We start from the raw sequence: 55,503 nt of genomic DNA, 5'->3' as shown, positions 1-55,503 counted from the left end.
TACAGGAGACTAGTAGGAGTATCCAAGGATGAAAACATTTTCGTAAATGGTATCGTTATTGGCAAAGCAACATCAGAAAATGTCATACTAGTCGCAGAGGATGGAATAATAAAAAAGATCATAGGCGGCAAGCTAAAAAAACATGGAATCGAAAAACTTGGACCAGTAAACTTGGAAGAAGCAATAGTCAAAACAGGACTCCTCAGAAGATCTAATAATATCAAACCAAGGAAGGTAAAAACAAGAAAACCCAAAAAGAAATTTAAAGTAGCATTCCTAGATCATGCGGCAGAAGACATATACACCCTAAAAGATTCAGACCTGGTCGTGACAGTAGGGGATGACACAAGCCTAGTGGCCGCCGACATACTCTACAGGTTTGACGTTCCCATCATTGGGATCACAGATGGGGACATTGACAAAGTAGTAGAGAAGGGCTTCAAAACAAAAGGGTCAATGATAATAGAATTCGAAAAAGGATTAGATGATATAATAGGCCGCAAGATTTTCAATGAAATCTTTAAAGGAAAGTATACAATTGAAATAGAGGATATAGAAAATCTTAAAAAGAAGATATTAAAAATTATAAATAATATGGGTGTGGATTACCTTATAAAAGAAATAAAATAAGCAAGTTTTGAGGTGGGCAATTGGACCTAGACTCAATTATAAAATCTGTGAAAAACTATGAAGGGATAACACGTAAAAAACCCATAAAAGAGGTCGTATCCCTACTCAATGACGTTGACAAAGTATCGGGTAAAACATATATTAGTTTTGGAGATGACGCATCTGCAATACGCCTCGGAGACGGTAAACTACTCCTAATAGCCGCTGATGGCATATGGGGGAGGCTAATGGAGGCAGACCCATACTGGGCAGGATACTGCTCAGTACTAGTCAACGTTAATGACATCGCAGCCATGGGAGGCACCCCCATCGGAATGGTTAACGTACTCTCAGTAAAGGACAAAGAAACTTGTAGGAAAGTCATGGAAGGCATAAGAGACGGTGTGGAAAAATTTGGAGTACCCATGGTAGGTGGCCACGTACATCCAGACACACCCTACAACGCTCTGGACGTTTCAATAACTGGCCTAGTTTCTGAAGATACCATCATAACAAGCTGTAATGCAAAACCAGGAGATAAAATAATAATAGGCATAGACCTAGATGGCAGACAACACCCAACTTTCCCACTCAACTGGGACACCACAAGCCACAAGAAACCCGAACTTGTAAGAGCCCAGATAAAAATAATGGAAGAAATCGCATCAAAAAAACTATTAACAGCCGGCAAGGACATAAGCAACCCGGGAACCCTAGGAACCCTTGGAATGCTCCTAGAAGCATCAAATGTTGGTGCAACCGTCGAATTAGAAAAAATCCCCAAAAAGAAAGGCATAAAATGGGAAGATTGGCTGCGATTATACCCAGGCGCCGGTTTCGTCCTCACAACAAAACCAGAAAACACAAAAGAATGTATAAACCTATTAGAATCCGTTAACATAACCTCAACCGTCGCAGGGGAGATAATAAACGAAAAAAAACTCTACATCACCCTAGAAGATGAAAAAAAGACACTATTTGATTTTGAAAAAGACCTAATAATGGGCATACAAGAAAAAACCCAAAAATAATGGGGGAAAATAATTGCTAATTAAAATCAATGGCCAAGAAATCGAACTACCAAAAGGCTCCACAGTAAAAGATGCCATAAAAGCCACAAAGGCCCCCTACATAAAAGGTTCGGTCATAAGCGTCATAAAAGGAAAAGAAGAATTCGAAAAACACATCAACAAATACAAGATCAAAACAACAGCAGGAAGCATCATAATCGAAATACTAGAAGATAAAAATATCAACCCACTCACAAAAGCCTGGAGAGAAAATTACAAAAAATTCAAAGGCCAAAGGATAAGATGGACAACACCAGACGAAGTAGCCATAGGCCCCATCAAAACAGACCTAGAACCCACACACCAAGAACACCAATACAATAAAAACGAGGTAATATTAAGCCTTTCAGGTTTCAGCCCAGAATCCACACACGTAATATTCAGCAAAGATGAACACTCAAGCATATACGGAGCCCCACCATACAACAGAGGAGTCTTCGCAAAGATAACAGGAGGCAGAAGAACACTACTCCTACTCACAGAAGACGACTACATCAAAGAAGTCGAACCAGTAATAGAACGCAGAAGCATAGTGAAAAGCGCGGCCGTAACAGACCTTGACACCATACTAGAAGACGGAAACCAAGTATTCACTTACGTCAAAATAAAACCCACCGGAGATTCCCCAGAATCGGTCGAACACTTCTTTTCATTAATAGAGGATGGTAAAGTCAAAGTAGACTACGAATCAAATTCATTCATAGGATTCTACGCATTAGAGGGGATCAAGAAGGGAGTGGAGCGCATAGAACAGAGGAAAAGGGGGACCGTAACCCTCAGGAACAGGGGCCGAGGAGCTGGACGCGTATACATCTACCGAGAAGACAGGGTTTCAACACCATCACACAACCTAATAGGAACAGTCCAAGAAGGGATGGAACTAGTAGACATAGCAAGACAAGGAGACCACATAACAATAAAATGCGAACCAGGCCGCATAATGACAGTTAACATGACACAAAAAGAAGCAGAAAAATACTTGGAAGAACATGGCATAGAACAGATAAGAGAGGGCCTCGAAGACGACAATGCTATCATAGTAAAACAAGACCCCAAATATACAATGGACATCCTAAAAGAGAAGAAAGTTAAAACTTTCGGAGTCGAAGAAGAGAAACTACTAGAAATAGAAATGGATGAAAAAGCACCACGCTCAACATGGTACTTCAAAAAAATCTCAGGACTCATAGACTCGCCAATAGGATCAATGGAAGTCCACTTTGCATTCCCAGGCATGAAAGTAGTAATGTTCAAAGGCGACAAAAGCGAAGCCAAAGGCATAGTACCAGAAAACACACCAACAAAATGCGTCAAAGCAGGAGAAGTAGGAATAACTAACATGTCACGCCACCACGTCGGCCTAATAGGAGTAAGACTCGAAGACAACGACGAATTCGGCCCAACAGGCGAACCATTCAACGCCACAAACATAATAGGGAAGATAACAAAGGGCTTAGAAAATGTTGAAAAATTCAAAGAAGGAGACACAGTCTATGTTAGAGAAAAAAAGCCAAGATGAATCCACGAGGATGATAATACTAGGGCCGAATGCGAATTTAAGCCCGGCCGAGCTCGTCCACAAGATACATATGATGGGCTTACCCCTCACAATAAAATCTACATGCTATGGTGCGCTAATCCACGGAGAAAAAGAACTTGTAGAAAGAGCTGCCAAAGAGATAAGGGAATTTGACCCAAACAACATATTCTTAAAAGAAAGGGGATTCCCACCAGGAGACCCCAGAAGGTGCAGGGCACATAGAGGTGGTGCAAGAGAAGGCTTCCACCAACTCGAAAAAGAATTCAAACTATTAGGATATGTGAGCGAAGCCCTCTCCAGGCCACAAAAGGTAAGCATCCATGAGAAAAAAAGAATAGACATCAACACCTTCAAGAAGATAGCCAAGAATATGATAAAGAGGGTTTAAAATGGAGATAACCCCATCATCAACCGGGAAAGAACTCAAAGAACTCGCAACTTGCATACATGAACTCGTAGGGCGCCTACCCCTCACAATAAGAAGCAGAGAAAAAAAAGGTCTCAGAATAGAAGAGGGTAAAATATTAGATTACAATTACACAGGACCAGTACTTGAAAAGGTCTTGAAAACAGGGAAAACAGCAAGGGAAATCCCAGAAACGGGACCATATAAGGGCACGCCCGTCATTGTAGTCCCACTAAAAGATAAAGGGGAAGTTATAGGGGCAATAGGTATCGTGGACATAACAAAAGGCATATTCACTGACATTAGGGAAATTTCAAGAAGACCAACACCCACAAACACGAGAAAGGAGGATTAAACATTGAAAGTGGCGATATTCCCACCAAACTCCCTTATACTAGCAGATCTCGTGGAGAGAAAAGGCCACGAGCCCCTAATATTGCAAAAAGAGATAAGAAAGAAGGTAACAGATCCTGAGATCGATTCACCACCATTCAACATAACACAAGAAGACCCCCTAAAAGGGCTTAAATATGCAGCTATAGAAGTCCCTTCAGGTGTGAGAGGGCGCATGTCAATATTCGGTCCCCTAATCGAAAAAGCTGATGCTGCCATAATCATGGAGGACGCTCCATTTGGTTTCGGTTGCATGGGATGTTCAAGGACGAATGAACTATGCGTATACTACCTAAGACAAAAAAAGATACCCATACTGGAATTAAAATATCCGAGGACTCGAGAAGAGACAATAGAAGTAGTTAATAAGATAAACACGTTCTTAGATGAATTGGAGGCTTAAAATGGTTAAAATAGCCCAAATATCATGTGGTACAGAATACAGTGGCGTTCAAAAGGAGATAGAGAGGGCGGCTGAGACCTTTGGAGCCGAGATAGTCATCCCAGAAACTGACTTGGACTATATAGAGGAAGCATATGAAAAATTCGGCTTTGAATGTGCAAGTTCAGGTATAAAACTCATGATAGCAAGGGCAATGTCAGTCGTGGAAGGAAGAACAGACGCTGACGCAGTATTCATAGCAACTTGTTTCAGATGCGCTGAAGGAGCCCTTGTAAGAAACGAGATAAGAAGATTCATCCAACAAAACACAAGATTACCAGTTGTAACCTACTCATTCACAGAAAGAACCAAAGCGGATGAACTATTCATTAGAATGGAAGCACTTTCAACCATAGTATCGAGAAAAAGCATATTAGCAAGGGAAAAACAAGAAGGCCTCACACTAGGGATAGACTCAGGTTCAACAACAACCAAGGTAGTGCTCATGGAAAACAATGAAATCATAGGAACAGGATGGATACCCACAACAGACGTTATAAGCTCTGCGGAAGAAGGAATGAAAGAAGCCTTCAAGGAAACAGACTACAAACTAGGAGACATAGAAGGAATAGGAGTCACAGGATACGGTAGACTCACCATAGGAAGACACTTCAACGCGGACCTAATACAAGAAGAGTTAAGTGTGAACTCCAAAGGCGCAGTATTCCTAGCAAACCACCAAAAAGGCGAAGCAACAGTCATAGACATAGGAGGAATGGACAATAAGGTTATAACGGTACATGACAGCATACCAGACAACTTTACAATGGGCGGAATCTGCGCAGGAGCTTCAGGAAGATTCCTTGAAATAACAGCACGCAGACTAGGAGTGGACATAACCGAACTAGGCTCACTTGCTGTCCAAGGAGACTACCACAAAGCACCCTTAGACAGTTACTGCATAGTATTCGGAATCCAAGACCTCGTAACAGCACTGGCAGCAGGAAGCAGCCGCGAAGACGTGGCAGCAGCAGCATGTCACTCAGTAGCAGAACAAGTCTATGAACAACAACTCCAAGAAATCGACGTGAGAGAACCAGTAATACAAGTAGGTGGAACATCACTCATCGAAGGACTAGTAGAAGCCATGAGCGACATCCTAGGAGGCATAGACATAATAGTACCAGAAAACTCCCAATACATAGGGGCGGTTGGAGCCGCTCTACTTGTATCAGGCATGGCAAAAACAGAATAGGGGAAAAAGATGAAAGTAGAATGCTATGATCGTGAAGGAGCCGAAGCATATGAACTAGTAGTAAAACAAGTACTCCAGGACTTGCAACTCGGACGGGCAATAGAAGACTTACAGATATTCGCAGACCCCAGAGAACCAGTATTTATAATAGTGGTCAAATTCGCCAAGGCAGCATCCCCAGTCCATCTAGAGGACATGGCAATACCAGAATATGACAAAGAAGAAAACAAACTCCACCTACGCATAACAGATGAAACATACCTCCCCCAGTTACTTGAAAAGCTCTGGAAACTAGAAGGAAGAGAAAAAATACAACAACCAACAAGATTCGAAATAATAATCGAAAACCCCACCGTCAAACTAGAAGGCTTAACCGTCCACGACCCCCAAGAGACCCTCAAAAAGAAAATATATGATGCAATATTCAGGATAATACCAGAAGGATTCCGCGTTATAAGAGACATCTCCAGTGACAATATAATAGCAATGGTATGCACTGACGAAATACTCCAAGAAGAATGGATAAAAAAAGCATATGGCATTATCGAAAAAATGGGAGTTGAAAAAAGATGGTAATACCACGCCAGACAAGATTCGCCCACATAACAAAGGCTCACCCATGTTTCAATGAGAAAATCCACGACAAAGTAGGCAGAATACACCTACCCATCGCCCCAAAATGTAATATACATTGCAAATTTTGCACCAGAGAAATAAGCGAATGTGAAATGCGCCCAGGAGTAACATCAAGGGTTATGAGCGTGGACGACGCCATAAAGCATGTTGAAAAAGTTACAAAGGAGATGCCAATATCTGTAATAGGCGTCGCAGGTCCAGGTGACGCTCTAGCCAATGAAGAAACATTCGAATTTTTTAAACGGGCCAATGAGAAATTCCCAGATCTTATAAAGTGTATGAGCACCAATGGCCTCTTACTCCCCGAAAAGGCAGATGAATTAGCCAAACTCGGCGTAAAAACAATAACAGTCACAGTAAATGCAATAGACCCAGAAATAGGCGAGAAAATATACTCACATGTCATATACAATGGGAAAGTTTACAGGGGAAAAGAAGCCTTCAAGATACTTTCCAAAAACCAACTCGAGGGCATAGAAAAAGCAGCCAAAAACGGTATCATAGTCAAAGTTAACACCGTACTCATACCAGGATTAAATGACAAACACATCACCGATATAGCCCGAGAAGTTAAAAAGAGGGGAGCATCCCTAATGAATATAATACCGTTAATACCCCTAGCTGAGATGAAAGACTATCCCAGGCCAACATGTGCACAGATAGAAAAAGCAAGAGCCGAAGTGGAAAAGATAATACCAGTATTCAGAGCTTGTATGCAATGCCGTGCAGACGCCTATGGTATACCAGGCAAAAAAGACAAACACTTAGACATCACACCAGCAAGTCATTATTAATATTGGTGATCCCCATTGAAGACCATTAAATGGGAAAAAAATCGCCTACTACTAATAGATCAACGCAAATTACCAGATAAACTTGAATATTTCGAATGTAAAAGTTACGAGGATGTTATATTTGCCATAAAAAATATGGTGGTTAGAGGAGCCCCAGCCATAGGAGTGGCAGCAGCCTTCGCAGTCGCACTAGCAGATCTCGCCAATGAAGACCTTGAAAAAGCCGCCCAAGAGATTAAAAATTCGCGACCAACAGCAATAAACCTCCAATGGGCAGTTAAAAGAACATTATCTTCTGATTCTCCATTAAAGGAAGCCCTCAGAATATACAAGGAAGATATGGAGACTACAAGGGCCATTGGGGAACATGGGGCTGCTCTAATCAATGATGGAGATACTATTCTCACACATTGCAACGCCGGAGCCCTTGCATGCGTAGATTATGGAACAGCCCTTGGAGTTATAAGGGCAGCTCATAATAAAGGTAAACGTGTGAAGGTATTCTGTAATGAGACAAGGCCGTTGGGCCAGGGGGCCCGCTTAAGTGTATGGGAGCTTCAAATGGAGAACATACCTGTAAAGCTTATAGTGGATAGTGCCGCAGGTTACCTTATGCAACAAGAAAAAATCGATAAGGTGATTATTGGAGCTGATAGGATTGCTAGGGGCGGTGTTGTTAATAAAATAGGCTCATTGATGGTTGCATTAGCTGCTAAGAGGTTTAAAGTGCCATTTTATGTGGCAGCCCCTATGAGTACCTTTGATGAAGAGAATAGTATATATGATACTATTATTGAGGAGAGAGGCTCTGATGAGGTATTATATTATGGGGGTTGTAGGATAGCTCCAAAAGATACTGAGGTTTTTAACCCTGCATTTGATATTGTACCATCTGATCTTATAACTGCTATAATCACTGAGGATGGTATAATAGACCCTCTCTAGGTTTTCTGAATTTTTGCATCGATTGCAATCTGCCAAACCCCTGGACTCTTCGATTTGACCATCCTTTTGTGAAGTATTTTCACTTTAAATGGCTGCGCAGCTTCTAATAGATGTTTTATTGGGGTTTCGAAGTCCCTTGCAAATTCATAGTAGTGTATTATTCCACCATCTTTTATCAGTTTTAATGCTAGGTCTAGGAATTCCCTTGCACTTGCTGGGAGATTCATTATGATCCTGTCAACTTTCTCGGGGATTTTCTCTGCAACTTTTCTTATATCACCATGACATGGTATGATTTCATGGGCCTTATTTAATCTGATATTCTCTTTTAGGTATTCTATTGCTGTTGGATTGATATCAACAGCATAGATTTTGGAGGCTTTTTTGTGTCTTGCGATGGCCAAGGAAAATGGTCCGACACCCGCAAACATGTCAAGTACTGTTTCTCCTTTTTTTACTTGTCTTGCGATTCTTTCTCTTTCATTCGCGAGCCTAGGGTTAAAGTAGACTTTTTTTATGTCTAGTTTTATCCTTGTGGAATATTCCACATGGATTGTTTCAGTTGAATTTTCACCTGCAAGATGTTCGAACTCCCTTATACGTTCGATGCCTTTAACTTTGCTTTTTTTCCTGAATACTCCGCGTTTTTTCGTGAATTTTAAAGCAGCCTCCCCTATCAAATGTTTATATTCTTCTAGTTTTTCTGGGATTTCCAAAATTACGATGTCACCTATAATATCGAAGGATCTTCTTATATCCGCAAGGAGTTTATCTTCTATTTTATCTTTTAAAATTTCTTTAAAGTCTCTTGGACGCTTCTTCTTTTCTTTGAATTTCGTTTCAATGATTGAAGCGCTTTCATGTATTATTTTAGGATCTATAGGCTCCTTTAATGGTATGAAAACGAACTTTTCATCCCTTTTAATCTTAAAATTAGGATCTATAATAGAATCCTTGATAAGTCTTTTTATTATGATATTTGCATGCCTTTTAGGAACCCTAAGGGCCTTCAAAATAATTAACCTCCCCAAACTTAAATCCTACCAAATAATATATAATATAGGATTTAAACTTGTACCAGGGGCGGGTCCCATATGCTCTATATTATAGGCCTAGGACTCTATGATGAAGATGACATTTCAATCAAGGGCATGAAAGCACTGAAAGGATGCGACAGGATATTCGCAGAATTCTACACAGCAAAACTAAAAGATCAGAAACTGTCAACAATAAAAGAAAAAACCGGGAAGGATATAAAGATACTTACAAGGGAGGAGATAGAGGAGGATATGACACCATTAAAATATGCCCAAGGAGAAGACGTGGCATTACTAGTGCCAGGGGATCCTCTAGTCGCTACAACACATTCCAACCTAATATTGGAGGCACGGAGAAAAGGCATTAAAACTAGAATAATACACTCGTCATCCATTTTTTCAGCAGCCCCAAGCCTTGCAGGCCTGCAAATATACAAGTTCGGTAAAACAACAACAATACCATTCCCAGAGAAGAACTATTTTCCACACTCACCATACCTCACAATAAAAGATAACCTGGAATATAACGCCCACACCCTAATACTCCTAGATATAAAAGCTGAGGAAAACAAGTATATGAGTGCAAACGAGGGCCTAGAATACCTTCTAAAAGTTGAAAAAGAGAGAAAAGAGAACATAATCGACTTGAACACCCTTGCTGTTGTATTAGCCAGGGTAGGATCATCTAATCCATTGATAAGAGCCGACTTGATAAAAAGGCTAATAGTTGAGGATTTTGGCAGACCATTGCATTGTCTGATCATCCCATCCAATTTACACTTCCTTGAAGCAGAATACCTTATAGAAATAGGGGGAGCACCACCACACATATTAAGTGATATAAAATGAAACACCAAGATGCCGGTAAAACAACAAGAGACATACTAGACGCAAGAAATGTCATAGAAGCCTTGAAAATAAAAAATGGGATGATATTAGTTGACGCAGGTTGTGGTGACGGTTTCATATCCATTGAAGCTTCAAAGGCCATTGGCACCGGTAAAATTTATGCCATCGACATCTATGAAAAATCCATTAACATCCTAAAGAAGACAATAAAAGATAAAAACATAGAAAACATAGAAGCGATAGTCGGAGATATAACAAGCAAACTGCCAATCCCAGACGCCACTGTAGACATATATCTCATGGCCAACGTACTACACGGTTTAATAGCCAATAAGAGAATTAAACCAGCTATGATGGAGATAAGGAGGGTGCTGAAACCTGATGGTACACTAGCCATTGTAGAATTCAAAAAAAGAAGTAGAGTTGGACCCCATCCCTCTTTAAGGTTAGATCCTGATGAAACCTCTAATATTATAAAAGTTTATGGTTTTTACACGTTAAAAGTAGAAGATGTTGGACCATACCATTATATTCTATTGGCGGGAAGATCAGTATAATCGTGTATACCTTTGAAGGTATTCTTGGAATTCATCATCTAGTATGCGCAAGGCTGTCATGTTAGCTGGTGAAGTGGCCGCTTTTTCCTCTACAAGATTCCTGAGTGTCCCCATTCTTATATGCTCTTTCACTTCTCTTATAACAAAATCTAGGGTTTCTTTATTGTAGTTGTAGAGTTCACTCTCATTTAATTCATATATTCTATACTTGTCCAGTTGGTAAGAATGGTTAGGTGTCATTAAAATGTTAAGGTAACTGTAGAATCTGCATGTTGCGTCTGTAAAAAGATCAACACCCATATAGACTAATATTGGTATGAATGAGGCTTCTGCATATGGGAAGCATAATATGGTGTCTGGTTTTATGCTTTCACGAACTTTAACCACTAATCTTACAAGATCCATTGGTTTTGTGAGTAGTTCGTCCCCATTTGCTATTATCAGCTTTTTAAAGCCTATACTTTCAAGTTCCATCGCACATTTAACCCTCAAATCTAAGTATTTAGCACCATGGATTACGGCATATTCACTCTTTGAAGACTTGGCATTTTTTATTGTTTCTTTCACACTCCATTTAGCTATTTCAATGGGCACATTATAGGGGGTAGGCTGATCCCTTGCAAGGTCTATTCCTTTATAATCTATGATTGTTGGGGTCTCAATCCCATCTATCATACCCAAGCGGGCAGGTCCATCATGGATTTTTATCTCAAACTTTTTCATCTTTTCACCTTCTATAGACCCCCCCTTTTACAATTTTTTTATCTTTTTATAATGGCATATAACCTCAAAGGGTGTAACCTAAAAGGTTACACTCTTATGATTTTTAGTAACCTATATATACTGATCACTTCCAGACCCGAAATACAGGAACCAGTGACACCCCCCAATGGTAGGGCGTGAAAATAATGTCCATACTAGAACGCCTAAAAAGATTATTAATAGGTGAAGAAAAACCCGAAGAAAAAGAAACAGAGAAACCAGCGAAAGAAGAAATTAAGGCCAAAAAAGAAAAGGAAGCTAAAGAGGAAGTTGCTAAGGAGGAGCCAGAAAAACCTGAAGAGGTTAAAGAGGAAGTTGCTAAGGAGGAGCCAGAAAAACCTGAAGAGGTCAGTGAAGAAACCGAAGAAGAAAAAGTTGAAAAAGAAGAAAAACCTGAAAGGAGTGATATAATGACTCTGTTAAAAGGAGAAGAAGAACTTATAAGAAGAAGTGATGTAGACAAGGAATTCTCCGAAGAAGTTAAAGCAGCTGGTGGAGAAAGCCTTGAATATTGTTTCCAATGTGGAACATGCACAGGATCTTGCCCATCAGGTAGGAGAACACCCTACAAAGTACGACAGATAATCAGAAAAGCAAACATGGGCTTGAAAGACCAGCTCCTATCAGACCCAGCACTATGGATGTGCACAACCTGCTATTCCTGCCAGGAAAGATGCCCAAGGAAAGTCAAAATAGTTGACGTTATAAAACTAATAAGAAACGAAGCAGCCAAAGCAGGATACATGTCCCCAGTACACAAGGCCGTCGGCTCATTCGTTATAAAAACAGGCCACGGAGTACCAATAGACGACGCCACAAAACAATTAAGGGATGCTGTAGGCCTGGGAGAATTGCCACCAACAACACACTCATTCCCAGAAGCCCTTGAAGAAGTTCAGAAAATCATAAAAACAACAGGATTCGATTCACTCATAGGATACAACTGGGAAACAGGTGAAATAGAATAAAAATGTGGAGGCTAGAAAGATGGCATTCGCATACTTTTTAGGTTGCATAATGAACAACAGATACCCCGGAATAGAAAAGGCAACACGCGTATTATTCGACAAACTAGGAATAGAATTAAAAGACATGGAAGGAGCATCCTGCTGCCCAGCCCCTGGTGTCTTCGGATCATTCGATAGGACAACATGGGCATCTATCGCAGCAAGAAACATAACAATCGCAGAAGAAATGGGCGAAGACCTCATGACAGAATGTAACGGATGCTTCGGTTCATTATTCGAGGCAAACCACTTACTCAAAGAAAACGAAGAAATGAGAAACAAAGTCAATGAAGTACTCAAAGAAGTTGGCAGAGAATACAAAGGAACAATCAATGTAAGGCATTTTGCCGAAATATTATATAATGATGTCGGACTCGACAAATTATCAGAATTGGTCAAGAAGCCACTCAATTTAAACGTGGCAGTACACTATGGTTGTCACTTCTTAAAACCAAGTGAAGAGATCGGTATTGACAACCCGGAAAATCCAACCATCTTAGACGAGCTAGTAGAGGTTACAGGTGCAAAATCAATACCATACAAGGATAAGATGATGTGCTGCGGCGCAGGTGGAGGTGTAAGATCACGAGACCTAGAGGTGGCATTAGACTTCACACGAGAAAAACTAATAAACATGCAAGAGGCAGGAGCCGACGTAGTAGTCAACGTATGCCCATTCTGCCACTTACAATTTGACAGGGGCCAGATAGAGATCAAAGAGAAATTCGGAGAAGAATTTAACATGCCAGTACTTCACCTCGCACAACTACTCGGACTAGCAATGGACCTTGACATAAAAGACATAGTCATAGACGCTCACAACATTGAAGTGAATCCAGTGATAAGAAAGATAGAAGAATCCTTAGCCGAGAAAGACATCACGATAGGGGGAGAATAGAAGACCCCCACCACATTTTATAATCTTTTTCTCCACTTTTTTCTTAGAAAATTACTTATATAACAAACACTCCTAGTTTTTATATAAAGCTTGAAAAAATGAGGTGTATCCATATTGTTCATAGCAACACTGCGCGGAATCTATAAATACGCAGAATTGCCCGAAGAATACGCTAAATTTGCAGACTTCCACGCAGCACTCAAAAAGAAGAAGATCAAAGAAGATGAAGAAATAGCAGTACTCAACATAGTAGGCACCAACAGCTACCACATACTATTCTTAGAATCCTATAATAACCTGGATGAGATCAAAGAAGAACTTAAAGAGGCAGGTGCCAAGATAAACCACACCACATTAAAGATACTGGAAGGACACTTATGACCCTACCAGTAGAACAAACTTGGATGGTACTCCTAGGATTATTAACAGATTTGAAAAAAAGGGGATTAGAGGTACCTAAGAGTATAAACGAGGAAATGCGACTAGTAAAAGCATCAATAAACTTTTACAAGACAGACACGACCAATCCCAAGATGATAAAAGAATTGAAAAGAATAAACGAGATGCTAAACGAAATCCAGGAGACACTACTAGAGATTGCAGAATCTGTCGACAAAGACTACCAAGGACAATGGATTGAAAAACTTAAAAGAGCTTCACTAGGGGAAGAACTATATAGAGTTCCGGAGCCAAGAACCCGATTTATAATCGGGGCGCCACCAGGATTCTCACTCGCAAGAGTCCACCTACAAGAGCCATTAGCAGAAGACAGAGTCCAAGAAATAGCAGAAGAATACAAACTCATAATAGAATTCGAAGAAGACGACCTAATAGCAGTCTACGGAGAAAAAAAGAATATAAAGAAGGCTCTTAGGGAGATAGGTTCCTTCTTCCACGAGTGAACACTCCCCCTACAGGGCTCCCAATTTTACCTTTAAAATATTCTATAGGGGTGATAATGAGATGAATATCCTTGCACTTAGCGACCTCCATGGAATAAACCCAGGGACGCTCCACCAATACCTCCAAGAAAACAAAGTAGACCTGATAATAATAGCAGGGGACATAACACACTTCGGACCACCAGAACTTGCAAAGGACATCCTAGATGACATAGCAGCTCATAAAATACCAGTACTAGCAGTACCAGGAAACTGCGACCCCCATGGTATACACTCCCATATAGAAAATTCCAAGGCACTAAACATCCACGCCAAAACCACCAATATAAAAGGAATTACATTCTGTGGCCTAGGAGGGTCAAATCCAACACCATTCAACACCCCACTAGAATTCGAAGAAGATGAAATATACAAAATCCTCAAAGGCACAATAAAAGATGATATAACAATCCTCATAACACATGCACCTCCACATGGTACACAAGCAGACAAACTACCCAACGGAGAACACGTAGGCAGCAAAAGCATAAGAAAGATAATAGAAGAACACCAACCAAAACTCAATATCTGCGGCCACATCCACGAGGGCAGGGGAGAAGACAGGATAGGAAACACTATCATAATAAATCCTGGAGAAACCTCCAAGGGAGAAGCATGCCTAATAAAAATAGACGATAGCAAAATAGATACAAAATTCATAAAGCTAGGATGATCCCACAAAAATCTTGTGAAGATAAAAAAGGAAGGAGGGGATCTCAAACCCCCCCCACACAAACACAAAATCTGGGGGGGTCCTTTTTCTTTTTTATGGGGTGAAATCATATGATAATGGTCCAGGGAGAAGTGAGTGGTAAAAAGTATACAGAACCATTCTCTAAGGGAGTTCTCGCAAGGTCATTAACCAGAGCCGAAATGGACCCGAACAAGGCCTATACATTTGCATCAAAGATAGAAGCTTACCTTAAAAAGAAGAACATAGACCTCATAACAATAGATGAACTAGTAGAGATCGTATTCAATAAACTTAAAAAAGAAGACAAGGAGATAGCAGAAAAATACATGCTATGGAGGCGTATAAGAGAGCATAAAGAACCTCTAATAATACTTATAGGTGGGGCATCAGGTGTCGGCACATCATCAATAGCATTCGAGGTCGCCAACCGCCTCGGTATAAGGAACATGATAAGCACAGACATGATAAGGGAAGTAATGCGCAAAATAGTATCTAGGGACCTCCTCCCCTCACTATATGAGTCAAGTTACACAGCATACCAATCACTTAGGATACCACCCCCACCAGAACTCGACGAAGTCCTAATAGGATTCAGAGACCATGTAGATACAGTTAGCGTTGGCGTGGAAGCCGTAATCGAAAGAGCCCTCAAAGAAGGTATAAGTATCGTGATCGAAGGCGTTCACATCGTACCAGGATTCATACGCGAAGACCTCGTGAACAAAGAAAACGTTGCAATGTTCGTTTTAACAGTACCAGATGAGAACATCCACAAAGGAAGATTCTATTCAAGATGCAGACAAACATGGGCCAGAAGACCCCTAAAAAGGTACATAAGTTACTTCTGGGCTATAAGGAGGATCCACAAGTACTTTGAGGCCCAGGCCAGGAAATATAATGTGCCAGTCATCGAAAACATTGATGTTGTCACCACAATCGATTCAATCATAAAATCCCTTACTAAGACAACAGTCAAAGGAGGCAAAGAAGTTGCCGAAGAAATTGAATAAAATAAAAATCAAAGATGTTATGACACCAGATCCCATCACAGTCAAACCATCAGAGGACGTGGTGTTCGCATTCGAAAAACTAATGAAACATAAAATAAGCGCACTACCAGTTGAAGACCAAGGAAAACTCATAGGTATAGTGACAGCAACAGACCTAGGCCACAACCTCATACTAGACAATTACGAATTAGGTACGAGGGTAGAAGAAGTCATGGTAAAAGATGTTGCCACTATCACCCCCAATGAAACCCTAAAAGATGCCATAGAGAAAATGTACGAATATGGCGAAGACGAAGGCATCATAAATCAACTGGTAGTATTAGAAGATGATAAAATCGTCGGCATAATCTCTGATGGTGACATCATAAAAGTCCTGAAAGAACTCTAAAAACAGAATAGATTACCGCTCCCAATATTAGACATGCTGGTATCGTTAAAATCCAAGTATACCCTATATCCTTTATAACATCAAATTTTAGTGCGGAAGTCCCATGGGCCAAACCAACCCCTATCACAGAACCGACAAGAGTCTGAGTTGGTGAAATGGGCATACCATACGCTATAAAAACAAAAGAGACAATAGAAGCCGCCACTTGGGCCGAAAAACCCCTAGTGGGTACAAGTTCGGTAATGCGCCTACCTATAGTTTCAGTCACGCGATTGCCGACAAAGATTATACCCATAACAAGTCCCAAGGCCCCAACAATCTTTAAAAAACTTGAACTCCCCCTTGATAAGGTGAAAAGAACGCCCATAGCCACCCCAAAATCTAATGCACCAACATTAAACGCGGAAAAAGACGAACTAAGCAATTGAAGATATGCGAAAAACTTCTCCAGCCTATCCCTGACAGAAATGCTCCTCACGCGCTTGATAACTCCTACCTTTATAATAGAATATGTTAAAAAGCCTGAAAAAAAGCCTATCATGGGAGAAAAAATCCAACTTAAAATTATATAAACTATAGTGTCAAGGTTCAGGTTGGCCCAACCAACACTCACAAGGCCAACACCAATAACAGCACTAACCATAGCATCAGAACCAGAAATAGGTATACTATGCAACAATGTCACAGTTATCCAAATAGCAGCAGTCAAAATAACAACAAACCCAGCAATCACACTAAAACTATCAGAGGGTATTATACCCTCACCGATAGTCCTTATAACATTACCACCGAAAAACAGAGCCCCTAGGAAAGCGAAAAAAGCACCTAGAAAAAGAGCCTTCCTCATACTCAAAGCACCGCTACCCACAGCGGTACCAATAGAATTACCAATGTCATTAGCCGCTATATTAAAGGCAAAATACAAACCCAAAAGGACACTTAACAAGAGGAGAAAATCCATATATAATATTATCCACCATAGTCTTTATAAAAGGGTAACCTTAAAATATCAGATCGAAACAAATATAAGCATGGGGCTAGACCGGAGGGTTAGGGGTCCTCTGTAAGCGCAAATCCCCTATATGGCGCGGTCGAAGTCCAAGAGGCGGCAGTCCGACTAGTTACTAGCCCAAGTGTCTAGTGTAGAAGCCTCGTCCCACAGGATCAGCGGTGATAGGACCCCGGCTGGAGGGCTGGGGTTAACTATCTTAACCACGGGAACCGGGTCAGGCCTGGAAAGGAGCAGCCCTACCGTGGACAGCTGATGCTTGTGGGTCCGCGGGGTGGAGCTGGACACTTGGACCAACTAGTAACTAGAAGGACTGTCCACTCTTGGACAAGCCCCCATCATAGCCGGGGTCGCCTAGTCTGGTATGGCGTTGGCCTGCTAAGCCAATGATCCTCGGGATCTCGCGGGTTCAAATCCCGTCCCCGGCGCTCACACAAAAAATTTTGGTGAAATTATGGATCCACTGTATGTATGGCCTATTCTAACTTGATTCTAGTCTTGATTTTAGTCTATAAGAGGCCAAGGACAAAGAGTGTGATTATCGAGTCTATTCTTTTGGTTTTGCTTGTTGTGATGGTTGGATTATCTTCTATTTGGGCTTTCATAGGACATGCTTTCATGGGTGAACGTATAGCAGCATATATTGGCTGACTGGTTGGTAGTCCATTCCAGTTGGAGGTTGCGGTAGCCAATTTATCTTATGGTGTCCTTGGACTTTTATCTTGGAAGTTTAGGGGGGATTTTTGGACAGCGACCATAATAGGATTTTCTATATTCTACTTGGGCGCGGCCTACATACACATAATGGACATGTTCCAGGGGAATTATGCTCCTGGGAATGTTGGAGCCCCATTATACTTTGATATAATATTGCCTATCTTATTGGGGCTTTTAGCAATTTATAAGGTGACTGTGAAAAAAGAAGGGTCTATGGTTTAATATTTTTCGCCGAATGGGCAGGCATGGACATTCACTATCTTTATGAGATCTATGTCTTCGATTATCTTCTTTTCTACTTTGTGGGATATGCAATGGGCTTCTCTGAGGTTCATGTCACCATCAACTTCTATGTGAAGATCCACAGCGGCATAGGGTCCAAAATAGTTTATGCGGACGTTGTGTATACCCATAACACCCTTTATGGACATTGCGGACCGCCTAATTTCTGCCATGATACTCCTTGAGGGAACTTTACCCATGATGTTGTTTATGTTTTCACGTCCGACATCGAAAGCCGTTTTCAAAACTATGAATGCTATTAGGATAGCTACAAGAGGATCTAGGAATTTTAATCCAAGGTTGGATCCTATGACACCTGCTAGTATAAGTGTACATGAGAATATATCGATCTTCTGGTGCTGTGCATCGGCTATTATAGCGGGACTGTTAATCTTTTTACCTATACTCATCATATAATGTGTCATGATAGAATTTGCGATTATACCAACCAGTGCCATCACAGCTGCAATATAATCAGGGGGTGTTGATACAATGAACAATTTCTTGTAAGCTTCTGATAGTATCTCATAGGCTACTATCCCTAGGAAGAGTACAACGACTAAGCCTGCTAGTGCTTCTGCTCTCCCATGACCATAAGGGTGCTCCATGTCGGCTGGCTTCAAGCCAATTCTGAAACCTATGAATGTTATAATGGATGTTAGTATGTCAGAGAGTGTGTGGGCGGCTTCTGCTATGAGGGCTACACTTCCGGCCATGATTCCGATGATGAAATTCGACACGGTAAGGAAGATGTTACCTATTATACCAGTATATGCTGCTTTTCTGCCGAGTTCGGCTCTTTTATCATCCAATGGGGGTCACACCTTTATGTTTTCGATTCTGTCCATAGCCTCTTTTATCTTCTCATAGGAGGTTGCATATGAAAGCCTTACATGGTTTTTGCCATTAGGGCCGAATGCACTCCCTGGGACGACAACAACACCCACTTTGAGGGCTTTATTTGTAAATTCTATTTCGTCATCTACATGGGGGAACATGTAAAATGCCCCCCCTGGCTTGTTACATTCTATGCCCATATTATTCAATCTGTTGAACATTAAATCTCTACGTCTCCTGAATTCCGCCACCATACGATCAACAACTCTTTGAGGACCTCTTAGGGCTGCTAGGGCTGCTGCTTGGGATATTGATGGCGCGCAGGCAGTATTATATTGGTGGATTTTTAGGAGTTCTTCTATGATCTCAGTTGGGGCTGTGAGATAACCTATGCGCAGGCCTGTCATTGCATAGGTTTTGGAGAACCCATTCACTATTATGGCATTTTCTGTGAATTGTCCTGGACTGTAATGTTTCTTTTCATAAATTATCTTTTCATAGACTTCATCTGAGATTATTATAATGTTTTTTTCTTCTGCCAATTCTGCTATGGCCTTGATGTCATCCTTTTCCATGACAGCACCTGTAGGATTGGATGGTGAATTTAATATTATGGCCTTTGTATTTTCACCTATTAGGGATTCCACTTTTTCAGGGTTCATCCTAAAGTTTTTTCCTTCTAATGGTACAGGTATGGGTTTGCCTTCTGCAAGTTTCACACAAGCATCATATGAGAGAAAGCCTGGATCTGGTATTATGACTTCATCTCCTTTATCTATTAAGGCTTGGGCGCACATGTAGAGTGCTTCACTCGCCCCTACAGTTACTATAATCTCTTCAGGATCCCTTCTGATATTATTTTCAACTTTTAATTTTTCTGCTATAGCCTCCCTAAGCTCTAATATTCCCTTATTAGGGGTGTAATGTGTGAATCCTTCCTCCAGGGCATCTATTATGGCATTCTTGGAACCTTCTGGGATGTTGAAGTCTGGTTCGCCGATTCCAAGGTTTATTATATCCTCTCCTTTGACGTCGAACATTTTACGAATCCTTGACAAACTTATACCCTTCAATCTCCTAGCATACATTAATATCAACTCTCACATGGCCTCTTAAGACATTTATAACATGAACCCAATTCACAATAAGATGTTAACTTATCTTCCCTCATTTTTAGGTACTCTTCCATTATAAGATCATCCCTAAGACCAACATCTATTTTACTCCATGGCAACTCCTCTCCAAGTTCACGACCCCGAGATTTTAACATCCAATCCTTTAGTGTTGTTTTCCCTTGCCAACCCGCCTCTATCAACTTTGAAACTTCAGGCCCGCCAGTAGAGAGCACATGTTGTATAAGAGCCAACCTTGGACTCCCCATTTTAACAGGCACCCCCCGCAATTCTGATTTCAAAAAACTCATCTTATCCTTTATATCATCTAAGTTGAAAGCCTCCCACTGGAGTGGAGTGTGAGGTTTAGGTACGAGAGGGTTTATACTAAACTTAACAGGCCCCAACCTAGACAATCCTCTTATAAAATCTGCAAGTTTCTTGAGATCCTCCAAGGTTTCCCATGGGGTTCCGACCAAGAAATACATTTTAACAGACAAACCCTTTTCGATAGCCATCCTGGTAACCTCGAACACTTTATCATCACTGATAGGCTTGTTCAATCTTCTTCTAAGCTTCCAAATGGATTCTGGGGCCAATGTCACAGTCCTTAAACCGCTTCTTGCAAGCACCTCAAGTAGATTCTCTGTCACGGATTCTATCCGAAGAGATGGCATACTAACCCTGAAACCCATATCAACTAATCCTTCACACAGATCATCTATCCTAGAATAATCAGATGCAGCAGCACCTATCAATGATACACTATCAAGGCCAGTAGCCCTTTTACCACGTTTTGCAACCTCAAAAAGTTTACCAAGGGACGTTTCACGTTTTGGACGATAAAGGTAGCCTGACATGCAAAACCTGCAACCACGAACACAACCCCTAGAAACTCCCAAAAGGAATGAACGGCCAAGAGACGGTTTAAAATTAGGATCATCAGACTCAGAAACAATCTGACGAATAGGATGACAAGCACTGTCCATATCCTCAACTATGACACGCTCAACAGGATTATCAGGCACATAAACACCCTTTATATCCTTAAATTCATCCAATTCTCCACGAGGATCATTCAATCCTATGAAAGTATCCACCAGCTCATCCAAGACAGGCTCGGCCTCCCCAATAACAAAAAGATCAACAAAATCTGCCAAAGGAAGAGGATTAGCAGTTACAGTCGGACCCCCAGCAACCACTAAAGGCCCAACCCTTCTATTCTTACGGGGTTCTAGACCACCCTGATGCAACATTTCAAGAACCCTAAAATAATCCTCCTCATAATGTATCGAAAAACTTATAATATCAAAATCCCTGAGAAGACTAGAAGATTCAAAACTCCCACGATAAGGGTAAATAAACCTCTCACACCAAACATCCTCCCGGGAATTCAAAAAATCATAAATGATATGATAACCCAACGATGACATGGCCACCCTATAAAAACTAGGATAGACACTAGCTACACGCACATCCACAAAACGCGGATCCTTCACCACAACATTATACTCACGCAACATATCAAAACCTATTATATCTACACATCCTAATTAACCTATAGGGTGAAAAACCTTGACAAAAAAATATAAACTAGTGGCGGTAGGGGGGACATTCGACAAATTCCACAAAGGCCACCAAACCCTACTAGAAAAAGCATTCAAAGTAGCAGAGACAGTAGCCATAGGAGTAACATCAGACAAATTCGCAGCCCAAAAAGACCCAATAGAACCATGCCAAACCAGAATAAAAAACCTAAAAAAATACTTAGCAAAGAAAGGATACAAAAACTTCTACATAGAAAAACTAGAAGACCCATATGGTCCCACCATCAACGACAAAAAATTCGAAGCCATAATAGTAAGCGAAGAAACACAACCCACAGCAGAAAAAATAAACAAAATCCGAAAAGAAAAAAACATACCCCCAATGGATATAATAACAATAAAAATGGTAAAGGCAGAAGACGGCCAACCAATATCATCCACCAGGATCAGAAAAGGAGAAATAGACAAAAAAGGCAAAATACTCAAGTGATAAAATTGAAAGTCAAAGTCGGGTCAAAAAACCCAGTCAAAATAAAAGCAGCGAAAAATGTCCTAGAAAAAATATACACAAAAGTACAAGTCAAAGGAGTTAAAGTAGACCCAGGAGTCCCAAGCCAACCCATAGGACTAGAACAGACCATAAAAGGGGCCATAAACAGGGCCAAAAGAGCATACCAAGACTGCGACCTAAGCATAGGAATAGAATCCGGCCTCCTAAAAGTACCCCACACCCTCACTGGTTACATCGACCTACAATGGTGTGCAACCTACAATGGCAAAACAATCACACTAGGAGTCAGCGCAGGATTCGAATACCCACCAAAAGTCATAAAAGAAGTCAAAAAAGGCAAAGAAGTAGGAGACATCATGGACAAAATCACAGGAATAAAAAACCTAGGAGAAAAAACCGGAGCAATATACTACCTCACCAAAGGCCTACTAGACCGGACAAAAAACACAGAACAATGCATACTAATGGCCATGATACCCCGCCTAAACCCAAAACTCTACAAGGTGTGACCCCCATTGGATGAAAAGTTAAAAATCTGCACAATAATCTTGATAATATTCTTCGTAGGCTTTCTCACACGCATAGAAACTATCAAACTCAAACACATGAACAGTACCGAGAAAGCATACTTCACTGATGAGAATGGCCTACCATACATGTACGAACCCGACTCATACTACAACTACCGCCTAACCACTAACATATTAGATCATGGACACCCTGGAGACAAGATAATAGACGGAAAACCATGGGACCTACACTCATACTATCCGCCTGGCATGAAAGTGAGCTGGCCTCCACTTATTCTCTGGATTAGCATAATATTCTACAAGTTCTTGAATCTTTTCACCACCGTTGATCTTATAGAAGCTTGTTTTTGGTTACCAGCGGTTATGGGCCCACTAGCAGGTATCCCAACATTCTTTTTTGTCAGAAGATACGCTGGTAACCTACCAGGCCTACTAGCCGGAATACTACTAGTTATAGCACCGTCTTATTTCTTCAGAACTGTACCAGGATTCTATGATACTGACATATTCAATATTCTTTTCCCGGTTCTTGTTGCTTTCTTCTTTTGCAAAGCCATAGAAATAAAGAAAAACTATCTGATACCCCTCATCTTATCGTCTCTGTCACTTGCTATGTTCTCACTTGCATGGAATGGCTGGCCCTACATATTTTACATCATAATTTTATCAAGTGTATCCTATATAATATTCCTCAAAGCCAAGGGGGAAAAGATAACAGGTTTTATCAAAAAACTAACAATTTTTATTATAGTCTCCTTCGCCAGTATACTATTACTTGGACGTTTGGATTATCTTACAATTTTTTCAACTTTTTTTGGGTTCACATTTAAGCCATTAACTTTTAACGGATGGCCTAGTGAATATGAATCCATAAGTGAATTACGTGTTCCAAGTTTTGATGAATTTTTATCAGCAGCTGGCCCCTTGAATATGGGCCTCGGGTTATTTGGGGCTATAATAGTCGGGAGCATCATGTTAAGGGATAAAGTCAGGAGAATTCATCTTCCACGGCTTACTTGGTATCCTTTCATTTTACTATTAACATGGCTTATAATAGGTAACTTAGCATATTACCTAGCTTTACGTTTCGCCTTATTGGCTATACCACCACTTACAATATGCGCTGGATTACTCTTCGGGGTTATCGGTTCTTATCTTAAACATTCACCATTCAAACAATTAAAAAAGTCCAGAAGAACTCTTATATTAGCCTTGGTGATTTTGTTATCTATGATTTCTGTTGTACAAGCATCAAAGGTTCGTTTTGAACCTTGTGTTGATGACGATTTTGTACTTGCGTGTTCTTGGATAAAAAATGAAACATCACAATCTACTGTTATCATTAGTGAGTGGAGTTACGGATGTCCACTCGAGGCCTTCTCCCAAAGGCCAGTTCTTATTGACGGCATGAGCCAATTCGGTTCTAGAGCTTATTGGATCCATCATGCTTTCACAACCAATAACGAAAGCTTATCTATCGGCATATTCAACATGCTATCTACAAGTGACGATAAGCCAATAGAGTTACTAGAAAACAAAACAGGAAATACACAATTAACCGTAAAAATCCTAGATGACATACTGGGCGTTGATAAAAAGGAAGCAAGGAGGATATTAAAAGAAAAATATAATATGGACCCCCTATTCACTGAAAGGCTACTCTCATACACGCATCCATTAAAGAAACAACCATGTATCATATTAACATGTGACAATATGATACCAATTGGACAATGGTATTCTTATTATGGTCGGTGGGACTTCAATAAACCGGGGGGTCATGATTACATTTATTCTTTCGGTTCATCAAATGACACCGGCCAAATAAGACATTATTCTAATAATGTTAACCTAGACAAGGAAACTGGCGGATCATGGGGAAACAAAAAACCATATAAAACTCTGATAAAAGATGGAAATTCAACTAGGATAATACCTGGCGATGATAAAAGCAATTTTTCCATAATATTCCTCCTGGATAAAAATTGGGCTATCATAACAGATAATGGTTTCCAAGATTCGCTCTTTGTAAAACTTGTAATCCTCAAAGAAGAAACAAAACACTTCAAACCAATTTACAAGAACAACTCCACAATAGTATGGATGATGAAATGAAATCCAAAATAACCATCTTAATATTAGCCATTATAATATTCCTATTAGGGTTTATACTTCGCATTGGAAACTATGAGCTTTCATCCCCAGATAAAAACCTATACTATGATGATAATGGCCTTCAATATTTTCAAGAAAGCGACTCATACTACAATTATCGTCTAACAAGAAATCTATTAGAGCATGGTAATTTGGGAGATAAGATTATCAATGGAAAACCATGGGATTTACACTCATATTATCCCCCAGGCGTCCCAGTAGATTACCCCCCGCTCCTCCCATATATTACAGTCGGATTCTATTATATTTTGAATTTTATAAATTCTATGAATTTAAGGGAAGTGTGTTTATGGCTTCCCACAGCCTTGGGCCCATTAGCCGGTGTTATAGGATTTTTATTCTCCCGAAGACTCAATGGAGAATTTGGAGGTTTTATAACAGGAATGTTAATTGTAACAGCCCCATTATATGTTTATAAGACCAATTTCGGATTTTTTGATACTGATATGTTGAATATAACATTACCACTTCTTATAATATGGTTAATTTTCGAGGCTGAAAATGCAAAGATAAAAAGGGATAGGATGATACTAGCTGGTTGCTCTGGTTTCTTCCTCTTTCTTTTTTCACTTGCATGGAATGGATGGATATACTATTTCTACATTATTATAATAGCTCTCATTTACAATTTCATCAAACGTAGAGACCTTACTTTATTCTTATCCTTTATTTCAGTTTCGATTTGCCTTATTGGAATCTTTAATATATTCAGCCTTTATAATGCGCTCATGGCCCCTTATACCCAACTTGGTTATCTTCTGCGTGGGGAGAATATTTGGTATCCATGGCCCGATCCATACAAGAACGTTGCAGAATTGCAAAAACCCAATATAGAAACATTTATAGTTATTGTATCCCCATTAACTTTCGTTTTTGGACTTATTGGCTTATTTACAATATATAAGCGCGCTAAATCTTTAATTGGGCTTATTATAATTTTGTGGACTGTTTCAGCACTTTTTTCCACACTTAAAGGTGCTAGGTTCATTATTTTACTTATTCCACCCCTATCTATTTTAGCTGGAATATTCTGGCACGAATTTAAAAACACCCTAAAAGACAAATTAAACAACATCCACAAAAATAAGATACTTCATATCCTACAGTTGGATATATTATTTGTTATATTTTTCCAATTTTTCTTACTTTTAAGTGTAACATCCAATTTTAAACCAGGTTATGATGATTATTTCATGGAAGCCGCCCAATGGATAAACAATAACACCCCGGAAGATACTGTTATAATCACGGATTGGAGTTATGGCCATTTTTTCGCTAGCGAATCCAACAGACCCGTTGCATTTGATGGTAGACTAGCCTACATCGAAACACTACCCATAAGAGGATACTGGTAGATCATAACTTAGATCCAGAAGTCCCCACAACAGCCCGTGACTATTGGATAAACCTTGCACTCACAACAGACAATCCCAGCCTCGCAGAAAACATTTTTAAGATGCTCGCCACAAACGGAGACCAAGCTTATCTCCTTCTCAACAATTACACCCACAACAAAACACGCTCATACACAATACTCCAGAATATACTAGCAGTAGATAAAAAAACTGCACATAAAATATTAAAAGAAAACGGCCTATCAGATGAAAAATCCAAAAAAGTACTGGAGTATACCCACCCCAAAACCACAAGACCATTAATCATCATAATAGTAGACGAAATGGCCACCACTATAAAATCACCAGCTACGAATCGATCAATAGCATATCAAAGCGATGGAGAGAAAGTATATTCTATAATCACGAACGGAACCGAGGAAATCGGCGATATAAGCAAATTTTCCATTATAATAGGAAACAAGACCCTAATTGTGGATAAAAATTACAGAAACTCACTCCTAATAAAATTTCTATTAGGTGAAAACATAGGAAATTTTATAAAAATCTTCGAAAACAAAAAAATAAAAATATACAAAATAAAAGGAAGAAGCTGATTTTTCATAACTTCTGAATAGTAGAATCACGGGATGCATTTATTACATCGGTGATGTTCCCTGCAATAGTACCTGCAATATCTCTGACATACACTCCTACAACTATCACTATGACTAACAACGCACCTATGATCAATATCATTTCAGCACTGACTTGAGCCTCTTCTTCTAACAAGATAATCCTGCTCTTACAACTTATACAACTTATGGGTTAAGGTGATGATACGTTGGTTCTTACAGTTTGTATGTCTTGACCAGCTGATAAGTTTTGTTGGGTGAAGTAGCTTTTGTAGATTAGTAGTGCTACTATTGCTATGACGATTACGCCACCGAATAGTAGTATGTATTCTGCTGCTCCTTGTCCTTTCTCATCCTTTAAGAATCTCATCATATTACACCTCCCATATTACTAACTATTAATATAGGTTTGTTCTATTATAAACTTTTCTTAAGATAAAAATTTTTTCACAATATATTTATAGTGTATTGTGTATATTTTCACCATATTGGGTGTTTAGAGTGCCGAGGAAATATAATATTGATCAGATCATACTCCGATTACTCGCTGATAATGATCTTTCAAGGCAAGATATAGCTGAGAAGATCAGGGAAATTTTAGATAGGCCTGTCTCTGATAAGAGTATTAATGAGGCGCTGATGAAACTACTAGAAGATGGGAAGATACAAGTCATAGATTATGATCTTAGTGTTTATAATAATGTTAAAAGGATACAATCCATAAAATCTGATGGTATAGTGTTCGCCCTCACCAGGAAGGACCCGTTCGAGATAGGCATACTATTCAAGAAGATGGAATCAGAGGATGCTGGGGAGGCTGAAAGGGCATATAGGAAGCTTAAACAGCTCTTCAAGGCGAAAATGGTGCTCGCTGGCATGAAGGATTATACTCTTTTTAATAGGATGATACGTGAGATACTCATACTAGACTCCACGAATAAGGAGAGGATAATCAGGAGATTATCATGGGCATTAAGTGATGAAAGAAATTCAATAGAGGAATTCAAGCGTCTTATACAATATTTCAAGGTGAGAGAATATTACTAGTTTATCCTTTGGCTGAGATTCCCCCTTACACTGTTCAAATCCTCAGAAATCGAAATATCCGGGCCCTGGAAGTATGCATGATAAAATAATAATGCTAAAATTGCAAAGATTATGACAGCTGCGAATAATAATATGTATTCTGCTGCGCCTTGACCACTCTCATCAATCATAACCATCACCAAACCCTTATATTAGACTTTTAATTTATAATACTATTATAAGTAGATAGTTTTTGGGGAGGGCATTCAAATTGATTTATCTCCTAATCACCATTGGAGGCGTGGGCCTACTAATTATTGGACTTTATCTCATGACCTTTGGCTTTGGAATACCACCCAGTTTTGGCTTATTCCTTTTAGGATTATGCTTATTCGTCACTGGAATGCTTATGATAGTGCTATTCGCAGGGAGCATAGACTTGCAATCATTAAGGATTGAAACAACTACAACCCCTAAAAGAAAAACAACAAAAAAACCTACTAGAACCTCGAGAACTCCCCGTCCAGGGATCATGGAAAAACTAAAAACCGAAATAGAACCCACCAAGGAACGTGAAAAGCCAATAAAAGACAAAGGACAAAAAACTGCCAAAAAGTCCCATCCAAGTATCGAGGAAACATTAAAAACAGAAAAAGAAGAGGAAACCCCAAGCAGGCCCACTAAAGCGTCAACTCCAATCAAACCTGTAAAGACCCAAAGCAAGCCCACTAAAGCGCCGACTCCAATCAAACCTGTAAAAAAGCCCCACCCAGACACCACAGAAAAACCAAAAACCGAAACAAAACCTGAAAAGGAACCATCCAGTGAAAAAACCCCCAAAAAACCCGCCAAAGAGCCAAAAGCTAAAGATTCTGATTTTGTTAAAGAGCGTCTACAATCCCTTAAAAGAAAGTATATGAGAGACGTTGAAGGTGTTGATGAAGTTATAGAAGAACGTCTAAGCCCACTTAAAGGAGTTCTTAGCAAGATGAAAAGTACCATAATATGGTCATTCGACGCCCTTGACGTCCAAGACACCATGCAAGATATACTAACAGGAGCCAAAGAAAGCATAGTCCTAATGTATCCTTGGATCCGCAACCTAGACACTTCAATATTAAAAAAATGCATGGACACAAAAAGCAAACTAATAATCCAAGAAGCCAGCCTAGACGATGACGCCTCAGTAGAACTCATAAAACTCCTAATAGACAATAACGTAGATGTAAGGACGATGCCACATGTACATACAGTCGCAGCTGTCGTAGATAATAAAAAAGGTCTTATAATCTCCACAGACCCCATATATGACAGCTTTGAAGTGGGCGTAATATACAATGACAAAAGATCCATCAAAGAAATAGAAAAATTATTCGAAAAAGCTTGGAGCCTCTCTAAAGAGATATCAATAGGAGGTTAGTCTGATGAAGCTTAGATGGTTTGGACATTCAGCATTCGAAATAGTATCAGAAGAAGGAACCAAGATACTCATAGACCCATTCATAAGCAACAATCCAACCTGTGACATACCAGTAGAAGATTTAGAAGCTGACCTAATCTTTGTAACACATGGACATGCAGACCATGTTGGTGATGCCATGGAAATAGCCAACCGAAACAAGGCACTCCTCGTAAGCACCCACGAAATTTCAGTCTTCTTCTCGAAACAAGGACTTGAAAGTGAGGGAATGAACATTGGAGGATCCCTAAAATTCGACAACATCAAAGTAACCATGGTAGATGCCAAACACACCTCTGACATAAACTTCACAGATGAAATGACCCCCGGGGGCAGCGCTTGCGGGTTCATATTCCAATTAGAAGACGGTCAAAAAATATACCACGCAGGGGACACAGGCTTATTCACCGACATGAAAACAGTTATCGGAGAAATCTACAAACCAGATATCGCACTCCTACCAATAGGCGACCGTTATACCATGGGACCGGAAGACGCTATAATAGCAGCCAAATGGATATCCCCTAAGGAAGTCATACCAATGCATTATAATACCTTCCCAGTTATAGAACAAGACCCCCGCATATTCAAAGAAATAATAGAAAAGGAAACACCCATAAAAGTTATAATATTAGAGCCCGGTGAAACATACAAAAAATAGAGTTGAGTAGGATGAATACCTTTTTCAGAAAACTATTAGACAAATTACTTCGAAGGAAAAAGAAAGTTAAAATAGGCTTATACGGGCATCCGAATTCGGGTAAAACCACCCTAGCAAATGCAATCTGTGAAGATTGGATCGGAAAACCCCTAGGGATAATATCAGACATACCCCATGAGACAAGATCTGTCTATAAACAAGAGGAGGTTGTAATCGAAAAAGACGGGGCCAAATTATGCTTTGACATTATAGACACCCCAGGAGTGGCTACAAAAGTCGACTACAAGAATTTCCTAAAATATGGATTGTCAGAGAGAGAAGCCAAAGAAAGGGCCAAGGAGGCTACGAAGGGTATAATAGAGGCCATAAAATGGTTGGATGATGTTACAGGGGTTCTCCTCGTCATGGACTCCACTGAGGATCCTTTAACACAAGCAAACATAACAATAATAGGGAACTTGGAGGCAAGGAAGATACCGTTCCTCATAATAGCAAATAAGATAGACTTGCCAGAATCATCAGAGGATAGAATATCAGCAGTTTTCCCACAACATACTGTCATTCCAATATCAGCATTACACAAGGAAAACATAGAAGAATTATACATGGAAATGTTGAAAAAATTTAGTTAGAGGTTAAAAAAAATGGAAGGCTTAAAAATGGATTTTTTATCGTCAAAGGCCCTTGAGGATAAAAGTAGCATTGAAAAGGTTTCAATGATTATAGAAAGGGTGAAAGATGGGGACATCCTCGTACTAGAAGGGAGCCTCACACCCTCAGAAGAGGCAGAACTCATAGAAACGACAATGAGGGAAATAGACATAGAAAACTTCGTAGGGATAGATATACACACTTTGGAAAAGGATGAAAGGAAACTCTTTGGCTTCTCAAAGAAGAAGACCGTTGGACTCACCATAATCGGCCCAGCCAATGTCATGAAAACAGTGAAAAAGGGGTCCAATTTCCTTTCCATGATTGCGAAGATTGGTGATTCTAGTGCATCAATGCATTAACTGCGGTGCCAAGTACAAAAGTGTTGCAGAACTCTCAGATGGATGCCCCAAGTGTGGTGGCAGATACTTCAAGTATACCCACAAGAAAAAGCAAGAAAATAAAAGTCCAAGCGGTTCCATAGAAACTATAATGATACACGAAAATGGCATCTACGAGGTTAACCTGACGCCTCTGCTCGAGGACGATTCCATAATAGTATCAGATGAAGAAGGAAAATATGTTATAGATTTAAATTTCCTCCTTAAAAAGCAGCTGAAAAAAAGATCCTAGACGAGATCACACTTCCCTGGTGGGAGGACCCTCATAATATCCTCAAGGGTGAAAAGCTGATCAAGGTCTATCCTTTTAAGTATCTCCTTGGCTATGGCCTCTTTTTTAGTGTAACCAGGTTTTATTATAACATACTCTCTCGCGTGTTTTTTGAGGGCGCTTATAGGGCCGCTCATGATCCTTGGACCTTCATAGTCTATTATGCCAACTGCTATTTCAAGTGGCACTCCTCTTATATAATTTCTTCGGCCTTTTATTACAAATGCTCCTTTTTGCACGTATTCTCCAGGTGGTGGTGTTTTTGTAACTTGATCGGGGTGAACCCAATAAACGTCAAGGTGACTGTAGCCTTGTTTCCACGCGTTAGAGAATGATGCTGCGAATATTGCGGCTTCTTTTATCGTGTTTTCCGGTATTTTCTCTCCTTTACTTTTTATTATGACTGATGGGGCGCCGTGGATGTCTGAGTGGAGGTAGAGGTCCTTGTCTTCCATGTATTTTTTCACGAGTATTTCATTGGTTGTGGCGTCTCTACCAGCCAATACTAGGAATCCTTGAGACGAGATGAACCATCTGAATTTTTCGAACCATTTAAGCTTCCTTTTTAACCTCTTCTCTGGCAGGCTTATCTTTTTGAGTGATATTTCCCTTTTTTCCTTAATCTCCTTTATTTTATCCTTGGTTTGGCGGATAGCATCCTTGACTCCGTCTATTTTCTTCTTGGCCTTTTTGGCTTTTTCATAGTATGCTTCGGCGTTCTCTTCGAGGCTTTTTGTCGTGTCTAGGGTTATTGTTTTGTCCTCTATTCTTATTGTGATTTTGCCTTTCTTGTCGACTGATTCTATTAGCTGAGCTTCTGGTATGCCCTCTTTTTTACCCTTTTTCAATCTTTTAAGTATTTCCTCGTATGGGTATTCTTTTCTGGCCTTTGATATGGTTTTGAGTAAGTTTTGGATTAGTTTATAATTTGAGTAGATTAGGTCGCCTTTTAGGGAGGATTCCTTGGCTTTTCTTTTGTAATTTTTAAGGGTTTCCTTTTGTATTCTTAATCTTTTTTCGTATTTTTTTATTTTATCTTCCCATATTTTTTCTTTTTCCCTTTTTATTTTTTCCCGGATTTTTTTCGCGAAGAATTCGTCAGCAGCTTCATTATAGGTGTTGTAGTATTCTCGTTTTCTGTTCTTGTATATTTCAAGTTCTAGTGGTATAACATCTTTGTCCTCGATAATGTTGGGTGTGAAATCCAATTTTTTGAGGGGTTTGAAGGTCTCATTGATCGCCTCATAAACTTTTCTGATATCATTTGTGTTTAGTTTGTTTGCTGGCAGGTTTTTCTGGATCCCGGCTTTTAAGAGTACTTCCTCGGCGTATAAGCCCCCAAGTCCATTGCGTGCAAGGGTTCTTACAATATCAGTCTCTGATTCCTTTATCTGCCGGGTTAACTGGTCCATATCAGCTTCTAGTGGGTTTATGGCATGCTCTGGGGGGTGCTTGTAGGTTTCTCCGGGTAGTATTTTCCTCTCACTCCATACCTCCCTCCTAAGTGGCAATATTATCTTATCATCCTCGTCTAGGAGTATTATGTTACCTTTCCCAAATAATTCAACTACTAGCGTGTATATCCTGTCCCTCTTTATCCTCACTTTCAGTATCCTATCAAAATCATATTGTTCAATTTTTTGTATTATTCCACCCTTAAGGTGTTTGCGCAATAACATTGGAAATGATGGGGGCACCATAGGATTCTCTAAAGGGTAACGTGTTATATGTACCCTTACACCGGCTTGTATGAGAAGATCTACCCTACCCTCATCTTTAACATGCAACCTCAAAATTATAGTATCCTCTAATGGCTGATAGGCTTTATTAACCTTCGCACCCTTCAATAGTCCATCTAATTCATGGGCTACTGCAAACACATCAACATTTGACATTGTCTTCATCAGCATCCACCACAAAAAAATAGTCCATGACTTTTAGTGGCAAAGTTTTATTAAATATTAGGTGATAACATCCTTTATGAATTTTTTCATGGAGGTAAGATTTAGATGGACGTTGACGCCAAAATAACAGCAATCCATAGCCTGGCAGGTTTTATAGCTGCCATAATCTCATTCATAGTATCAGGCGGTTCCATACCCGTGATTGGTAAAAATCAAGCCCTCGGAACATTCATAGGCCTTATAATCCTGCTCTTAACCGGGAATATTGCAGAGAGAATCTTTGAAAAGGAAGAAGTTGGTGGTTTCAAAGGATGGCTATCAAATGGTGTTCTCCCATTCATATTCATCTGGTTCATGGTATGGGCAATCCTACTAACCACAACCACAATCTAAAGGTTTAGATAGAATATCCATACAAGAACAAACACCAATGCTATCAAGAAAATTATCGGGGCCAACACTCTGCTAACAGCCACAATAGAACTTATCGTTGATACAAGCTCGGTTGAATTAGTAGGGCCTAAAGTGTTAAGACCTTTCACCCTTGCAGTGGCACAAGCCACCTCCACAGGCTCTAAATCATCAACTGCAGATTCTACACATTCAAGTATAGCCTTTATGATCTTATCCCTTTTCCTTTTACCCACAGGATTATGGCCTCCTGAAAGAGTGTTCACATAATGTGTATCAGTGGTCATAACCTCACCATCTTGGATGCCAAGGGACTTCACACTTTCAAGTATCTCCTCCCTGAAACCCTGAACCATATTATTCGCATCAAGGAGGATATACGCTGTCTTTTGACCATCCACTTCAACTAAGAGGACTTTCACACCACTCTGACCCACACCATCCTCCTTTGATAACCCTTTTAGAGTATTGGATGCACAACCAACCTTCAAATCTTTCATCTCCTTTGGACATTTAAGTTCCTCCAAAGCATCCATAAAATCAAAAACTTCACTGTTACCTGGCATGACCCTGCTAGCCTCTCCTTTAAATGAATTATGACAATCAACTAGTATAACATTCTTTGAATTGCAACGACTTCTAGCAAAGTTTATAAGGGAAAGACCCACCCCAAAATCAATATCATCAAAACCATCAGGTGCCATAGTAGCTAACAACAGTAAACCATCACCAAAAAATTGCACTCCAATCTTAGCATTATCATTTTCCAGCCTATAAAATCTGCTGGCATGCCCATAGTATTCCATACCATCTAGAGCATCCTTTATCGCCTTTTCCATCTTTTCAATTTCTTTTGTAGATACTGGATTGAAATCATGTGTTGAAGGCCCATGGGCCACCATTGTAAAAGTGTTAAATTTTTCAGCGAGTAATGTTGGCATGTTACCCCCACCGATACTACCAATTGGACCAGGGTGCACAGACGGGCTCAAGAATAATCCCTTAAGTTTCGAACCCTTCTTGAATGCTATCACTCCTATGATGGTATCTATCGGTTCGCCTATTTCCTCGAATAGGCCCTCGAGGGCTGGTGAATTCTCAGTAATATGGGATAAGAATAGGCTTAAAAATTCTAAGGAGCCCACACCAAGATTGCGTCGCATAGGAGATTCAACCACAAGTACAAAGGAGTAAATAGCCAATACTAGGATAATCGCTGCTATTATAGCCTTAACAAGGAATGCTACTATACTGAAATAGCCAATATTGGTAGTTGTGAGGCTTAAAAACACCACAACAATATCCATAGAAATTATGAGAGCCGGTTGAGTTGCTGCGATAAACATAGAATTCAAGAAGCTTATATTAGAAGTGCTCCATATAACAAGGAGCCTGAAAGCGAAAATAAGTACAGAAGCCAAGATTATGAAATTGACTATAAGATCCATCTCAAGGAGTGTTGAGGCCAAGCAACCGACAAGGTATACTATTGAAAATATTAACATGGAAAAGAATGCGAGGAACATGGACTGTTTCATTTTCATCCGCCGACCGCCAAGAGAATTAACCCAAGGCTGAGTTAAAGCACCGGCCATGATAGATCCAAACCCAAATATTATAACACCACTAGTGCCACCATCAATTATATCCTCAAGAAGACTACCCCTAATAGGATCTAATAGAAACCCAACAGCCCCTATAACAAAACTTAGGAATATCATTGAAAGTAGGGAAATCCTAGTAGAGGGCAGACTCATAATATACCTTGAAAGGCCCGTAATATTCTTTGCACTCGACAATTTAATTCTCCACCCCTAATTACCTAACATTGGAGTATCTCCACTATCAAGAATAAAAATATTTACTATAAAACCACCCAATAATAATAAGTTCTCCACCCCCCTCTTCTATTAGGGTGATAAAAGTGGAAGCGAAACTTAAAACACCATTATTTGATGAAGACATTAAAAAGCTCAAGATAGGCGATGTCGTCTATATTTCAGGGACTATATTCACAGCCCGCGACCGTGCACATAAAAAAATGATAAAAGAAGGGGCACCATACAACCTAGAAGGGACAGTAATATTCCACGCAGGACCCATAATAAAACAGAAAGGGCCACTAGAAGGAGATATTATAGATGAACCTCCAGTAGATCTCATAGTTGTAGGACCCACAACAAGCACTAGAATGAACCCATACCAGCCCAAGATCATAAGCTTAGGTGTTAAGGCCATAATAGGCAAAGGTGGCATGGATAAGAATGTTCAAGATGCTCTAACTAAAGAATGTGCAGTTTACCTTGCGGCAGTGGGGGGATGCGCAGCACTTTACGGAGAAAGTGTTAAGGAGGTTAAGAAAGTCTATTGGCCAAGTCTCGGCATCCCAGAGGCTATATGGGAGTTCGAAGTCCAAGAATTCGGGCCATTAATCGTTGCCATGGATTCTAAGGGTGAAAATTTGTATGAAAGGGTTAAACGTTAGCCTAGAAGGGATGATCGACACCCACATTCACCCGGGGCCAGATATAGTGCCTAGATTATTGGATGATATTGAAGTTGCAAGAGAAGCCCAAGTCGAAGGAATGGATGCTATAGTAATAAAAAATCATGTCGAACCAACCGCTTCAAGAGCCAGGATAGCATCTAAGCTCACAGGCTTGAAGGTCATAGGTGGCGTGACACTCAACGAAACCATTGGAGGTTTGAACCCCAGTGCAGTGAAGGCCTCGGCAAAACTTGGAGGCAGATTTGTGTGGATGCCGACAATTTCAAGGGAAAAAATTAACATTTCAAACATAGAGGACGTCCTGGAAGTCATAGCAGAACATGACCTAGTACTTGCAACAGGACACCTTAAACCATATGAGATACTCGAGGTTATAGATTTAGCAAAATCCACTGGGATACGAAGAATACTAGTCAATCACCCCCTGACTAGAATAGTGGGTGCAAGTCTAGAAGAACAAAAGGAAATGTCAAAGGGGGCCCTACTTGAACATTGCCTCGTAGCATGTTTCCATGAAAAATTACCCTTGGGTAGGATTATAGAGGCCATAAAATATGTTGGATATAAGAAGTGTATAATTGCCACAGACCTTGGCCAAGAACATAACCCATCACCTGTAGATGGACTCAAATGGTTTATAGGATCTCTACTCCAAGGTGGATTAAAAGAAAGGCACATCAATTGGATGTGTTCATCAGCTCCCAAAAAATTAATATTCTAAAAATTTGATTCATGTAAAAGGAATAAAAGGACGAAAAAACATACTATCAAATGGGAATTTTTTATAATGCTCGCCAACCAACCAGAGTGGGAAGAGCCCCCACCACATGGTGAAAGGGGCATTGGCATTAACATGGGGAGGTAAAAAAACTAGGATGATATTGGAGGATGAAAATGCGCCGTTTTGAAAAACTAACATCCATTAGAGATTATATACCTATAAGGAAAAGGGAATCTGAGGATAAAAATATTGGGTTGCTTGTTGATGGTCCTAACATGCTTAGGAAGGAGTTCAGCTTAGACCTCGACCTTGTTAAGAAGATATTATCAGAGTATGGTAATATGAGGGTTGGTAAAGTCCTCTTAAACCAATATGCTTCTGATAAGCTCATAGAGGCTATCGTAAACCAGGGATTCACTCCAATTGTCGTCGCGGGTGATACTGATGTTTACATGGCCGTGGAGGCCATGGAACTTATTTATAATCCTAATATTGACATAATAGCATTAATGACTCGTGATGCTGATTTTCTCCCCATAATCAACAAGGCAAAAGAAAATGGCAAACACACCATTGTCATCGGGGCAGAGCCCGGTTTCAGCGCCGCCTTGAAAAATGCCGCTGATGATGCGATAATATTAAAATCCGAAGAAAAAAGGTCAAAGGAATAATTATTAGGGGGCCCCTCATAATGAACATGCTCATCAAAGGGCCTGAAGATGAAATACTAAAAAAAGAACAAGCATTCAAAATAATCAGATCCACTTTAGATGAAAAGGGTAGAGAGGCTCTATATGACCTCACAGGCCTCGCAGGCGGCTTTCCCATAAAAAAAGAGGACAAAAAACTCCTTGAAACATATATAGGGCCTGCAGTATACGAAGAAAAACTTCAAAAACTGGCATTAGAACATTTGGGGGGAGAGAAGGCCATAGCATTCAACCGTACAACATCAGGGATATTGGCCACCATCATAGCCTTAACAAAACCCGGGGACAAAATTGTACATTACCTCCCAGAGTCCCCATCACACCCATCAATACCAGAAAGTGCCAAAATAAGAGGCGCAGAATACCTAGAATTCGATAATATCAAAGAATTTCACATCCCCCCAGGGACATCTCTCACCTTCATAACAGGAGCCACCATGGACCATAAAATAATAGAGATAGGAGAATTCAAGAGGATAATCAGCCTATCAAAGAAAAAAGGGATACCAGTAATGGTTGATGATGCATCAGGAGCCCGAATAAGGACAATAATATACAAACAACCCAAAGCAATAGAACTAGGAGCAGATCTTGCCATTACAAGCACAGACAAGCTCATGAACGGACCCCGCGGCGGAATACTAACCGGAAAAACCAGACTAGTCAATAAAATAAAAACTATAGCATACCAGTTTGGCCTCGAAGCACAACCACCACTCATAGCAGCGATGGTAAGAGCACTAGAAGAATTCAAACCCTCAAATATCCTCAAAGCCATTAAAATAAGGGACGAAGTGCACAAAAAACTTAAAAAAGTCTTCAAAGGTTTCCAGAAGACCCCCACAGGTGTCATGATCCGCCCAGAGAAGATAAAAAAAGAAATACAAAGACACAATGTTAAAACAAGATTATCCTCACAGGACACATCATACCTCTGGGCCATGCTACTACTCCAAGAACATGGAATAATAACAATACCAGCCGCTGGAATGCCAGGAGCATCCCCAACACTCAGATTAGACTTTGCAGCACCAGACGCACAAAGACTAAAACCGGCCCAGATAGCAAAAATCCTAGAAGAAACATTCCAAAAACTATTAGATACCATAAAGGAACCAACAAAAGCAAAAAATATACTAGGAGGCTAAAATTTTTGCTTGAAATCGACGGATCATTCGGTGAAGGAGGAGGAGCCCTCGTAAGAATATCCACAGCACTCGCAGCCCTAACATCAACCCCAATAAAAATATACAACATAAGAGCTAACAGACCCAAAAAAGGCCTCTCATACCAACACTTAACAGCAATCAAAGCACTAGCCAAAATAACAGAAGCCAAACTAAAAGGGGCCAAGATAGGATCCATGGAAATCAAATTCACCCCACAAAAAATAAAAGGGGGAACCTTCTACTTTGATGTTAAAACTGCAGGTAGCATAGGACTAGTACTCCAGGCACTGATGATACCCGCAGCATTCGCAGAAGACAAAACAAAATTCAAGATACGAGGCGGAACCGACGTCAAATGGTCACCACCAATAGACTACCTAAAAAATGTAACATTACCCCTACTAGAAAAGATGGGCTACAAAGCAAAAATAAAACTACTAAAAAGAGGATACTATCCAAAAGGTGGAGGCATCATAGAAGCAAAAATACAACCCATAAAAAAACTAAAACCAATAAAATTGACAAAAACAAGGATAAAATCCATAAAAGGGATATCACATGCCGGTAGACTCCCACTACACGTTGCCGAGAGACAAGCGCGGGCAGCCCAAAAAGAACTACAAAAAGAGGGATTAGACGCAGAAATAAGAACAGAACATTCCAATGATACCCTTTCACCAGGCTCAGGTATAATACTCTGGGCCGAAGGCAACACCAGAATAGGGGCCAGTTCACTCGGCGAAAAGGGAAAACCGGCAGAAATCGTTGGAAAAGAAGCCGCAGAAGAGCTGATAAGATTCCTAGAAGAAGGGTTGCCAATAGATAAATACATGGGTGATCAGATCATACCATACATGTCAATCGCGGGAAAATCCATAATAAAAACTGTTGAATTCTCAATGCACGCCTATACCAACATACATGTCACAGAGAAGATTACAGGCAAAAAATTTAAAGTAAGAGGAGATCTCGGAAAACCTGCCACCATAGAATGTCCCTAAAAGCCTATCTTAGATGTATGCACTCCCCCGAAACTATCTTCCTTAATTTCCCATTATCCAATTCTAATATAAGAGCACCCTCACTGTTCACACCAACAGCCTCACCTCTCACGATTTCGCCCAACTGCTTCCTGATCTCAACATAACTTCCTATAGTCTTTGAGAATCTTCTCCACTCATTTAATATCTCAGAGAACATTCCCTTTTTAAAGTCCTCATAAACTTTCTCAAATTCGACTAAAAGCTTCCTAATAAGATCAACAGAATCAACATCCCTCTTAAGCTCCTTTTTGAGGGATGTGGCCCCTTCACGGAACTCTTCTGGGAACAAGTCCACGTCAACGTTCGTATCTATCCCTATACCCACAACAATATATTCTATGGTGTTAAAACGGGCATGAGCCTCTGTCAATATACCGCAGACTTTCCTGTCCCCAATAAGTATATCATTGGGCCATTTTATCCCAACATCTAAACCAAACTCCCTCTTAAGGAGTTTAGCAACTGCAACACCGGTTACAAGGGTTAAATGGGGGGCCTCAGCAGGCGGTATCTCTGGCCTTAATATTATTGACATCCATATACCGCCACGAGGTGATATCCACTTTTTACCCCGCCTACCTCGACCCCTTGTTTGGGTCTTTGCTATGACAACCGTACCCTCACTAGCATCGTCTTCCGCGAGTTCTTTAGCTATAATATTGGTGGAGTCGACTTCATCAAAACAGTAGATTTTTCTGCCGATATAACGTGTCTTTAAGCCCTTTTTTATCTTAGATGGTGATAAATCATCACTTGGCTCCTTTAACCTGTACCCTTCCTCTGATTTCTCAAACTTATAACCCCTATCCTCAAGGATTTTAAGTATTTCCAAGACTTTATCAAGTTCAAGGCCCAATTTTGACGCTATCTCATCTACAGATGCGAACTTTTCCCTGTTTTCATATAGGAACTCAAGAACCTTATAATTCATTTATAACACCTTTTTATTGGATGCCATATAATTTCCTATTGCCGCTGAGATCGCGGCAACCTTTTTTGAAGGCAGAAACGTTGATTGTAACCTGGTTACCATCTCTTTATCTTCGATGACTATCCTCCTCATTTCCTCTTCTATCTGCTTCCTATGATGATCTACAAAGTGCGTGTGGAGTTCGCCCCTATTGAAGGCCTCGTTCCTCATTATAGCTTTATGGAATGGTATGGTGGTCTTAACACCCAGTATTATATACTCTGCGAGGGCTCTTTTCATCCTTTCAATGGCCTCTGCACGGTCACGGCCCCATACTATAAGTTTTGATATCATTGAATCATAGTAGCTCGGTATCTCGTAGTTCATATAAACGCCACTGTCAACCCTAACTCCTATACCACCAGGTGACCTGTAACCTGTTATCCTACCTGGTGTCGGCTTGAAGTCTGATAGTGGATCTTCGGCATTTATACGACATTCAATGGCGTGCCCATTTATCCCTATTTCATCCTGCGAGCAGCAGAGTTCCTCGCCGGCGGCGATCCTTATCTGTTCCTTAACTATGTCCACACCTGTTATGACCTCTGTTATGGGATGTTCCACTTGCACTCTTGTGTTCATCTCTAGAAAATAGAAATCCCCATTGGAGTATAGGAATTCAACAGTACCTGCATTGGTGTAACCTATATGCTTGGCGGCTCTGACAGCTGCTGCACCCATTTTCTCCCTGAGTTCGGGTGTCATTATAGGTGAGGGTGCCTCTTCTATCAATTTCTGGTGCCTGCGCTGTATTGAACATTCTCTTTCATTAAGGTGTATTATGTTCCCGTGTTCATCTGCCAGCACCTGGAATTCAATGTGCCTGGGCTTTTCAAGGTACTTCTCTATATAAACGGTGGGATCCCCAAAGGCTGATGATGCTACCGATTGTGTGGATTCGATAGCCCTTACAAGCTCGTCTTCTTCATAGACTGTTCTCATACCTATACCACCGCCCCCGGCGGATGCTTTTACTATGACAGGGTAGCCTATCTCCTCGGCGATTTCAACGGCCTTTTCAGCATCCTTCACGCCTTCAACTGTACCGGGGACAACGGGGACTTTGGCCTTTTTCATGAGTTTCCTAGCCCTTATCTTGTCGCCCATGGCCTCGATAACTGAACTTTTGGGGCCTATGAGTTTTATTCCATGTTTTTCACATTCCATGCCAAGTTTCGGGTTTTCGGCTAGGAAACCGTAACCTGGGTGTATAGCCTCTGCACCAGATTTTTCTGCTATGTCTATTATTTTATCCACTCTTAGGTAGCTTTCGGATGGTGTTGAACCGCCGAGGGGGTGTGATTCGTCAGCGTAACGTGCGAATAATGAATTTTTATCAGCGTCTGAGTATATGGCGACACTTTTGATATTAAGTTCTCTGCATGCTCTCATAACCCTTATGGCTATTTCACCACGGTTTGCAACGAGAACCTTGTTGAACATGGATAAACGCACCTCACAGATTCCTTAATGGATAAATTTTGTGAAGATATTATTTAATAGTTTCCTTGATAGAATATTAAGAGAAATTTCTTATAGGATCTGATATGGGGTATAGGATATTAAAGAAGCGGCATCTTGAAATTTTACTTGAAAAGGTACCAGATTATGCTAGTCCTAAAGCGAGTTTGGAACAGTATAAGACCCCGTCGGTTATCGCTGCGGACATTCTATGGTTTGCATATAATCTTGGTGATATTCATGGCAAACATGTTATGGACTTAGCTTGTGGCACTGGTATATTTGCTATTGGAGCTGCCATGCTAGGAGCTAGGAAGGTTTTCGCTGTGGACATTGACAAGGAGGCCTTAGAGATTGCTATGGGGGCGGCCGAAGAATTAGATGTTGCCGATAAGATACAATTCATAGAAGCTGATATAAAGGATAGTATTATGGAATTTTCAAGATTAGGGGTTGATACGCTGATCCAGAACCCGCCATTTGGATCCCAGAGGATGGTTAAGCGCGGTGCTGACAGGATATTTATTGAAGGATCCCTTAAAATTTCCCCTGTTGTTTATTCATTCCATATGATGGGATCTGAGGATTTTGTCACAAGATACTTTGAAACAATAGGTGGAAAAATAACCCATAAATTATATTATAGGTTCCCCATACCAAGAATATACAATTTCCATAGAAAGGATTCTAAACTTGTTGATGTTATTGTCTTGAGGATTATCAAAACCTAAAGATATTGGATAGTTCCCCCTTGTTAACTGATCATATGGAGGGCTTATACGTCTTCAACATTTGGGAGATTGTCCATCCCACAATATTTTACTTAAGCATCTGTTATTATAATTCGAAGTTTTTTAGGAAATAAGGAATCCAACAAGAACCTCCTTAATATTAATGGTCATTCATGATTGTTATGAAAATATTTATAAAAGATGAAAATAGAGATTAATAGATGTATAAAAGATGTTTATCCATATTCATCCCAGACACCTTAACAGAGGAGACAAGGGATCCTAAAATAAAAACATATAAGGTTGGTATAATAGGCCGTGCAGCAGCCATATTCAAAGTCGATGAAATCATAATCTACAAGGATGAAGGTGAAGGTGAGGCAAAGTTTATTAGGGATATCCTAGCTTATATGGATACACCTCAATACCTTCGAAGGAAGGTTTTCCCCCTAACACCTAACCTGAAGCATGTGGGTGTGCTCCCACCACTTCGAACCCCACATCATCCAATAGGCAAACCACAGGTTGGCGAATACAGACAAGGACTAACCCTCAAGAGGACCAGAAGAGGGACCATAGTCGATATAGGAGCTGACAGACCAGCCTTAACCAGGGAAAAGCTTACAGTGAACAAGATACTAACCTTCAAAGTAATAAAATATGGTAAGAATATAATAGTAGAACCAGAGGAACCAGAAGATGTGTACTGGGGATACAAGGTAAAGGATACGGGTAAAAGCCTCCCAGAGGCCCTAAAATCTGAGAAGAAGGATGTTGTCATAGCAACATCCAAGTATGGCGCGCCCCTTACTTCTATTCTAGATGAAGTAAAATCCAGATTAGAAAAAGCCCATGAAGTGGCTATTTTATTCGGAGGTCCTTACAAGGGGTTACCAACAACGATCAAAGCGGACTTCACATTAAATACGATTCCAGACCAGGGAACCGAAACAGTAAGGACCGAGGAAGCTGTACTAGCAACCTTATCAATATTTAACATAATAAGAAAAATCCAATAGAGGAGGTATAATCTAATGGCTAGACATCATCAACCAAGAAAAGGATCACTAGCATACAGTCCAAGAAAAAGGGCTGCGAAAGAAACACCCAGGATAAAATCCTGGCCAAAAATCCAAGAGTTGAAACCACTAGCCTTCGCCGGTTACAAAGCCGGCATGACCCACATTACAATGGTAGATAATAGGAAAAATTCGCCCACAGAGGGTATGGAGATCACAACACCCGTCACAGTAATAGAAACCCCACCAATCACTGTAATGGGAGTTAGAGCCTACGAAAAAACCAGCAGAGGACTCAGGACATTATCAGATGTCCTAGCCGATAACATGAAAGAAGATCTTAAAAGGAAAATATCCACACCAGGAGACAACTACAACAAGGATGCAGCAATCCAAAAAATAGAAGATAACATGGACTACGTCCAAGAGATAAGGATATTAGTCCATACTAACCCCAGATTAGCAGCGCTGCCAAAAAAGAAGCCAGAAATCTTTGAATGCGCCATAGGCGGTGAAAACATCCAAGAAAAACTAGAATATGCACTAGAATTACTCGGAGAGGACATCAGAATAAGCGAGGTTTTCTCAGAAGGAGAATACATTGATTCAATAGCAGTGACCAAGGGTAAAGGGTTCCAAGGGCCAGTGAAAAGATGGGGTATCAGAATACAATATGGTAAAGCAGCGAGAAGCAGCAAAGGAAGACACATAGGATCTTTAGGCCCATGGACACCTTCAAGGACAATGTGGACAGTCCCACAAGCAGGACAAATGGGCTACCATAGAAGGACAGAATACAACAAGAAAATACTCAAGATAGGAGAAGCCTCAGAAGCCGACCAAATAAATCCAAAAGGTGGATTCATAAGATACGGGCTCATAAAAAACGATTACATCCTCCTAAAAGGTTCAGTACCAGGCCCCGCCAAAAGGCTGATAATCCTGAGAAAAGCCATAAGGGCGCCTGAAAAAGGTGTTGAAGCACCCCAGGTAACATATATAAGCACAGCATCAAAACAGGGCACCTAAAATGTCAGGTGTGGTTCACATGAAAATTAAAGTTTACTCACTAGATGGAGAACCAGTAGACGAGATCAAACTGCCTAAAATATTCAGTGAAGAATACAGACCAGACCTCATAAAAAGGGCAGTCATATCAGCACAAACAGCAAGAATACAACCATGGGGTTCAGATCCCATGGCCGGTAAAAGAACCTCAGCAGAATCATATGGCGCCGGCCGGGGAATTGCAATGGTACCCCGTATAAAAGGCGGTCAAAGAGCAGCATTCGTCCCCCAAGCCGTTGGGGGGAGGAAAGCACACCCACCAAAGCCATACAAAAACTACCATGAAAGGATAAACACGAAAGAAAGACGCTTAGCCATCAGATCAGCCATAGCAGCAACAGCCAACAAAGAACTAGTCAAAAAGAGGGGGCATATCATAGACAAAATCCCAGAAATACCACTAGTAGTGGATGACGAACTCTCAAAGATCAAAAAGACAAAAGAGACAAGAAAAATATTCAAAAAACTAGGAATAATAGAGGATATAATAAGGGCGAAAGAAGGTAAAAAGATAAGAGCCGGAAAAGGTAAGATGAGGGGTAGAAAATACAGAACACCTAAAGGACCCCTCATAGTAGTACATGATGATAAAGGCATAAGATTAGGCGCGAGAAACCACCCAGGCATAGACATAGTAAGAGTGGAAAACCTAAACGCAGAATTACTAGCACCAGGCACACACCCTGGCAGACTAACAGTATACACAAAATCTGCAATAGAAAAACTTGACAAACTATTCAAAATAGGGGTGTAAAAAGAATGGATCCATACAAGATCATAATAAAACCCCATGTAACAGAAAAAACTATGAACCTAATAGACCAAAATAATGAATTAACATTCATAGTCAATAGGGGAAGTAACAGGTCAGAGATAAAAACGGCCTTTGAAGAACTTTTCGCCGTGAAAGTTGAAAGGGTTAACACACAAATCACCCATAAAGGTGAAAAAATAGCATATATAAAATTGGCCAAGGAACACAACGCAGAGGACATAGCAGTTAAACTAGGCGTATTCTAAAAAATCCACATAAGGGGGAGTAATATAATGGGTAAAAGATTAAGATCACAGAGGCTTGGGAGGGGAACACCAACATATAGGAGCGCCTCCCACCGATTCAAGGCAAAAATAAAATACAAATCCCAAGAAGAAACCTTGAAGGGTAAAGTAGTTGATATAATCCACGATCCTGGGAGAACAGCCCCCATAGCCAGGATAAAGTATGACAACGGCGAAGAAGACTACATACTAGCACCAGAGAGCATCAGAATCGGGGAAGAAATATACCATGGAACCTCAGCACCAATAAAACCAGGTAACGTTTTAGAACTCAGAGAAATCCCAGAGGGGACACCAATCTACAACATAGAAAACCAACCAGGAGATGGTGGGAAACTCGTAAGATCATCAGGCACTTACGCTTCACTAATCACTCATGACATCGACAAAGTAGTTATAGAATTACCATCAGGAGAACTGAAAGCCCTAAACCCAAAATGTAGGGCCACAATTGGCGTAGTAGCGGGTGGAGGGCGTAGAGAAAAACCATTCCTCAAAGCAGGTAAAAAATATCATGCTCTCAAGGCCAAGGGTAAAAAATCTGTTGTGGTGAGAGGCGTTGCAATGAACGCCGTAGACCACCCACACGGTGGAGGTAACAGACAACACCCAGGCAAACCCACAACAGTATCGAAACACGCGCCACCAGGAAGAAAAGTTGGTTCAATCGCAGCTAAAAGAACCGGGAAAAGAAGATAAAAAAATATTGGAGGTGAGTTATTGGCACGTAGAGAATTCAGGTACAGAGGTTACCGATTAAATGAATTACAGAAAATGCCCCTAGATGATGTGATAAAACTATTCCCATCCAGACAAAGAAGATCCTTAAAAAGAGGATTCTTACCAAGACAAAAAAAATTATTGGAAAAAATAAGAAAAGTTAAAAAAGAGGCGAAAAAGAGCGGAAGACAACCCATTATAAGAACCCACTGCAGGGACATGATAATACTCCCAGAGATGGTGGGTTTAACCTTTGGCATACATAATGGGAAAGACTTCGTAGAAGTGAAAATCCAACCAGAGATGATAGGACACTACCTTGGAGAATTCGCACCAACAAGAAAAAAGGTTGAACACGGAGACCCAGGAATGGGCGCGACCAGATCATCCATGTTCGTTCCTCTGAAATAAAATGGGAGACAATAAAATGGCTAGGATCAAATACGCTTATAAAGTAGAGGATGAGGCCAAAATAGCGAGAGCAACCGGGTTCAGACTCCAAATCTCCCCAAAGCATGCAGTGGAAATCTGCAGAGAACTCAAAGGGATGAAACTAGAAGAAGCCAAAGACTACCTCAAAGAAGTCATCCAAATGAAACGACCAGTACCATTCAAGCGATACAACAGGAAAGTAGGACACCGCAGGGGACTTGAAGGATGGGACAGTGGCAGATACCCAGTCAAAGCAGCTAAACACATACTAAAAGTCCTCGAGAATGCGGAGGCCAACGCAGAATACAAAGGACTAGACACAGAAAACTTGAAAATAATCCACATATCAAGTCACAGAGGACAACCAATAAGGGGATGGATCCCAAGGGCATTCGGGAGAGCCACACCATTCAACAGGCCAACAACACACATCCAAGTAGTGCTAGGGGAGGCTTAATCTAATGATCGAAAAAGACTTCGTCACAGAAGGACTTAGAAGGACAAAAATCGACGAATACTTAGAAAAGGAACTTGAAAGAGCAGGTTATGGTGGTATGGACATACAAGTAACACCACTAGGTACCATGGTAGTGGTCTATGCTGAAAGACCAGGCATGGTAATCGGACGAGGAGGCAAAACAGTCCGTGCCATAACCCAGAAACTCAAAAACAAGTTCAAACTAGAAAACCCCCAAGTAGAAGTTAAAGAAGTTGAAGTACCCGAATTAAACCCGAGGATAATGGCCCATAAGATCGCTGCCATGCTCCAGAGAGGCATGCACTTCAGGAGAGTGGCCTACACAGCCATGAGGAGGATAATGGCCGCCGGCGCCCAAGGAGTTGAGATAACAATCTCAGGGAAGATAAGAGGTGCCAGGGCAGCTATGGCCAAATTCACAGATGGTTATATTAAAAAGTGTGGCGAACCAGCCATAGAATTTGTCAAGGAAGGATTCGCCACAGTACAATTAAAACCTGGAGTACTTGGGGTGTATGTGCGTATAATGCCCCCTGATGCCAAACTACCTGATGACGTGGAGATCAAAACGCCAAAAATTGAAGAAAAGACCACAGAAGAGGAAGAAGGGGGATTAGAGGAAGAATTAGAGGAAGTGGAAGAAGAAGGATTAGAGGAAGAACTGGAAGAATTGGAAGAACTAGAGGAAGAATTAGAGGAAGTGGAAGAAGCTAAAAAAGAGTGATTAAATATGGCCATCTTAAAAAGTGATGAGATAAGGGAGATGGACTCTGAAGAACTTTATAAAAAGTTAGATGAACTGAAGGCAGAATATTCAAAATACTTATCTAAAAGCGCGGCTACAGGAGCCCCTGAAAGTCCTGGTAAAATGCGCGAACTTAGAAGGACGATAGCGAGAGTTCTCACAATCATGAAAGAAAAATAGAAGGAGACACAAATGAAAATCTGCGAGGTATGCGGTCTTCCAAAAGAATTATGCGTCTGTGAAGAGATAGCAAGAGAAATACAGAGAGTAAAAGTGTACACAGTAAGAAGAAGATTCGGAAAAATCATGACATTAATCGAGGGCATCAACGAGCAAGAAATAGACATAAAAGAGCTCACAAAGACGCTAAAAGCCAAATGCGCATGTGGGGGAACAGCCAAAGAGGGTAGAATAGAATTACAAGGAGACCATAAAAAGAAGGTCAAAAAAGTTCTAGTGGAATTAGGCTTCTCCCCAGACACCATAGAGATAAGATGATAACACCAAGGAACGTATTTAGACATGAACTCATAGGCTTAAAAGTCAAAGTAGCAGAAAGCCCACACAAAAACTTCAAAGGCCTCAAGGGCAAAGTCATAGACGAAACAAAAAACACACTCAAAATAGAACTAAAAGATGGAAAAGAGGTCATAATACCCAAGAACGTGGCAAAATTCCACTTCAAATTACCAGACGGCCAAGTAGTGGAAATAGACGGGCGAATAATAGTAGGCCGTCCAGAAGAACGGATAAAAAAGAAATTTAAAAAAATTTAAGGGTGATAATAGATGATCGGCATCGACGTCCCAGAACCAAAATCAAAATGTAACGATCCTAACTGTCCATTCCATGGTAACCTAAAGGTTAGGGGCAGAATACTAGAAGGTATAGTTACCAGTGACAAGGCAGAAAGGACAGTTACGGTAGAGAGAAGCTACTACCAGTTCCTGCCAAAATATGAAAGATATGAGAAGAGAAGATCAAAGATCAAAGCCCACAAACCCGACTGCATCGACGTCAAAATTGGGGATACAGTAAAGATTGCAGAATGCAGACCCCTAAGCAAAACAAAAAGTTTCGTTGTAGTTGAAGTGAAAGGAGAGAAATAATATGAAGGCCATAGCAGCAAATGTCACCAGGGCACTGCCCGTAGGCGCGAAACTACACTGCGCGGACAACACAGGAGCCCGAGAACTTGAAATAATAGCAGTTAAAGGTTACAAAGGTGTTCGAAGAAGGCTCCCAGCAGCTGGCGTAGGTGACATGATAGTAGTATCAGTGAAAAAAGGTACCGTGGACATGCGAAGAGAAGTACTAAACGCGGTCATAATAAGACAAAAAAAAGAATACAGGAGACCAGACGGGCTAAGGGTCAAATTTGAGGATAATGCCGCCGTCATCGTAAACCCAGACGGGAGCCTGAAAGGCTCGGAGATAAGAGGACCCGTTGCGAAAGAAGCAGCCACGAGATGGCCTAGTATAGGCAGCGCAGCCAGCATAATAGTATAATATGGTGATAAAAATGGCTAGGAAAAGGCCAAGATCAAAACAACCAAGGAAACAGAGGAAATTCCTCCATAATGCACCTTTACACATTCGTCACAAGATAATGAGCGCAAACTTGAGTAAAGAACTCCGAAAAGAATACAACAGAAGATCATTACCAGTAAGAAAAGGAGACAAAGTAGAGATAATGCGCGGAGACTTCAAAGGACACCAAGGAAGAATAGAGAAAGTAGACCTCAAAAATTATAAGGTCTATGTGGAGGGCGCCACCATACAAAAAGTAGACGGAACCACCACATACTTCCCAATACACCCCTCCAACCTGCAGATAATAGAATTAAACCTAGAAGATGAAAAAAGAATCAAAGTATTAGAACGGAAGGGATAAAAAATGGCTAAAATGGGATCAAGAAAACATCTTAAACGTTTCAAATCACCTAGACATTGGCCAATACCACCAAAAGAAAGTAAATGGACTGTTAAACCATCACCAGGACCTCATAGCATGGAGAACTCACTACCATTACTTATAATAGTAAGAGATATCCTAGGAGTGGCTGATACTTCCAGAGAAGCCAAAAAGATAATAAACAGTGGAGAAATCTTCATAGATGGGCGTCCAAGGAAAGATTACAAATTCCCAGTCGGTTTCATGGACGTTGTCGAAATACCAAAAACAGGCGAAACCTACAGAGTAGGCCTCAGCAAAAAGGGCGCCCTAACACTCCACCCGATAAAAGAAGAGGACAAAAATTTCAAATTATGCAAGATCATCAAAAAAACAACATTAAAAGGTGGGAAGACACAACTCAACCTCCATGATGGACGCAACCATATAGTTGATGAAAACTTCAAAGTAGGAGATGTTATAAAACTCAAAATCCCACAACAAGAAATAATAGATTCAATAAGCTTCAAAGAGGGTAACATCGGATTAGTTACCGGCGGTAAACACACAGGGGAAATAGGAACCATCAAAAAGATAACAATCACAAGATCATCAATGCCCAACACAGTAATCATAGAAACCCATGATAAAAAAAGTTTCATGACACTCAAAGACTACGTATTCGTCATCGGAGAAAAAGAACCACTCATACAACTAGGAGGATAAAGATATGAACCCCATGGAACAAGTGAGAATAGCAAAGGTAACCCTGAACATAGGCGTTGGAGAAGGAGGGGAAAGACTAGCAAGAGCAGAGAAACTACTAGAAACCATGACAGGACAAAAGCCAGTTAAAACAATATCAAAGGTGACAAACCCAGAATTCGGCATAAGAAAAAAGCAGCCAATAGGCTGCAAAGTAACACTGAGGGGAAAAAAAGCCGAAGAAATAATCAGGAAATTCTTAGATGGCATCGGCAACAAACTCAAAGCAAGCCAATTCGATGACCAAGGAAACGTTTCAATGGGGATAGAAGAACACATAGACATGCCAGGGATGAAATACGATCCAGACATTGGAATATTCGGGATGGACCTTTCAATAACATTCGAAAAACCCGGATACAGGATAAGCAGGCGCAGAATACAAAAAAGGAAAGTTCCAAGAAAACATAGAGTAACACGAGAAGAAGCCATCAAATTCATGAAAGAAAAATTCAACGTCAAAATAATAGGGTGATAATCCATGCCAAGAAAATACGGGAAAGCATCACGGAAATGTTCAAGATGTGGCGATCATTCAGCCATCGTAAGAAGATACGGGTTAATGTTATGCAGACAATGCTTCAGAGAACTCGCACCAAAAATAGGCTTCAAAAAATACAACTAAAAGGAGAGCGAAGAAGATGACACTAATGGATCCACTCGCCAATGCACTGACAAACATCAGAAACAACGAACTTAGAGGAAACACCAAATGTATAATATCACCAGCCTCCAAACTCATCGGACAAGTACTAAGGACAATGCAAAAAGAAGGATACATAGGCGAATTCGAATACGTTGACGACGGCAGAGCCGGTAAATTCATAGTAGAATTAGAAGGGAACATAAACCACTGCGGAGTCATAAAACCAAGACATGCCGTCAAAAAAGACGAATTCGAAAAATTCGAAAAAAGATACTTACCAGCCAGAGACTTTGGAATACTCATAGTCACAACACCGCAGGGCATAATGACCCACAAAGAAGCCAAAGAAAAAGGGATAGGCGGCAGACTACTAGCCTACATCTACTAAAAAAGGGTGATAATAATGGCCGTAGCAGCAATACTCCGGGAAGAAATCCCAATCCCAGACAATGTAGAGGTCACCATAGACCACAAAATAACAGTAAAAGGGCCTAAAGGGGAAGTATCCCGCGAATTCGACCAACACAACATAAAAATAGATAAAGAAGATGACAAAATCATCCTAGAAGTTAAATTCCCACGTAAAAGGGACAAGGCAATGCTCGGGACCATCAAAGCCCACATAAACAATATGATAACAGGAGTAACTAGAGGATTCACTTATAAGATGAAAATAGTCTACGCACACTTCCCCATGACAGTCAAAGTCCAAGGAGACAAGGTCATAATCGAAAACTTCCTAGGTGAAAGACACCCCCGCAAAGCAAAAATCCTAGGGGACACCAAAGTGCAAGTAAAAGGCGACGAAGTCCACATAACCGGAATAGACAAAGAACACGTTGGACAGACAATGGCAAACATAGAACAGGCCACAAAAATCAAAAGAAGAGACCCAAGAGTATTCCAGGATGGCATATACCTCGTAAGTAAAGGGTGATCCCTATGAAAAAAAGATTCAAAAGACAAGAGTATGCAAGATACAAAAAATTGGGCGAAAAATGGAGAAAACCCAAGGGCAAAACCAGTAAAATGAGAAGATACGAAAAAGGAAAACCTGCAATGCCATCCATAGGATACAGGAAACCCAAGAAAGAAAGAGGATTACACCCTTCAGGTTACAAGGACGTACTAATCAGAAACTTGGAGGAAATAGAATCTCTAGACCCTGAAGGGGAGGCTGCTAGGATAGCATCCACAGTAGGCGCCAGGAAAAAAAAGCTAATCATAGAAAGGGCCAAAGAGTTAGGCATTAAAATTCTGAACCCCTAAAAGCCCCCCAATAAAAAAAACTTAAGGGAGGGAAACCCAACATGAATCTCACCACTCAAAAGAGACTAGCTGCAGAAATACTCAAAGTAGGAACAAACAGGGTATGGATAGACCCTGAAAGAGTTGACGAGGTTTCAACAGCAATAACTAGAGAAAGCATAAAACAACTAATAAAAGATGGAGCCATAAAAGCCCAACCCAAAAAGGGTATAAGCAGTTACAGATCCAAGAAGATAAAAGAGCAGAAAAGGAAGGGCAGAAGGAAAGGAAAAGGCAGTATAAAAGGGGCTAAAGGTGCTAGAAGACCACGTAAGAGGGAGTGGATAAGCACTATAAGGGCTCTGAGGAAAGACCTTAAAAAAATGAGGGATAAAAGGCAAATAAACAAGACTACATATCGTAAACTTTACAAAATGGCTAAAGGCGGGGCTTTCAGGAGCAAATCCTACATGAAAACCTATGCCAGAGACCATGACATGCTAAGATAAGGAGGGAAGAGACTTGGCACACGGGCCCAGATACAGATTACCCTTCAGAAGACGCAGAGAAGGGAAAACAGATTACAGGGCAAGGTACAAATTAGTAGATGCCGGTAAATTAAGATTCATTGTAAGAGTAACCAACTATCATGTTATAACCCAAATAGCTAAAGTTGGTAAAATAGGAGATGAAACACTCATTTCAGCCCACTCAAAACAATTACAAAAACTCGGATGGCTAGCTAACACTAATAATATAAGTGCAGCCTACCTAACAGGATACCTATGCGGCAAAAAAGCCCTAAAAGAGGGGATCAAAGAGGCCATCTTAGACATAGGCCTAAGACCACCAGTTAAGGGCTCGCGGGTCTTCGCAGCCCTTAAAGGTGCTGTGGATGCAGGGTTAAAAGTGCCACACAGTGAAACCATCCTACCAGACGAATCAAGGATAAGAGGAGAACACATAGCAGAATATGCAAAATCACTAGACGAAACAGAAGCGAAAAAAAAGTTCTCCAAATACTTCGAAAGGGGACTTTCCCCAACAAGATTACCAGAGCACTTTGAAGAAATCAAAAAGAAAATAGATGAGGTAATATCATGAACTTTGACATAGAAGAATGGGAGCCAAAAACAAGCCTAGGACAAAGGGTGAAAGAAGGAGAAATCACAAGCATAGACGAAATATTCGAAGAAGGGCTCCCCATAATGGAATTAGAAATAATAGACGCATTACTCCCAGACCTCGAAGAAGAAGTCATAGACGTTAACCTAGTCCAAAGAATGCACAAATCAGGAAGAAAAGTAAACTTCAGAGTCATAGTAGCAGTTGGAAACAAGGACGGCTACGTAGGACTAGGACAAGGAAAAGCAAGAGAAGTCGGACCAGCCATAAGAAAAGCAGTAGATGATGCTAAATTCAACATAATCAAGGTTAGAAGAGGATGTGGAGACTGGGGATGCGCATGTGGCCGAGAACACACCATACCATTCAGAGTCACAGGTAAAAGCGGAAGCGTCAGAGTCACCCTCCTACCAGCGCCAGGAGGAGTAGGACTCGCCATAGGAGACGTTGGAAAAACAATACTCAGACTCGCAGGGATAGAAGACATATGGTCCAGGACAAAAGGACAGACACAAACAACAATAAACTTTGCAAAGGCAACCTTCAACGCCCTAAAACAACTAAGCAAGATAAAAGCAGCAGAAAAAGACCTTAAAAAACTTGGAGTCACCACAGCATAAAGGGTGATCTAGCATGTTCGCAGTCATAAGAGTGAGGGGCTCCGTGGGCGTGAAAAAAGACATCAAGGACACCCTCGCAATGCTAAGATTACACCGGATCAACCATGCAGTAATAGTCGAGGAAACACCAGACTACAAAGGCATGCTACAAAAAGCAAAAGACTACATAACATGGGGAGAAATAAACAAAGAAACACTAGCATCAATGATACAAAAAAGGGGCAGATTACCAGGTAACAAAAAAATCACAAAAGAACACATAAAAGATAAAGGCTATTCAACATTCAAAGAACTCGCAGAAGCCATACTCAAAGGAAAAACCAAACTCGAAGACCTTGACATAAAACCAGTATTCAGACTCCAACCACCCAGAAAAGGCTATGAAAGCGTGAAAAAATCATTCAAAGAAGGTGGAAGCCTAGGCTACAGAGGAGATAAAATAAACGAACTAATACAACGAATGATATAACCGAGGTATGATAACAATGATCAGAAAAAGAAAAAAGATCACAAAGATGAGAGGCTCCAGGACAGTCGGAGGAGGATCATCAAAGAAAAGACGAGGAGCAGGCCACCGTGGCGGCAGAGGACAAGCAGGCGGACACAAACACCACTGGACATGGATAGTCAAATACGACCCAGAACACTTCGGTAAAAGAGGGTTTAAACGTCCAAGGAAACTCGTCAAAGACCCCAAGACAATAAACCTTGGCGAAATCCAAGA

The 55,503-nt window shown here is 40.6% G+C and carries 77 protein-coding genes, 1 tRNA gene and 1 other RNA gene (2 of these 79 running past the window's edge); 65 read left to right on the top strand and 14 right to left on the bottom strand.

The window, feature by feature from the left end; genetic code table 11:
• The 10 genes in view from QFX38_03800 to mtnA are tightly spaced (at most 20 nt apart) and all read left to right on the top strand, a layout consistent with a single transcriptional unit that may run on beyond the window.
• Nucleotides 1-630, top strand: the 3' portion of a protein-coding gene (locus QFX38_03800; protein MDI9623993.1) for a DUF2117 domain-containing protein. The gene continues 489 nt to the left of window position 1, outside the view; 630 of the gene's 1,119 nt are visible here — the last part of the coding sequence; its start codon lies beyond the left edge, outside the window; it ends in the stop codon at nucleotides 628-630.
• Nucleotides 631-650: 20 nt separating this feature from the next.
• The gene (locus tag QFX38_03795; GenBank protein MDI9623992.1) at nucleotides 651-1,640 is read left to right on the top strand and encodes a methanogenesis marker 2 protein; all 990 of its coding nucleotides are present in this window, start codon (nucleotides 651-653) and stop codon (nucleotides 1,638-1,640) included.
• Between the two features lie 13 nt (nucleotides 1,641-1,653).
• Nucleotides 1,654-3,198, top strand: a complete 1,545-nt coding sequence (locus QFX38_03790; GenBank protein ID MDI9623991.1) for a methanogenesis marker 3 protein — start codon at nucleotides 1,654-1,656, stop codon at nucleotides 3,196-3,198.
• Nucleotides 3,173-3,607, top strand: coding sequence for a methanogenesis marker 6 protein (locus tag QFX38_03785; protein MDI9623990.1), 435 nt, complete (start codon nucleotides 3,173-3,175; stop codon nucleotides 3,605-3,607). Before QFX38_03790 ends, QFX38_03785 begins: the two co-directional genes overlap by 26 nt.
• A 1-nt stretch (nucleotide 3,608) precedes the next feature.
• Nucleotides 3,609-3,980 carry a DUF2111 domain-containing protein gene (locus QFX38_03780; protein ID MDI9623989.1) on the top strand — a complete coding sequence of 124 codons (372 nt, stop codon included), beginning with the start codon at nucleotides 3,609-3,611 and terminating at the stop codon, nucleotides 3,978-3,980.
• Between the two features lie 3 nt (nucleotides 3,981-3,983).
• Complete coding sequence (locus QFX38_03775) at nucleotides 3,984-4,421, top strand: methanogenesis marker 5 protein (GenBank protein MDI9623988.1); 438 nt, start codon at nucleotides 3,984-3,986, stop codon at nucleotides 4,419-4,421.
• A gap of 1 nt (nucleotide 4,422) precedes the next feature.
• The gene (locus QFX38_03770; GenBank protein ID MDI9623987.1) at nucleotides 4,423-5,655 is read left to right on the top strand and encodes a methanogenesis marker 15 protein; all 1,233 of its coding nucleotides are present in this window, start codon (nucleotides 4,423-4,425) and stop codon (nucleotides 5,653-5,655) included.
• 9 nt (nucleotides 5,656-5,664) lie between these two features.
• Nucleotides 5,665-6,231, top strand: coding sequence for a methanogenesis marker 17 protein (locus tag QFX38_03765; GenBank protein ID MDI9623986.1), 567 nt, complete (start codon nucleotides 5,665-5,667; stop codon nucleotides 6,229-6,231).
• Entirely contained in the window at nucleotides 6,225-7,085 is an 861-nt protein-coding gene (gene nifB / locus QFX38_03760) for a FeMo cofactor biosynthesis protein NifB (GenBank protein MDI9623985.1), read from the top strand. Before QFX38_03765 ends, nifB begins: the two co-directional genes overlap by 7 nt.
• 15 nt (nucleotides 7,086-7,100) lie before the next feature.
• The gene (mtnA, locus tag QFX38_03755; protein ID MDI9623984.1) at nucleotides 7,101-8,030 is read left to right on the top strand and encodes an S-methyl-5-thioribose-1-phosphate isomerase; all 930 of its coding nucleotides are present in this window, start codon (nucleotides 7,101-7,103) and stop codon (nucleotides 8,028-8,030) included.
• On the opposite strand, the gene QFX38_03750 is transcribed toward mtnA, so the two are convergent.
• Nucleotides 8,027-9,043: a class I SAM-dependent methyltransferase family protein gene (locus tag QFX38_03750; GenBank protein ID MDI9623983.1), complete on the bottom strand. Its 1,017-nt coding sequence runs from the start codon at nucleotides 9,041-9,043 to the stop codon at nucleotides 8,027-8,029. The two genes, mtnA and QFX38_03750, sit on opposite strands and share 4 nt — an antisense overlap.
• An 81-nt stretch (nucleotides 9,044-9,124) precedes the next feature.
• Between QFX38_03750 and dph5 the strand changes: the two genes are divergently transcribed.
• Complete coding sequence (dph5, locus tag QFX38_03745) at nucleotides 9,125-9,916, top strand: diphthine synthase (GenBank protein ID MDI9623982.1); 792 nt, start codon at nucleotides 9,125-9,127, stop codon at nucleotides 9,914-9,916.
• Nucleotides 9,913-10,473, top strand: coding sequence for a methyltransferase domain-containing protein (locus QFX38_03740; GenBank protein ID MDI9623981.1), 561 nt, complete (start codon nucleotides 9,913-9,915; stop codon nucleotides 10,471-10,473). Before dph5 ends, QFX38_03740 begins: the two co-directional genes overlap by 4 nt.
• On the opposite strand, the gene QFX38_03735 is transcribed toward QFX38_03740, so the two are convergent.
• The gene (locus tag QFX38_03735; protein ID MDI9623980.1) at nucleotides 10,465-11,196 is read right to left on the bottom strand and encodes an archaeosine tRNA-ribosyltransferase; all 732 of its coding nucleotides are present in this window, start codon (nucleotides 11,194-11,196) and stop codon (nucleotides 10,465-10,467) included. The genes QFX38_03740 and QFX38_03735 overlap by 9 nt on opposite strands.
• Nucleotides 11,197-11,381: 185 nt before the next feature.
• On the opposite strand from QFX38_03735, the gene hdrC reads away from it, so the two are divergent.
• From hdrC to QFX38_03700, 7 genes are all read left to right on the top strand, one after another.
• Nucleotides 11,382-12,203, top strand: a complete 822-nt coding sequence (gene hdrC / locus QFX38_03730) for a CoB--CoM heterodisulfide reductase subunit C (GenBank protein ID MDI9623979.1) — start codon at nucleotides 11,382-11,384, stop codon at nucleotides 12,201-12,203.
• A gap of 19 nt (nucleotides 12,204-12,222) precedes the next feature.
• On the top strand, nucleotides 12,223-13,140 hold the full coding sequence (gene hdrB, locus QFX38_03725) for a CoB--CoM heterodisulfide reductase subunit B (protein MDI9623978.1): 918 nt from the start codon (nucleotides 12,223-12,225) through the stop codon (nucleotides 13,138-13,140).
• 114 nt (nucleotides 13,141-13,254) lie between these two features.
• Nucleotides 13,255-13,521, top strand: a complete 267-nt coding sequence (locus QFX38_03720; GenBank protein ID MDI9623977.1) for a DUF749 domain-containing protein — start codon at nucleotides 13,255-13,257, stop codon at nucleotides 13,519-13,521.
• The gene (locus QFX38_03715) at nucleotides 13,518-14,042 is read left to right on the top strand and encodes a DUF2096 domain-containing protein (GenBank protein ID MDI9623976.1); all 525 of its coding nucleotides are present in this window, start codon (nucleotides 13,518-13,520) and stop codon (nucleotides 14,040-14,042) included. Before QFX38_03720 ends, QFX38_03715 begins: the two co-directional genes overlap by 4 nt.
• Before the next feature lie 61 nt (nucleotides 14,043-14,103).
• Nucleotides 14,104-14,754 carry a metallophosphoesterase gene (locus QFX38_03710; protein MDI9623975.1) on the top strand — a complete coding sequence of 217 codons (651 nt, stop codon included), beginning with the start codon at nucleotides 14,104-14,106 and terminating at the stop codon, nucleotides 14,752-14,754.
• A gap of 110 nt (nucleotides 14,755-14,864) precedes the next feature.
• Complete coding sequence (locus QFX38_03705) at nucleotides 14,865-15,785, top strand: 2-phosphoglycerate kinase (GenBank protein ID MDI9623974.1); 921 nt, start codon at nucleotides 14,865-14,867, stop codon at nucleotides 15,783-15,785.
• 19 nt (nucleotides 15,786-15,804) lie between these two features.
• Complete coding sequence (locus QFX38_03700) at nucleotides 15,805-16,173, top strand: CBS domain-containing protein (protein MDI9623973.1); 369 nt, start codon at nucleotides 15,805-15,807, stop codon at nucleotides 16,171-16,173.
• Here QFX38_03700 and QFX38_03695 read toward each other — a convergent pair.
• Entirely contained in the window at nucleotides 16,148-17,134 is a 987-nt protein-coding gene (locus tag QFX38_03695) for an inorganic phosphate transporter (protein MDI9623972.1), read from the bottom strand. The genes QFX38_03700 and QFX38_03695 overlap by 26 nt on opposite strands.
• Nucleotides 17,135-17,204: 70 nt before the next feature.
• On the opposite strand from QFX38_03695, the gene ffs reads away from it, so the two are divergent.
• An RNA gene (gene ffs, locus QFX38_03690) (signal recognition particle sRNA) lies at nucleotides 17,205-17,521 on the top strand.
• Nucleotides 17,522-17,525: 4 nt separating this feature from the next.
• A tRNA-Ser gene (locus QFX38_03685) sits at nucleotides 17,526-17,610 on the top strand.
• Nucleotides 17,611-17,691: 81 nt separating this feature from the next.
• Here QFX38_03685 and QFX38_03680 read toward each other — a convergent pair.
• Nucleotides 17,692-17,874: a hypothetical protein gene (locus QFX38_03680; GenBank protein ID MDI9623971.1), complete on the bottom strand. Its 183-nt coding sequence runs from the start codon at nucleotides 17,872-17,874 to the stop codon at nucleotides 17,692-17,694.
• Here QFX38_03680 and QFX38_03675 point away from each other — a divergent pair.
• Entirely contained in the window at nucleotides 17,855-18,121 is a 267-nt protein-coding gene (locus tag QFX38_03675; protein MDI9623970.1) for a hypothetical protein, read from the top strand. The two genes, QFX38_03680 and QFX38_03675, sit on opposite strands and share 20 nt — an antisense overlap.
• On the opposite strand, the gene QFX38_03670 is transcribed toward QFX38_03675, so the two are convergent.
• From QFX38_03670 to QFX38_03660, 3 genes are read right to left on the bottom strand one after another with little or no spacing between them, the layout of a single operon-like run.
• Nucleotides 18,118-18,993: a cation diffusion facilitator family transporter gene (locus QFX38_03670; GenBank protein MDI9623969.1), complete on the bottom strand. Its 876-nt coding sequence runs from the start codon at nucleotides 18,991-18,993 to the stop codon at nucleotides 18,118-18,120. The two genes, QFX38_03675 and QFX38_03670, sit on opposite strands and share 4 nt — an antisense overlap.
• A gap of 6 nt (nucleotides 18,994-18,999) precedes the next feature.
• Nucleotides 19,000-20,112, bottom strand: coding sequence for a pyridoxal phosphate-dependent aminotransferase (locus QFX38_03665; GenBank protein ID MDI9623968.1), 1,113 nt, complete (start codon nucleotides 20,110-20,112; stop codon nucleotides 19,000-19,002).
• Nucleotides 20,112-21,653, bottom strand: coding sequence for a radical SAM protein (locus QFX38_03660; protein MDI9623967.1), 1,542 nt, complete (start codon nucleotides 21,651-21,653; stop codon nucleotides 20,112-20,114). The genes QFX38_03665 and QFX38_03660 overlap by 1 nt, the downstream gene beginning before the upstream one ends.
• A gap of 52 nt (nucleotides 21,654-21,705) precedes the next feature.
• Between QFX38_03660 and QFX38_03655 the strand changes: the two genes are divergently transcribed.
• The 5 genes from QFX38_03655 to QFX38_03635 all read left to right on the top strand — a co-directional run bounded on the left by QFX38_03655 (nucleotide 21,706) and on the right by QFX38_03635 (nucleotide 26,844).
• On the top strand, nucleotides 21,706-22,167 hold the full coding sequence (locus QFX38_03655) for a phosphopantetheine adenylyltransferase (protein MDI9623966.1): 462 nt from the start codon (nucleotides 21,706-21,708) through the stop codon (nucleotides 22,165-22,167).
• Between the two features lie 5 nt (nucleotides 22,168-22,172).
• Nucleotides 22,173-22,697, top strand: coding sequence for an inosine/xanthosine triphosphatase (gene yjjX / locus QFX38_03650; GenBank protein MDI9623965.1), 525 nt, complete (start codon nucleotides 22,173-22,175; stop codon nucleotides 22,695-22,697).
• A gap of 6 nt (nucleotides 22,698-22,703) precedes the next feature.
• Nucleotides 22,704-24,833, top strand: coding sequence for an STT3 domain-containing protein (locus tag QFX38_03645; protein MDI9623964.1), 2,130 nt, complete (start codon nucleotides 22,704-22,706; stop codon nucleotides 24,831-24,833).
• Complete coding sequence (locus QFX38_03640; GenBank protein MDI9623963.1) at nucleotides 24,830-26,248, top strand: STT3 domain-containing protein; 1,419 nt, start codon at nucleotides 24,830-24,832, stop codon at nucleotides 26,246-26,248. Before QFX38_03645 ends, QFX38_03640 begins: the two co-directional genes overlap by 4 nt.
• Nucleotides 26,249-26,349: 101 nt before the next feature.
• Nucleotides 26,350-26,844, top strand: coding sequence for a hypothetical protein (locus QFX38_03635; GenBank protein ID MDI9623962.1), 495 nt, complete (start codon nucleotides 26,350-26,352; stop codon nucleotides 26,842-26,844).
• A 4-nt stretch (nucleotides 26,845-26,848) separates the two neighbouring features.
• Here the strand turns inward: QFX38_03635 and QFX38_03630 are convergent, their stop codons facing one another.
• Both QFX38_03630 and QFX38_03625 read right to left on the bottom strand, forming a co-directional pair.
• Nucleotides 26,849-27,019, bottom strand: a complete 171-nt coding sequence (locus tag QFX38_03630; GenBank protein ID MDI9623961.1) for a class III signal peptide-containing protein — start codon at nucleotides 27,017-27,019, stop codon at nucleotides 26,849-26,851.
• A 36-nt stretch (nucleotides 27,020-27,055) separates the two neighbouring features.
• A complete protein-coding gene (locus QFX38_03625; protein ID MDI9623960.1) occupies nucleotides 27,056-27,232 on the bottom strand; it encodes a class III signal peptide-containing protein in 177 nt (58 codons plus the stop codon).
• Between the two features lie 131 nt (nucleotides 27,233-27,363).
• Between QFX38_03625 and QFX38_03620 the strand changes: the two genes are divergently transcribed.
• Nucleotides 27,364-27,909 carry a hypothetical protein gene (locus QFX38_03620; protein MDI9623959.1) on the top strand — a complete coding sequence of 182 codons (546 nt, stop codon included), beginning with the start codon at nucleotides 27,364-27,366 and terminating at the stop codon, nucleotides 27,907-27,909.
• Here QFX38_03620 and QFX38_03615 read toward each other — a convergent pair.
• Nucleotides 27,906-28,079, bottom strand: coding sequence for a class III signal peptide-containing protein (locus QFX38_03615; GenBank protein MDI9623958.1), 174 nt, complete (start codon nucleotides 28,077-28,079; stop codon nucleotides 27,906-27,908). The genes QFX38_03620 and QFX38_03615 overlap by 4 nt on opposite strands.
• Before the next feature lie 80 nt (nucleotides 28,080-28,159).
• Here QFX38_03615 and QFX38_03610 point away from each other — a divergent pair, with 80 nt between their 5' ends.
• From QFX38_03610 to QFX38_03590, 5 genes are read left to right on the top strand one after another with little or no spacing between them, the layout of a single operon-like run.
• Nucleotides 28,160-29,308, top strand: a complete 1,149-nt coding sequence (locus tag QFX38_03610) for a hypothetical protein (protein ID MDI9623957.1) — start codon at nucleotides 28,160-28,162, stop codon at nucleotides 29,306-29,308.
• A 4-nt stretch (nucleotides 29,309-29,312) separates the two neighbouring features.
• On the top strand, nucleotides 29,313-30,008 hold the full coding sequence (locus QFX38_03605; protein MDI9623956.1) for a metal-dependent hydrolase: 696 nt from the start codon (nucleotides 29,313-29,315) through the stop codon (nucleotides 30,006-30,008).
• A gap of 11 nt (nucleotides 30,009-30,019) precedes the next feature.
• Nucleotides 30,020-30,640, top strand: a complete 621-nt coding sequence (locus QFX38_03600; GenBank protein ID MDI9623955.1) for an Era-like GTP-binding protein — start codon at nucleotides 30,020-30,022, stop codon at nucleotides 30,638-30,640.
• A 27-nt stretch (nucleotides 30,641-30,667) separates the two neighbouring features.
• Nucleotides 30,668-31,021 (top strand): DUF2073 domain-containing protein, encoded by a 354-nt coding sequence (locus QFX38_03595; protein ID MDI9623954.1) that lies wholly within the window; start codon nucleotides 30,668-30,670, stop codon nucleotides 31,019-31,021.
• A complete protein-coding gene (locus QFX38_03590; GenBank protein MDI9623953.1) occupies nucleotides 31,005-31,292 on the top strand; it encodes a Zn-ribbon containing protein in 288 nt (95 codons plus the stop codon). Before QFX38_03595 ends, QFX38_03590 begins: the two co-directional genes overlap by 17 nt.
• Here QFX38_03590 and rqcH read toward each other — a convergent pair.
• The gene (gene rqcH, locus QFX38_03585; GenBank protein MDI9623952.1) at nucleotides 31,289-33,235 is read right to left on the bottom strand and encodes a ribosome rescue protein RqcH; all 1,947 of its coding nucleotides are present in this window, start codon (nucleotides 33,233-33,235) and stop codon (nucleotides 31,289-31,291) included. The two genes, QFX38_03590 and rqcH, sit on opposite strands and share 4 nt — an antisense overlap.
• A 105-nt stretch (nucleotides 33,236-33,340) precedes the next feature.
• Between rqcH and QFX38_03580 the strand changes: the two genes are divergently transcribed.
• Nucleotides 33,341-33,628, top strand: coding sequence for a hypothetical protein (locus tag QFX38_03580; protein ID MDI9623951.1), 288 nt, complete (start codon nucleotides 33,341-33,343; stop codon nucleotides 33,626-33,628).
• On the opposite strand, the gene QFX38_03575 is transcribed toward QFX38_03580, so the two are convergent.
• Nucleotides 33,625-35,403, bottom strand: a complete 1,779-nt coding sequence (locus QFX38_03575) for a DUF2070 family protein (protein MDI9623950.1) — start codon at nucleotides 35,401-35,403, stop codon at nucleotides 33,625-33,627. The genes QFX38_03580 and QFX38_03575 overlap by 4 nt on opposite strands.
• A gap of 167 nt (nucleotides 35,404-35,570) precedes the next feature.
• On the opposite strand from QFX38_03575, the gene QFX38_03570 reads away from it, so the two are divergent.
• From QFX38_03570 to rtcA, 5 genes are all read left to right on the top strand, one after another.
• A complete protein-coding gene (locus QFX38_03570) occupies nucleotides 35,571-36,131 on the top strand; it encodes a FumA C-terminus/TtdB family hydratase beta subunit (protein ID MDI9623949.1) in 561 nt (186 codons plus the stop codon).
• Nucleotides 36,112-36,876, top strand: coding sequence for a DUF6282 family protein (locus tag QFX38_03565; protein MDI9623948.1), 765 nt, complete (start codon nucleotides 36,112-36,114; stop codon nucleotides 36,874-36,876). The genes QFX38_03570 and QFX38_03565 overlap by 20 nt, the downstream gene beginning before the upstream one ends.
• Nucleotides 36,877-37,049: 173 nt before the next feature.
• Nucleotides 37,050-37,547, top strand: coding sequence for a TIGR00288 family NYN domain-containing protein (locus QFX38_03560; protein ID MDI9623947.1), 498 nt, complete (start codon nucleotides 37,050-37,052; stop codon nucleotides 37,545-37,547).
• A gap of 20 nt (nucleotides 37,548-37,567) precedes the next feature.
• Nucleotides 37,568-38,734, top strand: a complete 1,167-nt coding sequence (locus QFX38_03555) for a TIGR03576 family pyridoxal phosphate-dependent enzyme (protein MDI9623946.1) — start codon at nucleotides 37,568-37,570, stop codon at nucleotides 38,732-38,734.
• Nucleotides 38,735-38,739: 5 nt separating this feature from the next.
• Complete coding sequence (rtcA, locus tag QFX38_03550; GenBank protein ID MDI9623945.1) at nucleotides 38,740-39,756, top strand: RNA 3'-terminal phosphate cyclase; 1,017 nt, start codon at nucleotides 38,740-38,742, stop codon at nucleotides 39,754-39,756.
• Nucleotides 39,757-39,760: 4 nt separating this feature from the next.
• On the opposite strand, the gene QFX38_03545 is transcribed toward rtcA, so the two are convergent.
• Complete coding sequence (locus QFX38_03545; protein MDI9623944.1) at nucleotides 39,761-40,729, bottom strand: biotin--[acetyl-CoA-carboxylase] ligase; 969 nt, start codon at nucleotides 40,727-40,729, stop codon at nucleotides 39,761-39,763.
• Nucleotides 40,730-42,211, bottom strand: a complete 1,482-nt coding sequence (locus QFX38_03540; protein MDI9623943.1) for an acetyl-CoA carboxylase biotin carboxylase subunit — start codon at nucleotides 42,209-42,211, stop codon at nucleotides 40,730-40,732.
• 104 nt (nucleotides 42,212-42,315) lie between these two features.
• On the opposite strand from QFX38_03540, the gene QFX38_03535 reads away from it, so the two are divergent.
• From QFX38_03535 to QFX38_03410, 26 genes are all read left to right on the top strand, one after another.
• Nucleotides 42,316-42,960 carry an METTL5 family protein gene (locus QFX38_03535; GenBank protein MDI9623942.1) on the top strand — a complete coding sequence of 215 codons (645 nt, stop codon included), beginning with the start codon at nucleotides 42,316-42,318 and terminating at the stop codon, nucleotides 42,958-42,960.
• A gap of 221 nt (nucleotides 42,961-43,181) precedes the next feature.
• The gene (locus tag QFX38_03530) at nucleotides 43,182-43,979 is read left to right on the top strand and encodes a putative RNA uridine N3 methyltransferase (GenBank protein ID MDI9623941.1); all 798 of its coding nucleotides are present in this window, start codon (nucleotides 43,182-43,184) and stop codon (nucleotides 43,977-43,979) included.
• Between the two features lie 15 nt (nucleotides 43,980-43,994).
• On the top strand, nucleotides 43,995-45,008 hold the full coding sequence (gene rpl3p, locus QFX38_03525) for a 50S ribosomal protein L3 (protein MDI9623940.1): 1,014 nt from the start codon (nucleotides 43,995-43,997) through the stop codon (nucleotides 45,006-45,008).
• 19 nt (nucleotides 45,009-45,027) lie between these two features.
• Nucleotides 45,028-45,801, top strand: a complete 774-nt coding sequence (gene rpl4p, locus QFX38_03520) for a 50S ribosomal protein L4 (GenBank protein MDI9623939.1) — start codon at nucleotides 45,028-45,030, stop codon at nucleotides 45,799-45,801.
• A gap of 5 nt (nucleotides 45,802-45,806) precedes the next feature.
• Nucleotides 45,807-46,067 carry a 50S ribosomal protein L23 gene (locus QFX38_03515; protein MDI9623938.1) on the top strand — a complete coding sequence of 87 codons (261 nt, stop codon included), beginning with the start codon at nucleotides 45,807-45,809 and terminating at the stop codon, nucleotides 46,065-46,067.
• A gap of 27 nt (nucleotides 46,068-46,094) precedes the next feature.
• Nucleotides 46,095-46,805, top strand: coding sequence for a 50S ribosomal protein L2 (locus tag QFX38_03510; protein ID MDI9623937.1), 711 nt, complete (start codon nucleotides 46,095-46,097; stop codon nucleotides 46,803-46,805).
• Nucleotides 46,806-46,826: 21 nt separating this feature from the next.
• Nucleotides 46,827-47,237 carry a 30S ribosomal protein S19 gene (gene rpsS / locus QFX38_03505; GenBank protein MDI9623936.1) on the top strand — a complete coding sequence of 137 codons (411 nt, stop codon included), beginning with the start codon at nucleotides 46,827-46,829 and terminating at the stop codon, nucleotides 47,235-47,237.
• 16 nt (nucleotides 47,238-47,253) lie between these two features.
• Complete coding sequence (rplV, locus tag QFX38_03500) at nucleotides 47,254-47,715, top strand: 50S ribosomal protein L22 (protein ID MDI9623935.1); 462 nt, start codon at nucleotides 47,254-47,256, stop codon at nucleotides 47,713-47,715.
• A gap of 4 nt (nucleotides 47,716-47,719) precedes the next feature.
• Nucleotides 47,720-48,460: a 30S ribosomal protein S3 gene (locus tag QFX38_03495; GenBank protein MDI9623934.1), complete on the top strand. Its 741-nt coding sequence runs from the start codon at nucleotides 47,720-47,722 to the stop codon at nucleotides 48,458-48,460.
• 6 nt (nucleotides 48,461-48,466) lie between these two features.
• Nucleotides 48,467-48,661, top strand: a complete 195-nt coding sequence (rpmC, locus tag QFX38_03490) for a 50S ribosomal protein L29 (protein MDI9623933.1) — start codon at nucleotides 48,467-48,469, stop codon at nucleotides 48,659-48,661.
• Between the two features lie 12 nt (nucleotides 48,662-48,673).
• Complete coding sequence (gene yciH / locus QFX38_03485; GenBank protein MDI9623932.1) at nucleotides 48,674-48,979, top strand: stress response translation initiation inhibitor YciH; 306 nt, start codon at nucleotides 48,674-48,676, stop codon at nucleotides 48,977-48,979.
• The gene (locus QFX38_03480; protein MDI9623931.1) at nucleotides 48,976-49,257 is read left to right on the top strand and encodes a ribonuclease P protein component 1; all 282 of its coding nucleotides are present in this window, start codon (nucleotides 48,976-48,978) and stop codon (nucleotides 49,255-49,257) included. Before yciH ends, QFX38_03480 begins: the two co-directional genes overlap by 4 nt.
• Before the next feature lie 12 nt (nucleotides 49,258-49,269).
• Nucleotides 49,270-49,590: a 30S ribosomal protein S17 gene (locus QFX38_03475; protein ID MDI9623930.1), complete on the top strand. Its 321-nt coding sequence runs from the start codon at nucleotides 49,270-49,272 to the stop codon at nucleotides 49,588-49,590.
• A 1-nt stretch (nucleotide 49,591) separates the two neighbouring features.
• On the top strand, nucleotides 49,592-49,990 hold the full coding sequence (locus tag QFX38_03470; protein ID MDI9623929.1) for a 50S ribosomal protein L14: 399 nt from the start codon (nucleotides 49,592-49,594) through the stop codon (nucleotides 49,988-49,990).
• A gap of 13 nt (nucleotides 49,991-50,003) precedes the next feature.
• Entirely contained in the window at nucleotides 50,004-50,375 is a 372-nt protein-coding gene (rplX, locus tag QFX38_03465) for a 50S ribosomal protein L24 (GenBank protein ID MDI9623928.1), read from the top strand.
• Nucleotides 50,376-50,378: 3 nt separating this feature from the next.
• Entirely contained in the window at nucleotides 50,379-51,101 is a 723-nt protein-coding gene (locus tag QFX38_03460) for a 30S ribosomal protein S4e (GenBank protein MDI9623927.1), read from the top strand.
• 4 nt (nucleotides 51,102-51,105) lie between these two features.
• On the top strand, nucleotides 51,106-51,615 hold the full coding sequence (locus QFX38_03455) for a 50S ribosomal protein L5 (GenBank protein ID MDI9623926.1): 510 nt from the start codon (nucleotides 51,106-51,108) through the stop codon (nucleotides 51,613-51,615).
• Between the two features lie 6 nt (nucleotides 51,616-51,621).
• Complete coding sequence (locus QFX38_03450; protein MDI9623925.1) at nucleotides 51,622-51,765, top strand: 30S ribosomal protein S14; 144 nt, start codon at nucleotides 51,622-51,624, stop codon at nucleotides 51,763-51,765.
• Nucleotides 51,766-51,781: 16 nt separating this feature from the next.
• On the top strand, nucleotides 51,782-52,174 hold the full coding sequence (locus QFX38_03445; GenBank protein ID MDI9623924.1) for a 30S ribosomal protein S8: 393 nt from the start codon (nucleotides 51,782-51,784) through the stop codon (nucleotides 52,172-52,174).
• 15 nt (nucleotides 52,175-52,189) lie between these two features.
• A complete protein-coding gene (locus QFX38_03440) occupies nucleotides 52,190-52,723 on the top strand; it encodes a 50S ribosomal protein L6 (protein MDI9623923.1) in 534 nt (177 codons plus the stop codon).
• A 5-nt stretch (nucleotides 52,724-52,728) separates the two neighbouring features.
• Nucleotides 52,729-53,055, top strand: coding sequence for a 50S ribosomal protein L32e (locus tag QFX38_03435; protein MDI9623922.1), 327 nt, complete (start codon nucleotides 52,729-52,731; stop codon nucleotides 53,053-53,055).
• Nucleotides 53,056-53,096: 41 nt separating this feature from the next.
• Entirely contained in the window at nucleotides 53,097-53,543 is a 447-nt protein-coding gene (locus QFX38_03430; protein MDI9623921.1) for a 50S ribosomal protein L19e, read from the top strand.
• A gap of 13 nt (nucleotides 53,544-53,556) precedes the next feature.
• Nucleotides 53,557-54,138 (top strand): 50S ribosomal protein L18, encoded by a 582-nt coding sequence (locus QFX38_03425; GenBank protein MDI9623920.1) that lies wholly within the window; start codon nucleotides 53,557-53,559, stop codon nucleotides 54,136-54,138.
• Nucleotides 54,135-54,779, top strand: a complete 645-nt coding sequence (rpsE, locus tag QFX38_03420; GenBank protein ID MDI9623919.1) for a 30S ribosomal protein S5 — start codon at nucleotides 54,135-54,137, stop codon at nucleotides 54,777-54,779. Before QFX38_03425 ends, rpsE begins: the two co-directional genes overlap by 4 nt.
• 13 nt (nucleotides 54,780-54,792) lie before the next feature.
• On the top strand, nucleotides 54,793-55,248 hold the full coding sequence (locus QFX38_03415; protein ID MDI9623918.1) for a 50S ribosomal protein L30: 456 nt from the start codon (nucleotides 54,793-54,795) through the stop codon (nucleotides 55,246-55,248).
• Nucleotides 55,249-55,264: 16 nt separating this feature from the next.
• Nucleotides 55,265-55,503 carry the 5' portion of an uL15 family ribosomal protein gene (locus QFX38_03410; protein MDI9623917.1) on the top strand. Its footprint extends 199 nt past the window's final position, so 239 of the gene's 438 nt are visible here — the first part of the coding sequence; it begins with the start codon at nucleotides 55,265-55,267; its stop codon lies off the right edge, out of view.

The sequence above is a fragment of the Methanothermobacter sp. genome (assembly GCA_030055615.1).
Classification (GTDB): Archaea; Methanobacteriota; Methanobacteria; order Methanobacteriales; family DSM-23052; genus Methanothermobacter_A.
Note: the sequence above shows the minus strand (reverse complement) of the source record. Positions and strands in the feature narration are given on the sequence as shown.

Coding starts and splice junctions, on each gene's coding strand:
- QFX38_03435 (MDI9623922.1), top strand. CDS start 52,729: ATGAAAAAAAGATTCAAAAGACAAGAGTATGCAAGATACAAAAAATTG.
- QFX38_03495 (MDI9623934.1), top strand. CDS start 47,720: ATGATCGAAAAAGACTTCGTCACAGAAGGACTTAGAAGGACAAAAATC.
- rpsE (MDI9623919.1), top strand. CDS start 54,135: ATGAACTTTGACATAGAAGAATGGGAGCCAAAAACAAGCCTAGGACAA.
- QFX38_03530 (MDI9623941.1), top strand. CDS start 43,182: ATGTATAAAAGATGTTTATCCATATTCATCCCAGACACCTTAACAGAG.
- QFX38_03480 (MDI9623931.1), top strand. CDS start 48,976: ATGATAACACCAAGGAACGTATTTAGACATGAACTCATAGGCTTAAAA.
- hdrB (MDI9623978.1), top strand. CDS start 12,223: ATGGCATTCGCATACTTTTTAGGTTGCATAATGAACAACAGATACCCC.
- rplX (MDI9623928.1), top strand. CDS start 50,004: ATGGCTAGGAAAAGGCCAAGATCAAAACAACCAAGGAAACAGAGGAAA.
- QFX38_03780 (MDI9623989.1), top strand. CDS start 3,609: ATGGAGATAACCCCATCATCAACCGGGAAAGAACTCAAAGAACTCGCA.
- QFX38_03455 (MDI9623926.1), top strand. CDS start 51,106: ATGAACCCCATGGAACAAGTGAGAATAGCAAAGGTAACCCTGAACATA.
- QFX38_03785 (MDI9623990.1), top strand. CDS start 3,173: ATGTTAGAGAAAAAAAGCCAAGATGAATCCACGAGGATGATAATACTA.
- QFX38_03470 (MDI9623929.1), top strand. CDS start 49,592: ATGAAGGCCATAGCAGCAAATGTCACCAGGGCACTGCCCGTAGGCGCG.
- QFX38_03615 (MDI9623958.1), bottom strand. CDS start 28,079: ATGATTGATGAGAGTGGTCAAGGCGCAGCAGAATACATATTATTATTC.
- hdrC (MDI9623979.1), top strand. CDS start 11,382: ATGTCCATACTAGAACGCCTAAAAAGATTATTAATAGGTGAAGAAAAA.
- QFX38_03450 (MDI9623925.1), top strand. CDS start 51,622: ATGCCAAGAAAATACGGGAAAGCATCACGGAAATGTTCAAGATGTGGC.
- QFX38_03715 (MDI9623976.1), top strand. CDS start 13,518: ATGACCCTACCAGTAGAACAAACTTGGATGGTACTCCTAGGATTATTA.
- QFX38_03515 (MDI9623938.1), top strand. CDS start 45,807: ATGGATCCATACAAGATCATAATAAAACCCCATGTAACAGAAAAAACT.
- QFX38_03595 (MDI9623954.1), top strand. CDS start 30,668: ATGGATTTTTTATCGTCAAAGGCCCTTGAGGATAAAAGTAGCATTGAA.
- QFX38_03765 (MDI9623986.1), top strand. CDS start 5,665: ATGAAAGTAGAATGCTATGATCGTGAAGGAGCCGAAGCATATGAACTA.
- QFX38_03605 (MDI9623956.1), top strand. CDS start 29,313: ATGAAGCTTAGATGGTTTGGACATTCAGCATTCGAAATAGTATCAGAA.
- QFX38_03740 (MDI9623981.1), top strand. CDS start 9,913: ATGAAACACCAAGATGCCGGTAAAACAACAAGAGACATACTAGACGCA.
- rplV (MDI9623935.1), top strand. CDS start 47,254: ATGGCTAGGATCAAATACGCTTATAAAGTAGAGGATGAGGCCAAAATA.
- rpmC (MDI9623933.1), top strand. CDS start 48,467: ATGGCCATCTTAAAAAGTGATGAGATAAGGGAGATGGACTCTGAAGAA.
- QFX38_03695 (MDI9623972.1), bottom strand. CDS start 17,134: ATGGATTTTCTCCTCTTGTTAAGTGTCCTTTTGGGTTTGTATTTTGCC.
- yciH (MDI9623932.1), top strand. CDS start 48,674: ATGAAAATCTGCGAGGTATGCGGTCTTCCAAAAGAATTATGCGTCTGT.
- QFX38_03475 (MDI9623930.1), top strand. CDS start 49,270: ATGATCGGCATCGACGTCCCAGAACCAAAATCAAAATGTAACGATCCT.
- QFX38_03600 (MDI9623955.1), top strand. CDS start 30,020: ATGAATACCTTTTTCAGAAAACTATTAGACAAATTACTTCGAAGGAAA.
- QFX38_03430 (MDI9623921.1), top strand. CDS start 53,097: ATGAATCTCACCACTCAAAAGAGACTAGCTGCAGAAATACTCAAAGTA.
- QFX38_03445 (MDI9623924.1), top strand. CDS start 51,782: ATGACACTAATGGATCCACTCGCCAATGCACTGACAAACATCAGAAAC.
- QFX38_03705 (MDI9623974.1), top strand. CDS start 14,865: ATGATAATGGTCCAGGGAGAAGTGAGTGGTAAAAAGTATACAGAACCA.
- QFX38_03415 (MDI9623918.1), top strand. CDS start 54,793: ATGTTCGCAGTCATAAGAGTGAGGGGCTCCGTGGGCGTGAAAAAAGAC.
- QFX38_03635 (MDI9623962.1), top strand. CDS start 26,350: ATGCTCGCCACAAACGGAGACCAAGCTTATCTCCTTCTCAACAATTAC.
- rpl3p (MDI9623940.1), top strand. CDS start 43,995: ATGGCTAGACATCATCAACCAAGAAAAGGATCACTAGCATACAGTCCA.
- nifB (MDI9623985.1), top strand. CDS start 6,225: ATGGTAATACCACGCCAGACAAGATTCGCCCACATAACAAAGGCTCAC.
- QFX38_03555 (MDI9623946.1), top strand. CDS start 37,568: ATGAACATGCTCATCAAAGGGCCTGAAGATGAAATACTAAAAAAAGAA.
- rqcH (MDI9623952.1), bottom strand. CDS start 33,235: ATGAAGACAATGTCAAATGTTGATGTGTTTGCAGTAGCCCATGAATTA.
- QFX38_03660 (MDI9623967.1), bottom strand. CDS start 21,653: ATGTTGCGTGAGTATAATGTTGTGGTGAAGGATCCGCGTTTTGTGGAT.
- QFX38_03700 (MDI9623973.1), top strand. CDS start 15,805: ATGACACCAGATCCCATCACAGTCAAACCATCAGAGGACGTGGTGTTC.
- QFX38_03625 (MDI9623960.1), bottom strand. CDS start 27,232: ATGAGATTCTTAAAGGATGAGAAAGGACAAGGAGCAGCAGAATACATA.
- QFX38_03460 (MDI9623927.1), top strand. CDS start 50,379: ATGGCTAAAATGGGATCAAGAAAACATCTTAAACGTTTCAAATCACCT.
- QFX38_03440 (MDI9623923.1), top strand. CDS start 52,190: ATGGCCGTAGCAGCAATACTCCGGGAAGAAATCCCAATCCCAGACAAT.
- dph5 (MDI9623982.1), top strand. CDS start 9,125: ATGCTCTATATTATAGGCCTAGGACTCTATGATGAAGATGACATTTCA.
- QFX38_03545 (MDI9623944.1), bottom strand. CDS start 40,729: ATGAATTATAAGGTTCTTGAGTTCCTATATGAAAACAGGGAAAAGTTC.
- QFX38_03510 (MDI9623937.1), top strand. CDS start 46,095: ATGGGTAAAAGATTAAGATCACAGAGGCTTGGGAGGGGAACACCAACA.
- QFX38_03540 (MDI9623943.1), bottom strand. CDS start 42,211: ATGTTCAACAAGGTTCTCGTTGCAAACCGTGGTGAAATAGCCATAAGG.
- QFX38_03565 (MDI9623948.1), top strand. CDS start 36,112: ATGAAAGGGTTAAACGTTAGCCTAGAAGGGATGATCGACACCCACATT.
- rpl4p (MDI9623939.1), top strand. CDS start 45,028: ATGAAAATTAAAGTTTACTCACTAGATGGAGAACCAGTAGACGAGATC.
- QFX38_03535 (MDI9623942.1), top strand. CDS start 42,316: ATGGGGTATAGGATATTAAAGAAGCGGCATCTTGAAATTTTACTTGAA.
- QFX38_03575 (MDI9623950.1), bottom strand. CDS start 35,403: ATGAGTCTGCCCTCTACTAGGATTTCCCTACTTTCAATGATATTCCTA.
- QFX38_03735 (MDI9623980.1), bottom strand. CDS start 11,196: ATGAAAAAGTTTGAGATAAAAATCCATGATGGACCTGCCCGCTTGGGT.
- QFX38_03640 (MDI9623963.1), top strand. CDS start 24,830: ATGAAATCCAAAATAACCATCTTAATATTAGCCATTATAATATTCCTA.
- QFX38_03560 (MDI9623947.1), top strand. CDS start 37,050: ATGCGCCGTTTTGAAAAACTAACATCCATTAGAGATTATATACCTATA.
- QFX38_03710 (MDI9623975.1), top strand. CDS start 14,104: ATGAATATCCTTGCACTTAGCGACCTCCATGGAATAAACCCAGGGACG.
- QFX38_03770 (MDI9623987.1), top strand. CDS start 4,423: ATGGTTAAAATAGCCCAAATATCATGTGGTACAGAATACAGTGGCGTT.
- QFX38_03580 (MDI9623951.1), top strand. CDS start 33,341: ATGGACGTTGACGCCAAAATAACAGCAATCCATAGCCTGGCAGGTTTT.